Raw genomic sequence first — 57,671 nt, 5'->3', positions numbered from 1 at the left:
GCGTGTGACGAATGCAAGGGGTTGGGTATTACTCAGCGGGTGGACGTCGACTATCTGATTCCGGATCGTTCCAAGTCGATCCGCAAGGGCGGCATTGTTTACTACAAGAATATTGTGGACACGGAGAATATTGAATGGCAGACATTCAATACGCTGTGCCGGCATTATCATATTGATCTGGATAAACCAATTCAGGATTTTACGCCGGAAGAACTGGAAATCGTTTTGTATGGTTCCAAAGAACCGATTGCCTACAGCATTGCTTCTCGTTCCGGCAACCGTTTCAGCCGCAATGATTACATCGAAGGGGTTAAAACGTTGATTGAGCGGCGTTTTGTTGAAACAACGTCAACGATGTCGCGGGAATGGTATGCCTCGTTCATGGCCGAATCCCCTTGTCCGAAGTGCGGCGGCAAGCGTCTGAATGAGATGGCGCTGAGCGTGCGTGTGGGCGGCAAGAACATTTATGAATGGACAACGATGTCCGTCATTCAGGCGCTGGATTTTATGAAGAATTTACAGCTTGATCCCATGCGGGCGGAAATTGCGCGGTTAGTCATTAAGGAAATCGTCAGCCGTTTAACATTCTTAAAGGATGTTGGATTGGAATATTTGACTTTGGACCGGCTGGCCGGGACTTTATCCGGAGGTGAAGCGCAGCGGATTCGGCTGGCAACGCAGATTGGTTCACAGCTCACCGGCGTTTTGTATGTTCTGGATGAACCTTCAATCGGGCTGCATCAGCGCGACAATGCGCGGCTGATCAGAACCTTGAAAAATATGCGCGATCTGGGCAACTCCTTAATCGTTGTCGAGCATGATGAAGAAACCATGATGGAATCCGACTGGATTGTCGATATCGGGCCGGGTGCGGGCGTGCATGGCGGTGAGGTGATCGCCAGCGGTACGCCGCAGATGGTCATGCAGTGCGAAAGCTCGACTACCGGTCAATACCTCAGCGGACGCAAAAAGATCGACGTACCGGAAAAACGCCGCAAAGGCAACGGCTTATTTCTGGAAATCAAGGGCGCGCAGGAGAACAATCTGAAAAACGTCAATGTGAAGTTCCCATTGGGTACGCTGACGGTCGTAACGGGCGTCAGCGGCAGCGGCAAGTCTTCATTGGTCAATGAAATCCTGTGCAAAGCGGTGCAGCATTCCTTAGGCCGTACCCGCATCAAGCCGGGCAAGCACAAGGCCATTCTCGGCTTGGAAAATCTTGATAAAGTCATCGAGATCTCGCAGGATCCGATCGGCCGTACGCCGCGCTCCAATCCGGTGACCTACACCGGCGTCTTTGATGATATCCGGGATCTGTTTACCCAGACTCCGGAAGCCAAGCTGCGCGGCTATGACAAAGGACGGTTTTCCTTCAACGTTCGAGGCGGGCGCTGCGAAGCTTGTCAGGGCGACGGGGTGAAACGCATTTCCATGCACTTTTTACCGGATGTTTATGTTCCGTGTGAGGAATGCCATGGCAAGCGGTACAATGAAGAAACGCTGCAGGTTACCTACAAAGGCAAAAATATTTACGATGTGCTGGAAATGACGGTGGAAGAAGCGATTGAGTTCTTCTCCTCGATTCACCGAATCAAATCCAAGCTTCAGACACTGCATGACGTCGGCTTGGACTATGTCAAGCTTGGCCAGCCGGCAACCACTTTGTCTGGCGGCGAGGCTCAGCGCGTGAAGCTGGCAAGCGAGCTGCAGCGCAAGGCAACCGGCAAGACCGTCTTCATCCTGGACGAGCCGACAACCGGTCTGCATACGCATGACGTTAAAAAATTACTTGCGGTCTTACAGCGAATCGTCGATAATGGAGATACGGTCATTGTCATCGAACACAATCTCGATGTGATTAAATGCGCCGATTACATTATTGATATTGGTCCGGAAGGCGGCGATCAGGGCGGTACGATTATCGCCAAAGGCACCCCGGAGCAGATCGTAAAAGTGGAAAAAAGCTACACTGGCCAATATCTGAAATCCATGCTTGAGAAAGGATGAGGCTATGGAATACGAAGGCAAGGTTATGATCAGCGAGCTGCAGAACTACTTCAAATTTGAACAGCTCAGCGGCAATGAGGAATCGCTGAATCGATGGGTGATCGTTCCGGACGTCAACCGTCCGGGACTGGAACTGGCAGGGTTTTACAAACATACAGAACCACGCCGGATCGTCATCATCGGAGATAAAGAACAAGCGTACATCGATACGCTTTCCGTGGAAATTCAGCGGGAGCGTTTTGAGCAGCTGACCGACGGCTACACGCCGACGATTATTTTAACCCATCATCGTGAATGTCCGCCGGTGTTGCTGGAGGTTGCGGGATATAAAAATTTTCCGATCTTCCGCACCGCCATGACAACTTCCCGGCTGATGGTGGATCTGATCAGCTTTTTGGATGAACGTCTGGCGCCGTCGGACAGCATTCACGGCGTCTTGATCAGCGTGTATGGCAAAGGTGTGCTGATCTGCGGCGAAAGTGGGATGGGCAAGAGTGAAACAGCGCTGGAACTCATCCGCAAAGGTCACATTCTGGTGGCGGATGACCGCGTAGATGTCGTGCGTGTCCACAATAGCATCATCGGACATTCCCCGGAACTGCTTCAGGGCATGCTGGAAATCCGCGGTATCGGCATCATCGATGTGGCGAAGATGTTCGGCGCCAGCGCGCTGCTGCCTTCGGCTCAGATTGACCTGGTCGTTTCGCTGGAAAAGTTTGACTCCAACGCCGAATATGCCCGGGTTGGAATTGAAACCGAACAGTTTATGCACATCCTGGAAGTGGATGTGCCGAAGATCGTATTGCCGGTGAAGGAAGGCCGGACGATTGCTGTGCTGATTGAATCAGCAGTCACGAATTTCCGTTTGAAAGAAATGGGATTTGACAGCGCGAAAGCATTTGAGAACCGGGTGTACGACTACATTGAGCGGCAGAATGCAGCCAATGCCGTACTCCCTGAAAAAGAAAAGGAGTAATCAACAATGCAGTTTTTTCCTGATCCGCAGACTTTTATTGCCATCGGAAGTCTGTCTATTAAGTGGTACGCGGTGATCATTCTCTGCGGAGCCGTTTTGGCGTATTCATTCTGCGTCAAGGAAATCAAAAAGATGGGATACAAAGCAGAAACAGCGGAGGATCTGTTTTTGGGCTGCCTGATTTGCGGGCTGATCGGCGCCAGACTGTGGTACTGCGCCTTCTACAATCTGGAATATTATCTGGCCAATCCGCTCCATATTCTTTATACGTTTGAGGGCGGTCTGGCAATTCAGGGCGGCTTGTTCGGCGGGGTGCTGTTTGGACTTTGGTATGCCCATAAACACAAGATTAATTTTATGCGGATGGCCGACGCGATCGTGCCGAATGTGCTGTTGGCGCAGGGAATTGGCCGCTGGGGCAATTTCATCAATCAGGAGGCTTTCGGCAGGACAGTCAGCGAATCCTTTTATCGGTTTTATCCGGAATGGTTTAAAAATCAGATGTTCATTCAAGGAGCTTATCGGGAACCTACGTTCTTTTATGAGAGCGTCGGCGATATCTTGGGCTTCATTTTGATCGTTTTTGTGTATAAAAAGTTCTCTAAGCCAAAGCGCGGCGATGGAGTTTACGCCTATATGCTTTGGTACGGCGCGGTCCGGCTTGTCGTTGAAGGACTGCGGACAGACAGTCTGATGTTAGGAAGACTGCGGATGGCACAGGTCATTTCAGTGATCTTTATCGTCGTAGGTCTGTTAGGCATGCTGGGGGTTTTCCGCAAACTGATGAAAAATCCAAAACCCGTTATTTTGTTTGATTTAGACGGAACGCTGCTGAACACAGAGCCGGCGATTTTGGCGAGCTACCGCGAACTGTTTAAAAAATACAGAACAGAAGAAGAATTTACTCGGGATAAGCAGCTCGCGGTGCTGGGGCCTTCCCTGAAAGCCATGTTTGCCGAATATTTCCCTGATCAGGATGCCGACCAGCTGACAAAAGAATACCGTGAACATAACCGTGCCTTCCACGCGGATCTGGTTAAGCCGATGGATGGCGCTGTGGAAATGCTGGACTATTTAAAAGCAGAGGGCTATAAACTAGGCATTGTTTCCACCAAAATCAAGGAAATGGTGCTGCTGGGTCTGACCTTGAATCAGATGGAGGGCTATTTTGATGTGATCATCGGTCAGGATGAAGTGAAAAACGGAAAACCGGATCCGGAGGGCATTCTGACAGCCTGCCGGATGATGAACGAAGGCCATGACAGCGTGATCTATGTTGGCGACAGTCCGATGGACATTCAGGCCGCCCGCAATGCCGGTGTTTTCTCCGTCGGCTATCTGTTTAATCCGGAGCGCCGGGAACAGCTTGAAAATGAAAAACCGAATCGGATCATTGATGATCTGCGGCAGATCGAAATTCTGGTAAAGGAGGATTTGACGTGGACCAGCAATATGATGTAATCATTATCGGAGCCGGACCTGCCGGCATGACTGCCGCGGTCTATGCCAGTCGGGCAGGCTTAAAAACCGCAATGCTGGAAAAAGCGGCACCCGGCGGCAAGATGATCAAGACCTATGAAATTCAGAATTGGCCGGGAATTAAGGAAATCAATGGGGCGGATCTGGCCTATCAGATGTTCGAGCATTCCACGCACTTCGGGGCCGAATATCTGTATGGCGACGTGGAAAAAATTATCGGGGGTCCAATCAAGCAGGTTGTCTGCGCTGATGGTCAGATTTATACCGCCGCGGCTGTGATCATTGCAACCGGGACCCGCGAACGGCTGTTAAACATACCGAATGAAAAAGAACTGACCGGCAAGGGGGTATCCTATTGCGCGGTGTGTGACGGCAGTTTCTTCCGCAATCAGCCGGTGACCGTCATCGGCGGCGGGAATTCAGCGCTGGAAGAATCGTTGTATTTGACACAGTTTGCCAGCGCGGTTCATATCGTAATCCGCCGCGACGTATTCCGAGCCGAGCCGATTATTCAGCAGGCGATCGAACAGAATCCGAAGATTGATATTATCCGCAGTCATGTTCCGGTGGAAATTCTGGATTTGGATGGCAAGGTCGGCGGCATCGTCTTAAAAAATGTTCATGATGGGAAGCTGACAACGCTGAACACCAAAGCGGTATTCCCGTATATTGGCGCGGATCCCTGCACGGAGTTTGCGCAGGATTTGGGAATTCTCGACGATCATGGCTACATCCTTGTCAACAACAATATGGAAACTGCTAGTCCGGGGATTTACGGGGTGGGCGATGCGACGGCAAAAACGCTGCGTCAGGTAGTCACTGCCGCCAATGATGGCGCGATTGCCGCTCAGCAGGCCTTCCATCAAATCAAACATTAATGGATCTGAGGCAAGATTTCTGCATAGATAAAAAGAGAGAACGTTTCGCGGATTCCCTTGAAGCGGGAACATCGGGAAACGTAAAGGAGGAATAAAAAATGGCATCAAGAGCAATTCGGTTTGAGAATGGATTTCAGGGTGAACTGCAGTTAGATGAAGGCGTTGTTAAAATTGGCCGGGAACCCGGTTCCGCTGCGCCTTACGACATGCTTTACGGGGCGCTGGCCTCTTGCCTGTATGTGACATTCTTAGGCATATTGGAAAAGAAACGAATCGCAATCGAAGGTGCGGAGATTGTTGTGGAAGGTGAAAAACGGACAGAAGTTCCGACCACGTTAAAAACCGTGCATCTGACTGTGACGATCCGCGGGACACAGAAGGAAGAGGCAGTACGCAAATCCTTCGAGCTGGCGACAAAATATTGTTCTGTTTATCAGACGATCAGCCATGTTGCTGAAATGAGCTACGAACTGCATTTCGCTTAAGCTTTCGCTGCCGAACCTGAACCCTTATCCGGTTCAGGTTTTTTCAAATGCGTTTGCTTGATCATCGAAACGGAAAAGAGGAATTCTATGATTTATACCGTTACATTAAATCCGGCGCTGGATTATTACTGCACCGTTGAATCTTTAAAACTGGGTGAAACCAACCGCTGTATCCGTGAAGCGCTGATCGGCGGCGGCAAAGGGATTAACGTATCGTTGATGCTGGCGCAGCTGAAGGTACCAACAACCGCCTTGGGCTTTGCGGCCGGCTTTACCGGCGAGGAACTGATTCGTCAGCTGCAGGCGCAGGCGATCACGGCGGATTTTATCCGCTGTGAAAAAGGACAGACACGAATCAACGTCAAGATCAGCGCTGAGGAGGAAACGGAAATCAATGGCCGCGGGCCTGCGGTCAGTGCAGCAGAAAGGGAAGCACTGTTGGAAAAAATTCGCGGCATCCGTCCTCAGGATACGCTGGTGCTTTCCGGGAATGTACCGCCGACCTTACCGGAATCAATCTACGAACAGATCCTTTCCCAGCTGGAAGATTCCACCATTCGCGTCGTCGTGGATGCGGAAGGAAATCTGCTGAAAAAGACGCTGCGGTTTCATCCGTTTCTGATCAAACCGAATTTAGCTGAGCTCCGGCAGATGGTATCCAATCCCCAAGCTTCCTTAGAGGATCAAATTCAGGAGCTGCGTCAGCTGGGTGCTCAGCATGTCCTAGTATCGATGGGGGCAGAGGGTTCAGTTTTATTTGCTGCGGATGGCAGCTTGTACCGTCAATTACCGCTGTCTGGCGAAATGATCAGCACGGTGGGCGCCGGGGATTCGATGGTCGCCGGATTTTTAGCTTCGTTGGAAAACCCATCTGCATCCTTTGAGGAAAGTCTGCGCTGGGCAGCAGCCTGTGGTACGGCAACGGCCTTCAGCCGCGGGATCGCGCAGCGCAAACAGGTGGAAGCACTGTTAAAACAGATCCAAATTGAAGAGTAGGATAATGCTAAGGAAGTCAGGAACATCAAAGAATTTCGGATAATCACGGTGAATCCGAAAATGGGACAAGATTAGAATTGAAATTTTCTAAGGAAAGCCAAAATTGTTTGATGTCCAGAGAGCTCGTATAGTAAACCGCTTCTATGAATTGAGTTTGTTCTGCCACTATTTTCTGCTTGATGACAAGGATTGTCGGTTTTCCATGATAATGAAACTGAGCAGGGGTCAGGAAATACAAAGTTTCTTGATTGCTCAGATAAAGGCCGGTGCTGTTGATTGCGGGAAATTCTCTGTTGGCCAAAAGCATGTCACCGTAACGGAAGCCATTTCTTGAAACAGGAGTTAAGCTGTGGATAAAGGCATCAATTTTATTCTCCTGATCCATCTGAAAAGCGAAATGATGATAATCCGATTCCTCAAGATTTTTATAAAAATTTTGATTTCTGACATATCGTTGATAAGCATCCAGGTTTAGTCTGGAAAGATCATCGACAAAAAGTGTGTTTTGAAAGGGAGTTAAAAACAGATAAGCGGTCACTGTCAGCAAGAGGAAAGGCATTATTTTTCGTAACGATTTGATTATACGCTTCATCATCTTCACTCCTTTAAGAGAATTATACAAAGGAAACGGAAGAATAAAAAGGTTGGATTGTGTTTGGAAAAACTGCGTGAAGCGTTTGTTTCTGCTTCCTTGGATCACCCTTGGTTCCGTCAAAGAGAAACAGAAATCGGGCAAAAGCAAACATTGAATTGATGACAGGACATACGATAGAAAAGATGGCTTCCCTGTGCGTCAAGAAAGGCCGTGAAAAGTCAGATTCAGAAAAACAAGGGGGTTCCCGATTGAGAACCGCCAGGGGCTGTGGTAAAATACAGCTAACAAACAAGAGGTGATCGAGATGAAGAAAAAACGGGTTATCCTGGTCAGCGGGATGTCCGGAGCGGGCAAAACAAGCGCAACCAGCGTTTTGGAAGATATGGGATATCACTGCATCGACCAGTTCCCGGTTCAGCTGTTAAGTCTGTTGGTAGATTTGATCGAAAACAGTACCGATCCGCGTTATTCGTATTTAGCGTTGGCGACGTCCGCGAAAGATTTTCCGGAATTCCTCAAAGCCTTTGAAGGCGAGGACATGGATGTGCGCGTATTGTTTCTGGATGCATCCAATGAAGAATTGCTGCACCGCTATAAATCAACACGGCGGACGCATCCGCTTTTAATCTCCAATGCGTGCAATACGCTGGAGGAAGCGATCAGCGTGGAGCGGCAGATGTTTCAGAATTATAAAGATACCGCCTTTCTGTTAGTGGACACGACGTTTTTAAAAGCTTCGGAACTGAAGCAGAAGATCGAGAAATATTTTTCATTGAGCAGCGCGCCGGTCTTTTCGATCAGCTTCATTTCGTTCGGCTATAAGCATGGCGTGCCGCTGGACGCGGATCTGATGATCGATGTGCGTTTTCTGCCTAATCCGTATTGGGAAGTGGAGCTTCGGCCGTACTCCGGCGATGATCCGCAGGTCTATCATTATGTCATGGATAAACCGGAAACTCAGGAATTTATCAAACGTCTGCTGGAATTCCTTGATTATGCGTTTACGGAATATGTTAAGGAAGGCAAGAATCATTTCACTGTGGCGATTGGCTGTACCGGCGGCCAGCATCGCTCTGTTTCGATCACGAATTTCCTGTATGACCACTATAAAATTCAATATAACTGTTATAAAGAACACCGCGATAAGCGGGAATTAGATGAACAATAGTCCGTTGAAAGTGGTCGTCATCGGCGGCGGGCATGGCCAATCGGTCATTCTGCGCGGCATTAAGTTTATTCAGGATATTCAGATTTCAGCGATCGTCACAGTAGCGGATGACGGCGGCAGTACCGGTCGGCTGCGGCGTCAGTTTCATATCCCGGCGATGGGGGATATTCGCGCCGTCCTGATCGCGCTGGCGGAATCAGAGACGTTATTGAAAAATCTTATGGAATACCGGTTTGAAGGGGAAGCGGATCCCCAACAAGCAGATCAGGGCGTAATGGGACATAATCTCGGCAACCTGATTCTGACGGCGTTAACGCAAAGCTGCGGAAGCTTTCTGGAAAGCATCGGGATCTTGTCCAAGGTGCTGAATGTACGCGGCGATATTATCCCGGCTACAACCCAGGTGATCACGCTGTTCGCCCGAATGGCGGATGGAACGATCGTCCGCGGGGAGTCCAACATTCCGAATATGAATAATCGGATCGATACCGTGTTTTATCAGGAACCGGTCAAGGCCTCGGAAAAGGCTGTCCATGCGATCCAGGAAGCGGATCTGATCGTTTACGGGATCGGCAGTATTTTCACCAGCATCCTGCCGAATCTGATCATTCCGGAAATTGCCGAAGCGATTCATCAATCGCACGCTTACGGCGTTTACCTGTGCAATGCGATGAGTCAGCCAGGGGAAACGGATGATTTTACGATGGAAGATCATGTCGACGCCCTGATTCGTCATGGTGCTAAAATTAATGAAGTGCTGTTTGCCCAGGATCCGATCCCGGAAACAATTTTAACCCGTTATGCGGCGGAGGGCGGAAGACCGGTTAAAATGGTTCAGGATCAGCATGCCTATCGGGTCACCCCAGTTTCCCTGCTCGATTTCAGCGATGAACTCGTCCGCCATGATGCCGATAAAATCCGCCGCAGTCTGCAGCAGCTGTTAGCGAAATTGAAGGAGTAAGTATGTCATTTACCACAGAAGTCAAATCCGAAATTGCTCAAAATGAGCTGAAAACCTGCTGCCAGAAGGCGGAACTTTCTGCTTTGGTGCAGCTGTGCTCCAGCCTGACGATCAATGCTCAGGGCATGTCGCTAATGATTAAGACGGAGAATGCCTCGACAGCGAAACGGATTCTTAAATTGTTGAAGGAAAACTATGCGGTTGAAACGGACTTATCCGTCATCAAAAAGATGAACTTAAAGAAAAATAACATCTATCGTTTACAGGTGCTGAATAAAACAACGGAGATTCTGAATGATCTGGGCTTGTTTACGGATCACGGCTTGCAGAATCATCCGACCCGCAAATTAGTTCAGAAGGAATGCTGCGCCAGAGCTTATCTGGCAGGAGCTTTTATGGCGATGGGTTCGGTTAACTCGCCGCAAAAGACAAATTATCATCTGGAAATTGTTACCAATGATGAATCGCACGCTTTGTTCATTCAGAAGCTGATGCATAAATTTGATATGCCGGCCAAAGTGATTTCCCGTCGGACAGCGTATGTAGTGTATCTGAAAGCGGCTGATAAAATCGCTGATTTTCTGCGCTGTGTCGGGGCTTATGAAGCGCTGATGAAGTTTGAGGATATCCGCATCCATCGGGATTTCCGCAACAACCTGACGCGGTTGGATAATTGTGAAGTGGCCAATGAGATGAAAAGTCAGGCTGCGGCGAAGAAGCAGCTGGCCGATATCGCGCGGATTGAAAAAGCCGGTCGGCTGCGGTTTCTCGACGAAAAGCTGAAAGCTGTGGCTCAGCTGAGAGTGCAGTATCCGGAAGCCAGTCTGAACGAATTGAGCGCGGAATATGAAAAACAGACGGGCGTCGCTATGTCCAAGTCCGGCATGAAGCATCGCTTCGGCAAGCTTCATGAAATTGCGGAACAGCTTCCGGAATAAACGGTTTTTGGATCCCTAAACCCAGAGAATCAGCATAAAAAAGCCAACTTTAACCATACTGCTAGAGAGGTGATGGAGTTGACTTTTTTTCTTTTATTGATCCAGCTGGCCGGTTTGTCTTGGAATTTAACTTATACGGCGGAAGAATGGAACTGCGATCAGGGACAGATCACCGTGGTGCTTCACGAACAATCACTGCCGGTAACCCTGTTTGATATTGAACTGACGGAAACGGGGAAAACCCGAGCCTGTGAAATCCTCAATCAGGCCGCATCCGTAACCTTTGAAATTGATGATCATGTCGCCCAAACCACGCCGCTTCCCGTTTGGCTGTTTGCGGATGGAGAGTTGGTTCAGCGTTTATTGGTTGAAGAAGGGGCGGCGTCCGTTTCCATTTCCAATCCCGACTACACGTATGCCGCCCAACTGAAGGCCGCTTCTTCAAAGCCGGTCATTGCCCGCAGTGCAGTCAGTTCGGTTGTGGAGTACAACCGCCGGCGGGGCGAGGTAGGGCTGGCCTTTTTGTGCTTTGCGACCTCCGGTTTTTTGATCGTTTGGATGCTTTCAGCCAGCCTGAGGCGCCGCCGAAGTGAAAGAAATTCTTAAATTTGATGTTAGAGTTGCAAAACTTTTCTCTTTTGCGTTCTTTTAGGATATAATGAAACCGGTGATAACATGAGATTTTTAACGATGATTCTTACAGTTCTGCTGATCATCGCCTTTATCAGCATGGCCTGGCCGTTTATTCTGGCAATGCTGGTGATGTTGGTGGCCTTCGGCGTATTCGGTTTGTTTCGGGTACGGAAAATGACAAAAACGATGAGCGATCAATGGGCGTCGATGGATCAGAATCAGGATTCGATTTGGATTGATGAACAAACTCAGGACAGCCCGTTTGAACAGCGGGTATCGCAGCCTGAGGTTTTCGAAGCGGAATATACTGAAAGAAGGACAGATGAGGATGGACGCCAGTCAGATACTAAGGGATTTTGATCCCGTTACCATAGACGATTATCCGCTGATCCAGCGTTATTTAGCACTGGCCCAGTATGAAGAAAGCAATCACAACTTAGTCAACATGATCCTGTGGATCGACTCTTATCCGTTGTTTAAGTGTCAGCATGACAACTGGCTGCTGCTTTTAGGCGTGCATGAGGGAACGTTGTTCATTTACATGCCGCTGTGCCGTCCGGAATATTTCAAGGAAGCGATTCTGGCGGCAAAGGCGATCTTTGAGCGTTACCATCTGCCGTTTGTACTCAGCTGTTTCACGAAGGAAGCGGCGCAGTGGTTTGCGGATACCTTTCCAAACACCTGTCTGGAAGAAAACCGCGACAGTGCCGATTACGTCTACTTGTGTGAAAAGCTGAAAACGTTCGCGGGCAAGAAGCTGCAGAAAAAACGCAATCATTTAAATGCGTTTTATAAGGAGTACGAAGGCCGCTGGCAATATGAATCATTCAATTCGGACAATGTTGCTGAATGTGTGGAATTTCTGAAACAATGGCATGCTGACGACCCGGATGCGTTTCTGCAGGCAGAGCGGCGCGGGGTATTCAGAATTTTATCCTTGTTTGGTCAGATTCCCTACCGCGGGGGACTGATCCGCATCGACGGTCAGGTGAAGGCGTTCGCGGTCGGCTCCTGGCTGAGTGATCGGATGTGTCAGGAAAATATTGAAAAAGCTGATGATGAAATTCGCGGATTATATCAGGCGGTCATGAAGGAATGGCTGATCCATGAATTTGATCAGGCGGAGTATGTCAATCGGGAAGATGATATGGGGCATGAGAATATCCGCCAAGCCAAGCTTGCCTATCATCCTGAATTCTTAATTGAAAAGTATCGGCTTTGCGGAAAGGAGAATCAGCTATGATCAGTAAAGCGCTGCCTCAGGAAAAAAAGACGATCTACGGAATCTGGAAACAGGTGTTCGCCGGCGATGACGGCGGCTATACGGATTATTTTTTCCGCACGCTTTACAAGCCGGAAAATACGCTGGTCCTCAAAGAATCTGGAAATATTGTTTCCACGCTGATGCGGATTCCGCATGCGATCATGCTGAATGGCCGGATCGTACAGACTTCGATGATTCTGGGGGTAGCAACGCTGCCGTCCTACCGCAAGCGCGGCTGCATGCATGAGCTGATGAATGATGTGCTGGATGAGGTTGAACATCGTGAACTGGTGACGCTGATCCAGGCTTACAATCCATCAATGTATATTCAGTTTGGCTTTGAGATGGTGTATTACCGAAGACGTTATAAGGTGCAGCGTTCACAGATTCCCACCTGCAGCAATGAGGGACTGACCTATAAGATTAAATCAGAAGATCTGCTTGAGGTGTATACGGCGTATGTCCGCCGGTTTGATGGATTCTATCTGCGCACGAAAGAGGATTTTGATCATCTGCAGGAGGAATGTAATGCCGAGGGCGGAAAGCTGATTGCCTATTACGATCAGAACCAGCAGATTCAAGGCTATGCTTCTTTATATCAGACGGCTCAGGGGATTGAAGTGCGGGAGTGCATTTATCTCAACAGTGTGGCGTTGTTCAAATTATTGAATCTGGCGCTGCAGCTGAAGAATGAAATCCTTGTGCATACGACTGCCGATGAACATTTAGAGAAGATTATCAAGGGTGTGACTTGGCAGGATTATGGTTTTACAATGGCGCGGGTGAATGATTATGATTTGTTCAATCGGCTTTACGGCACAACCGTGGCTTCGCCGAAAGAGGCTTTTGCGCTCAGCGGGAAACCGTTGTTTATGCACGAATATGCCTAGGGTGATTGATGAACAATCAGGAATTAACGAAGCGGGTGCACACGGCAATGGCTAACCAATGCAAAGTCCGCGGATATACGACTCCGGTAGATGTGCTGATGGAGATCGGGGTTCTGTCCAAAGCAAATTATAAAAACTGGCGACACGGCCGTGGATATACTGGATCGGGTCTATACCTCTATTTCAGCAAGCTTTCGCTGATCATGCATGAAATTCGCTCCTATGCTAAGAAAAATAAATTAAAACCTTCATTCACCGTTTACAAGCAATGGAAAACAAAACAGAAAATTATCCTGTTTCAGCAAACATGGGAATGCTTCGATTGAAAAAGGCTATGCCACGCATTATATTGACTCCGTACAGATTCAAGCCTTGAAAAACAACGAAGACAGCGATAAAAATAAAAGGGATTAACTTAAGGGGGACTTTAACGATGTTTATGGTACTCATCATTGCGTTTTGTTTCTGGTTCGGTGGGTATGCATTTTCTAATCCTGAGAAAGTTTGGGAGTTTCAGCATTTCCTCTATGTCAAAGATGGAATGCCGACCTCGTTTTCTATCTTTATGATCAAATTTTGCGGTATCCTTTTTATCATCATGGCCATCGTTATGTTATTTCCTTTTATAGATGTGATTTTGCAGAAAACAATATTCAAATAAATATGACACATATTTCCATGCTATAAGCATGGATATGCCGTTCCAGTCGATGTTTTGAATCAGATTGGAGTTCTGATCCAAAATACGTTGCTAAAGGATTAACAAATACACCTGTCAGGCAATCAGCGATTTATCAATCATCAGTTAAGTTCAATTTACGAATTATGCTTTCAAAAAAGACATGACCTATGCCAGATCATGTCTTTTTACGCTGTAAACTAGTTGCGTCTTATTTATATATCTCCCGTCGATGTCCTATGCTTAACGCTAGAATAATTAATTCGTTGTCTTGGATCATACAAATTAAACGGTAATCTCCTATCCGATAACGCCATTGACCACTCCGGTTTGCAGTAAGTCCTTTTCCGTGCAGACGGGGATTCGGAGAATCAATGAGATATTTTTCAATCCATGCTTTAATCATCTGTTGCGTATAACGATCTAACTTCCTGAACTCTTTATCAAATCTTGGAGTTGTTTGTATGTTGTATTTCATAGATCTAATTCCCGCCATAGCTTAGAAATAGGTTCGCTTTTTTTGCCTTTTTTAACATATTCTTCATAGGCTTCTTCTGCTACTGCGATATCGTATTCGTCCTCAATTTTTTCAAATAAGGCTTTTTTGAAGGCTTCAGCCAAAGACATTCCATGCAATGCTGCATAACTATCAGCCAATTTCCGTTCTTCATCGTTCATATGAATTGAGAATGCCATCTTTACCACCTCTTTTCAACTATATTATACTATACTATAATATAGTCGTCAAGCTGAGCAATCTTGCCTATGAAACATAATTCAATCTTCCACAATGTATTATATTAATGGTCTTAATCATATTATGATTATATTTCCTGGATACGCCTAATTTTTCCTGTTTTAATCGCTTTCATTTTTTTACAACGAAACTATCTATTATAATAGAATAAAAAGGCGGTGGAGGGTAAGTTATGAATAAAGTGAATGACAGTTCAGATGATCAATGCTTTCAAGGAACTAAAGGAATATTTTATTCAGTAAATCTAATGAAAAAAGTAATTTTATGCTGGGTTATCATCATGATTTCTCTTTTAGGTGGCTGCAAGACCATAACAAAGGATGAACCTCTTTCCAGGAATATGCCTGTGGATCAAATCGAAACAGACTATCAGGTATCATCATTTCAGTTAGATGATAGTAAGATATTGGAATACAGGGATGTTTATCACAACAATTTAAGTGTAGTTGAATTAGAAGATCATGAAGCCTATTCTGTTTCAAAGCATTTATATTTAATGGATTTAAAGAGCAAAGAAATAACAGAAGTCACAGCTATTAATAGAGGTAATGATGAGGGTAGAATTTGGAATTTTATAGAATTATCAGATAAGTCATATTTATATACGAATGTTACTTATACAGGGTTGTCTGATTTCACCTTCATGGATTTTGAAGTAATCCATTTAAAAGAGGGCGACAAAAAGATTATCACAAAAGGCAGCGTTGATAATATTTATGAATTACCAGAATTTACGGTCGATAAGGATTCAATTTACATTTCCGTTTCTTCTTATGATGATGCGCAGGATAAAACCGAGGGGAAATATAGAATTGAATTATGGAAATTCGACGCCAATACTTGTGAGAAAATCATTTCCAGCACAGGGGGATATCATGTTAGCGAGCATGATCATTATAGCTTAGATGATGAATGTGAATTTTTATTTGATCAAAAGATCCATGTTAATAACAATAAAATTTATTTTATTACAGGGAATAGTGATCAAACAACGATGAATAAAATTGAAAAGGGCCGCATATCAAAAACACCTTTAACAGAAAAGCTAGTTAATGCAGCTCCATTAGGGAATAAAATATTAATCACGGAATGGCTTAAGAATACCGCTGAGCCAGATGCTTTAATATCGTATGTACTGGAAGATCACGGGGTGAAATATGATTTGAAGACAACGTTAAGATTAGAAAATTATTGTGTCTTAGAGAAAGGCATTGTTGGTTTTTATAATGGAGAAATTGTGATCTTGAAAGATTTAGGGGATAGAATTGGAATGACCGCTGTCCCAGAACTTAATGGGGGTATTTATTTCCGAAAGGTGGATGAAAATTCTGTATTAGTTTTTGATCATAATGGAACCTGTTATAATCTGACAGTGAAATAGTTGTGGCGATGAATATAGAAAAATACAGGGATAAGGGAAGGATTGCGTACCATAGTGAAAAAAGAAATTCTGTATACCAGTAAAAACTTTTGCATAATCTCAGAAATTATAATGGAAAACTCTGTGCCAAAATGGAAATCTTGCCGGCGGTGCAGGAGAAAGTGTAATTTATGTCGATCCGGAAACAGGCAAGCGCTATGTTGAAGAATCAGCGAACACGATGTTCTGCTTGATGGCAGCTTTGAAAACGGCATAAGCGAAGCCATAGCGAAGGAATTAGGCTTGAAGTATGTTCCGGGAATCTACGTTGAAATTTCCAATGTGGGAACAACGGCCGGATCGCAGGAAACAGCGCTTTAAATCAAAAATAAACTTGAATCAGCCATGAAGAATCCAGAAAGCGGAAGCTCCAAGGTTTTCTTTGTGGGGATTGGCAAGTTCTCAGACTGAATTCCTTTACTCTAATGCGCGTGAACCGTGCAAGAACTGGCATTTCCCGTGAGGTCTTCCGATTCAATCAGAGAAGCAGATTTGAGAAACATCCAAGCGAACAGGGATGTTTCTCAAAGAAGGAAGCTGACGATTTTGTTTTTTTAAGTTTATTATGAATTGATGCGCTTTCGCTGGTAAGAAGCAGGAATACCCGCTTTCCTCCGCAGCTTGGCGATTAACTGCCGGGAACACTGAATCTGTTTTTCCTGCAGCTGCATCATGATCTGTAAGTCACTAAGCGGAAAATCCGATGATTCCTGGGCAATTACCGTGCGGATTTGTGAAATAAGTTCATCCTGACTGAGATCGTTCGCGCTAAAGGACGCAAACAACATGTCAATGGGAAGCAGCTTTCCTTCAAATAAGAAATATTTATCGTGAACAGCCCGCGTAATTGTGGAAGGATGCAGCCCCAGCTTCTCCGCAATTTCTTTTTTCTGACATGCCCGCAGGGGCTGATGATGAATTAACGCGTTTTCCTGGATCAGAAGCAGCTCATTCATGATCAAACTCAAGGTCAGATTGCGTTGGGACAGGGCGTCGAGAAAGAAGCGTGCTTCCTGCAGCGCCTGCCGCAAGGCGGGCGGAGGCTGCTGATCCAGGCTCAGGTTCGGTTCTTCAATACTTTCCAAGATGCAGTGATGATCCTCCACCCGTACCTCAAACTCCGGCAAAATCCACTGCACATTCGCTGCTTCATAGCTTGCGCAGGGTGCGGGAGAACATTCCTGAAGCTGATGAAAATAATTTAAAATTTCAGCAGGACTGCATGCCATTTTTACGGCGGCTTTTTGCCAGTCATGAGTTAGGATTTCAGCTTCACAAACAGTTAAAAATTCGATCGCTTTCTGATAACCAAAACGCTGCAGCTGTAAAATCAAGCATTCCTGCGGATTCCTTGCCCCCCACCCCAGCCGGTTCCAGCTGCTGCAGCCAGCTTAAATGCAATTCCAGGACAGGCAGCGGAACATGAAATGTCTGAGCTAAATCCTGCAGAGAGTCGTCAAGGAAACCTTGATCATTCAGCGATTCGATTAAAATCTGACAGATATGCTTCTGAATCGGCTGTTTCAGATTGGATAGCTGTCCGCAGAGGTCTGCTTTTAAAGAGGTTGGCGATGAGGTAAAGTTCAGCCAGTCACTCTGAATTGTTCGTAAGTAAGGATTGTTTTTCTGCCTAAGCCGCAGCTGACGCATCAACTCGGCCCGATTCCATGTCAGAACCTGAAGCGATTTTTCCATCGCCTGCGTATAGTGAAGTTCCAGTTTTGGCTGCGGACGAAGTGTGACCGAGGTTTTCATAGCTTTCTCCTTTCTCTTGAATGTCAGGCTGTTAAAAGTGGAATTCATGGAAAATAATGGTTCTATAAAAGATTACCTTTCCTTGAATAACAATTGATTCGTGCTTCTGAAATGATTATACTAAATTTAAAGTAAAACTTACATAACGCTTTAAAGGAGATGCGATGAGAGAAAATCAGCTCACAGTCCAGAATCAGATTTTATCCTTGTTAAAGTCCGAGGAATTAAATGAAAAGCAGGCGGATCATTTCACTGCCGCCTGGTTGGCCCAGAAACTGAATTACAGCCGCAACTTTATCAGTCAGCTGCTGAACGATTTAACCGAACAGCGGCTTTGTGTCAAAATCAATACCCGTCCGGTATATTATTTTAGCCGCGAGCGTCTGCTTCAGCAGGGCTACGCGATCCCTGAAACACTCAGCTCCTTGTCAGGCTGGCCACAGCTGAATGAGTATAAGCTGCGGAAAGAGAACGATGTGTTTGATCGGCTTGTCGGGCGAAACGGGAGCCTTTCCTATGCCATCGAACAAGCGAAAGCCGCGATTACCTATCCGCCGCAAGGCTTGCCTATGCTTTTGACCGGAGCGACGGGAACCGGAAAAAGCTACCTGGCCCGCTTAATGTATCAATACGCCTGCCAACAGGGAACTTTGAGCAAAGACAGTCCCTTCGTTACGATCAACTGCGCTGAATATGCGGATAATCCGGAACTGTTCCTGACGCACTTGTTCGGCTATAAAAAAGGAGCATACACAGGTGCGGACAGCGATCGGCAGGGTTTTTTGGCAGCGGCGGACGGCGGCGTTTTGTTTCTGGATGAAGTTCATGCGCTGAAACCGGAATGTCAGGAAAAGATATTCTTGTTTTTGGATCAAGGAATTTATCATATGATTGGTGATAACGAAACCTGGTATTCCAGTCATGTCCGCGTATTGATGGCCACCACGGAAAATCCGCAGGAAATCCTGCTGAAAACATTACTGCGGCGAATTCCAATTCACGTGCAGCTGCCAGATTTGGAGCATCGGCCTTTATCAGAAAAGCGGGAGCTGATCGTTACCCTGTTTCATAAGGAACAAAAGAAGCTGGACTGCACGGTATTAATCAGCGATTTGGCTTATCATACGTTGGAATCCGTGCATTACTCAGGCAATGTCGGAGAGCTGGAAAATGCAGTCAAGGTCAGCGTTGCCAATGCCTTTCTGCGCAGAAAAGCACAATCGCTGGAAATTCATATTCACGATTTGCCGGCTGGCCTGACTTCAGCGATTACCTATGACCTGCTTCAATGCTCTGATCAGACACTGCATCCGCTGCATGCGGTTGTGCCGCAGATTTGCAATGTGAGCAGCTATGAGGTATTCAACCATGCGCTGCTGCACAGCTTCCACAGCTATAAACAGCGCCAGATGAGCTTTGACAGTTTTCTGGCTGTAGCCTATACCAAACTGGAAACCTATGCGGATACCTTGATTCAGGATCGCTGGATTACGCCGCAGCAGGAGATATTCCGCAATTTATCCAGTTTGATTTTAACGCTGAGTGTTTCCCACTCTCCCCGCCGGCAGCTGTCCAACAATTCAATCAAGATTCTGGCTCGTTATTTGGCTGACGCTGCCCGTCAGCGTCAGCAGGAATTTTCCTTGAATGCTGAGGAGAAGGAAAGCGCGGAAGCCTTTCTGCAGCTGATCCTGCAGCGGTATCCGTTGGAAGCCCGTCAGATCCGCAAGATTCTGGATCTGGCTGTCAATACTCTGTCCTTCACTTCCACGCTGCTGCCTACCTTGGATCTGTTTATCTTTATGCAGTATTTCAGCCGGGATCTGCAGCGAGCCTCCATTCCTGTTGTAATTCTGGCGCATGGCTATGCGGTTGCCAGCGGCATGGCCGAGGTTGGCAATCAGCTTCTGCGCAGATGTTTGATGCAATCGATATGCCGGCAGATTGCCGCTTTGACGATGTCACAGCCCGGTTGAACGAATACATTGACTCCCTGGAAGGTTGCTTGGAGCTGATTGTTCTGGTCGATATGGGATCGCTGGAAAATATCAGCGACGCTTTAGGCACTCAACGCACGATGAACATCGGCATTCTCTCTAATGTGTCAACCAAGCTGATGCTGGACATCGGTTCGATGATCATGGAAGGAACGCGTTCATTAAAAGAAATTCTCAAAGAAGCCAGGTTGCGCAGCGTTCATCATTACGAAATCCTGGAGAACCAACAGAAGCCTAATGCCATTGTGGCCGTCTGTTCAACCGGAATCGCCACGGCGGAAAAAGTGCTGGCTTTGTTTCAAAACAGTCTGCCCGCTTCAGTTAAGGTGGAATTAATTCCCGTAGACTATTCCTCGCTCAATCAGGGGCGGATCACCAGCTTGACGGCCCAGTATCATATTCTGCTAATTGTCGGCACCCTGGATGCATCGGTGGCGGGAATTCCTTTTGTATCCGTGGAAGAATTGATCGATCAGAAAAATATGGACGCGCTGGATCAATGCTTGAAAGGCATTCTATCTCAAGATCAGCTGCATGTTTTCAAACGGAAGATCATCAAGAATTTCTCCATGGAAAACCTGATGAATTATCTGACGATTCTCAATCCCAACCGGATATTAATATACGTCGAGGAAATTCTGGATCAGATTCAGGAGAAACGCCAATGCAGTTTCAGCGGCCGCACGATCATCGGCTTGTATTTGCATATCAGTTGTTTGATCGAACGGCTGGTGATCGGCAAGGCGCCGGCGCAGTATCCGGATCTGGAAACCTTCACACACAGCCAAACTGAGTTTATTCGTACCGTTCAGGACAGCTTTGCTTCTGTCTGCAAGGCATACAACATCGTGCTGCCGGTCAGTGAAATCGGGTATCTGTACGATTATATTGAACAGGGCAGTGTCGCGGAAAACCCAGACAGTGTCGCAGTCCGCGGTCAGCCGGATTTCTTCGCCGAAGATTAACCTAATTTAACCGCCGAAATCAAGAAAAAGGATGAACTTTACCGAAAAAGGAAGAAAGTTCGTCTTTTTTTATTGCAAGACTGAAAAAAATGGCAGGTTGCCATGAAAATTGCTAAGAAGAGGGCAGAACGATCAGAAGGAGGTGGAAACAAGAATGATTAAATTATTGCGGGTAGACGACAGGCTGATTCATGGTCAAGTGGCAACCACCTGGACGAAAACGCTGCAGGCAGATTCCATCATCGTCGCCAATGATGAAGTCATTCACAATGAGCTTCAGATTATTGCGCTGAAGCTGGCGGTACCCGCGGGGATGAAGGTGGCGATCCGCAGTGTCGATGACGCAATCGCATTGCTTCAAAATCCAAAGGCCCGGCCGATGAAGATCTTTGTCGTCGTCAATCATCCGCGGGACGCTTTGCGGATTGCCGCGGCGGTTAGGGAAACCGTGGAGGGGATCAACATCGGGAATTACTACGGAAGCAAACAACTGCGGACTGAGGAAAAAATCAAACTCGACCGCAATATCTATCTCGACCCGGAAGACGTGGATACGTTAAAGAAAATCTGCGCGCTGGCGATTGAATTTACAATACAGATGGTACCGCATGAACCGAAGAAAAAGGTCAGCGACTGTCTGCAGCACCTGGGATGTTAAGGAGGAATGAAATATGATGATCGTCCAAGGTTTGTTAGTGGCATTGGTATTCTATGTTATTAGCTTGCTCTCATTATCATGGTGTGCCAATCCAATGCTGGATCGTCCGATTGTATTAGGTCCGTTAGTCGGCCTGGTGCTCGGTGATCTCCAACAGGGAATTTTACTCGGAGCTTCAATTGAACTGATCTTCTTAGGTGTTGCCAGCATTGGACCGTCGATGCCAGCAAATGCAGGGTTAGGCGGAACGATTGCCACGGCATTCGTTATTCTAACCGGCGCGGAAATGGAAGTGGCGCTGGCTCTCGCCGTGCCGATTGGCTTGCTTGGTGTCTTCACCTTTGAATTGCAGAAGTTAATTACAGCCAGCTTCCTGCCGATGTTTGATCGTTTTGCTGAAACTGGCAATACCAAGGGTTATGACCATGCCATCTTATGGGTGTCGGCTTTAGTTTATTGTTTCCAAGCATCGCTGGTCTTTCTCTGCATTGCTTTTGGAACCCATTCGATCGATGTGCTGCTCGCTGCGATTCCAGCTCCGATTATTGACGGTATCAAAGTGGCAGGCGGGATGCTTCCTGCTGTTGGGCTAGGAATCCTTACGATTATGCTTTTAGGGAAGAAAGGCGCATTCCTGTATTATCTGCTTGGCTTCGTCCTCGTTATCTTCTTTAACGTTTCCACGACTGCCGTAGCCTTAATTGCCTTTATTCTGGCGGGTATTGAACTTTACCGGGAACTTGACTTCCAGGCGCTGATCAAACTGAAACAGCCTGCGGCGGAAACAACTGAAAAAGAGGAGGAATTCTTTCTATGAATAAAAATTTACAAGCTTATCCAAAAGAAGAAGCCGCCGCTTTAAAACGGATGTATTGGCGTTCTAACTTTCTGGAATCCTGCTTCAACATGGTTCGGCTGCAAGGCTTGGGTTTTGGCTTCGCAATGATTCCAATGCTTCAATATTATTATAAGGATAATCCTGAAGGACTGAAGGCTGCGATGATTCGGCATTCTCAGTTTTTCAATACCTGTCCCAATGTCGCCACCTTTAACTTAGGCGTAGCTGCGGCAATGGAAAAGGAAGCGGCATCCAATCCAAACTTTGATCCCGCCGCGATCAACTCTGTCAAGACCGCGCTGTTAGGCCCAACCGCGGGAATCGGCGATGCAATTTTCTGGGTTGTCCTGCGCACGCTAGCTGCCGGTATCGGTATTTCCTTGGCGCAGACAGGGTCTGTCTTAGGTGCGATCGTGTTTGTCCTGTTGATCAATGTGCCAAGCTTTATCGGCCGTTGGTATTTGGAAATTGCAGCTTATACGACAGGAACCAAGCTGGTTCAGAAAATGGATGAAAGCGGTCTGATCACGCTGATTTCCAAAGCCGCCGGGATTGTTGGTCTGACAATGGTCGGGGCAATGGTCGCTTCCAACGTCAGCTTATCTACACCGCTGACCTTGAATTTTGGCAATGTTCCGTTTGAGCTGCAGAGTGCCTTTGATATGATTATGCCCGGTTTCCTGCCGCTGATGCTTTCCTTACTGGTCATCGTGCTGCTGCGCAGGAACGTCAAAGCTAACTGGATTATTATCGGAATGATGGTCGTCGCCATTGCGGGGCGGTTTATCGGGATCTTGTAACAATGCGGAAGTTCTTAATCGCAACCCACGGCACAATGGCCGCCGGGATTCAGAATGCGCTGCAGATCATTACCGGCGACACTCAGCGGCTGGCGGTGATCAATGCCTTTGTCGGTGTGGAAAATCCGAGTGATCTTATCCAAGCCTATTTTCAAAATCAAGATGAACAGGATGAAATCATCATTCTTACCGATCTGCCTGGCGGCAGCGTGAACCAGTTATTGATTCATTATTTGAAACGGCCGCATACGCATCTGGTCAGCGGTATCAACTTAAGTCTGGTTTTGGCGTTAGTACTGGATCCGCAGCAGACTGATACTGCAGCCATGATCCGTGAAGCGATTGATGCCAGCCGGGAACAGATCTTATATATCAATGAGAAGGTGAAACAGATCAATGCGGATCTGAGCACGATCTTCTAAACAGGTTGAGGAAGCTGAAATTCAGGCATAGAATAGAATTAAGAGCGCAGAAAGGAAAATGAAAATTATGAAAAGTTATCGCAGTCACCGGATTGTGACAGAAACTGAAATTGTTGATGGTTGGCTGAGTGCGGATGAACAGGGGAAGATTGCGGCGATTGAGGCATCGCCTTCAGGTGAACCGGTGCTCAATTATCAAGATCACTGGTTGTTTCCTGGATTGATCGACCCCCATCTGCATGGCTTCATGGGATGGAATGCTTCGAAAACAACCGATCCTAACCAGATTCTCCGCATGGCGGACGCGTTGTTATGGACGGGGGTGACGGCCTGCGTGCCTTCCTGTATTTCTTCCGGCTTTATGCTGGAAAACGTTAAAGCGCTGCATGCGGCAAAGGCTGCTCAGAAGCAGGGGGCAGAGATTTTGGGATTATATATGGAAGGCCCTTTCTATAATCCTGAATACAATGGCGGAACGCCGATTGAAACGTTTGAAAAACCAACGCTGGAAAGAGCCATGGAATATTTTGAAGCAGCTGACGGAGACTTAGTCAGTATGGGTTTGGCTCCGGAGCTGTCAGGATCGATGGAAGTGATTCGTGAATTAGGCGGGCGAGGCGTGCGGATGGGCATTGCGCATACCGGCGCGGATTATAGCCAGACAATCGCGGCGATTGACGCTGGCTGCCAAATGGCAACGCATTCGTTCAACGCGATGCGCGGATTACATCACAGAGAGGTTGGCGTTACCGGTGCGATTCTCCTTGATCCGCGGATTTACAATGAAATCAACTGCGACTTGATCCATGTCTGTCCGCAGATGATTGAGATCCTGCTGAGAATGAAATCCTGGGATAAGATTCTGATGATGACCGATAACGACAGCATGACCGGCATGCCGGCGGGAGATTATCAGATTGACGGGGTGATTGAACGGCTGGAGTCCAGCGGAAAAATCGTGCTGGAGGACGGAACGATCTACGGAAGCGGCCGAACACTGCTGCAGGATGTGTTCAACCTGATTGATGAGCTGCATCTGCCGGTGCCGCAGGCCGTGGCGATGGCTTCGCTGAATGCGGCGGTGTTCTTAGATCAGCAGGACCGAATCGGATCGCTGAGAAAGGGAAAACAAGCAGATTTTATTGTGGTCAATGATGAACATCAATGCTTAGCGACTTATCAGAAAGGAATTCAGGTCTGCCGAATTGAAGACCGAGCGCGACTTGCCAATCCTGAATTCATGAAGTACAAAGTCGCCTGAGTAAAAGTCAGTCTTGATCAGACAGGCAAACTCCCTTACAGATATCATTCAATTATAAAAAGGAACGGCATGACTGCCAGCGAGGCAGTAACTTACCGTTCCTTTTATCTTGACCAAGGTTCGTTTTAATAGTTAGGATCAGAATTCATTCGGCATAAGCCAAAAAAACGAATCAGCCGGCGATTCCTTGATCATGCCGGTTTGTTCTGATTGTAAAGCATACGGAAATCTCCCACCGGCATCGGTTTGCCAAACAGATATCCCTGGCCTAAGCGGCATTGCAGTTGCAGCAGCATCGCCCGCTGAGCTTCGGTTTCTACGCCTTCGGCAATGACGCTGACGCCCAATTGGTGACACATTTGAATGATACTGGCGACGATGATCTGATTCTGGGCAGAATCCGCCAGGCCTTGAATTAGGCTGCGGTCCAGCTTCAAAACATCGAAGTCAGCGACGGTCAGCAGGCTCAGATTGGTATATTTGGTTCCGAAATCATCCAGTGAAATTCTTAACCGCAGCCGTTTCAGCGATTGAATGATCGAACGCAGTGTTGCTTTTTCCAGCTCGCCGACCGTTTCCGTGATTTCGATTTCTATTAAGCCGGGATCGAAATCATATTGGGAAAGAATCTTTTCCACTTCCAGCGCCATGTTGTCTTCCAACAATGTAATCCGTGAGAAATTGAGTGAGAGCACAACGGCGTCTTTGCTTTCATGCTGACGGCGCTGCTGAATGCGGCAGACTTCATTCAGTACAAAGAAGTCAATCATGCGGATCAGATGTTCTTTTTCAAGGCCCGGCACAAAGCGTGACGGAGGCATGATTCCCAGCTGCGGATGCAGATAGCGGATCAAAGCTTCGCCGCCCAGAATCCGCCCGCTTTTAAGATCCGCCTTCGGCTGGATATAGACAAGGAAACGATTTTCTTGGAGCGCTTCTTTTAACCGCTGCAGGGATTGAGGATGATAATGCTTGGTCACGGTTTCCGTTGTTTTATAATAATTTTGCTTAGCGATGATCATCAGCTGATTGGCATGGCTCAGCAGGCTGTTGATGTCCGCTTCATCCTCACTCCAGCTGCCGCCCAGGGAAACACCGTTGAGAATTAACGTGAACGCTTTTTTCAGCCGGGCTAGACTTTGCTGGAAGTCGGCATGCGTAATTTTTTCATAAACTGCGATAAACTCGTCGCCGCCCAGACGAAACAGCTGATCGGTACAGGCTTGCAGCTTTAGAATGCGGGCGACTTCGACCAGAACCTGATCCCCATAATGATGACCATATAATTCGTTGAGTTCCTTCAACCCATTGACATCGAAGACGGCAACTCCCGCTTGAGCCGGCGGATTCTGCTGCCAGTTTTCCAGTAATTGAACATACTGATTGCGGTTATACAAGCCGGTCAGCGGATCCCGGTAACTCATGAACCGCAGTTTTTCCACCGCCTGATATTTCATCAGTTCGCTGACTAGGAAAGTGGCCAGAGATTGGGCGAAGCTTAAATCCTGACCCTGGGCTGTCGGATTGATGATTACGCAGCAGCCGAGAATCTGATCTTGGCAAAGCAGCGGAACCGCCAGCAGAGAATGCAGTCCCAGACGCATAAAACTGCGCGCCAGTTCTGCATTCTGACTCTTCATCAGATCCATATCCAGCAGCACAAAATCGGAATGCGTATGAAAATAGGCGCAATCTGGTCCGAATAATGTTGCTGTCAAGGCCGTCCAGGTTTCAGCCAGTCCCGACAGCGAAGGCCCAGGCCACTCATGCAGAGAATGGGACTCGCCGGTAAAGCTGAGCAGGGTACGTTCCGCTTTATAATAATGACCGATATCAGCAAGACAAAGCTTTATGGCTTCGGTCATGGACTGAGCCACGACGATGCGGCGAACACTGCTCAGCAAAGCATTGCCGCGTTCCAGCTGCAGCGACAGCTCTTTACTTAAATGATTGTGTTCGGCGATGTCCATCGCAAATTCCATGCGCGCTGTCCGGCCCTGCCACTGAATCAGCTTATCCTTGACGATGAAGTCCCGGTTCATCAATTCATTGGTGTGCTCCCAGACATAATACTCATTGAATTTCAGCTTGCTGTTGGTGCAGAACGGACAGGGGGAATCCCGTCCCTGCAGCACCGCATAGCATTTTTTGCCGATATAATCATCAATGATGTTGAGATCCTCTTTAATCGTGCGGTTGATAAACAGCAGCTCATAGGTGTTAGGGTCGCTGACATAGATCACGTCGTTCAGCTCTTCCAGCAGCTGTGAGGTCAAATGTTCCTCCAGCTCCGGGATGATCGAAACATCCGGCGCCGTGTCCGGCTGATCGTCAATCTTGGTATTGTTGACCTTCCAGCTTTCCTGCTTCATCGAAGGCAGATAGAACTGCACCTGATTTTTCCCTTGGCGTTTGGACTGATACAGGGCGATATCGGCATTTTGATAAAGCTTGTAAAAATAAGTGCCGTCTTTGGAATAAAAAGAAACGCCGACGCTGCAGGAGATGCTGCCGGAAAACAGGGCGGCGACGGCCTGACTCAGCTGTTCTGCTTTCTCTTTGACGATCTGTTCCGTTCGGCAGTTTTTCATAAAGATCGCAAATTCATCGCCGCCGATCCGCCCTAATACGTCGTCGGCGCGGAAAACCTCGCGGATCTGCCGGGCGATGCGGGCCAGAACCTGATCCCCATAGAGATGCCCAAAGGTATCGTTGATATGCTTGAACTCATCAATATCCAGAATCAGAAGCGCATGCAGCGCCTGCGGATGACTTTCCAGGACAGACTGAATCTGCGCCTCCGTGGAGCCTTTGTTAAGCAGTCCGGTCAGGGAATCCCGCTGGGACTGATACTGCAGAATCAGTTCATGGCGCTTTTCCTTGTCGATGTTGCGGATAAAAAACAGCACTTTCAAATGCGCGGTAGCCGGATCCTGAATAATATGCGCGGTCGTTTCCACCCAGACCATCTGGCGTTTTTCCGAAAGCCGGCGGTACTGCAGCGTGATCTCGCGTTGATCCTGACCGTAGGCGGATTTGATCGCTTCCCGGCTGAAGGTCTTAAGGAAGGCTTTCCGCTCATCCGGATGAATCTGCTGGCGGGCGACGTTCTTTTGAAATTGATCGTAAGGGGTCTGGACGGCCTCGCTGATCAAAAAGCTCCATTCGCCGCTGATTTTTTCGACAAGGTTGTCGCAGAGATTGATCTCGATCATTAAGCAGGCCCCGGCGGCGATTGCCTGGCGGTACTGCTGTTCCTTGGCATAAGCCAGTTCAGCGTCCTTCTGCAGCGTGACATCTTCAAGAATGCCGACAGCCTGCTCCTGGGATCCGTATTCATTGTGCAGCGCAGTTAATGTCAGCTGGGTCCAATGATAGATTCCATCATGACCTCGGGTTTTGATCAGGCTGCCGGCATGATTCTCGCCCTGCCGCAGCTGACTGAAGACCATAAGAAAAGCTTCGCTGAACTGCGGCTGAATATAACCCTGTTCAATGAAAAATTCAGGATTGGCCGGCTGTGATGGAAAATCATAGCGTTCGCAGGTCCGCGGACTTCCAATAATTTCATTTTTCCGGATATTGTAGTCGAATAAAAGGCAGCCCGTTTGATCCAGAAGAACCTGAAACCGCTGGTCGTTGGCCTGACTTTGGAGCGCCTGCTGCTTGTCGGCGGTGATGTCCACGACTACGCAGTTGATTGTCTGAAGACTGCCGGTTTGGGCAAACGCGGCATAGATCAATAGATACTGAACACCAGATCCGCCGTTCAGCCGCAGCTGAAATTTCAAACCCGGTTTTCCAGCGGCAAAGGCTTCCTTGATCTGACTCAGGACACGCTTGTGATCTTCCTTTGGAATCAGCCGGCTTAGTTCATTATGAAAGGTGCTGCGGATCTGATCGGCACTTCGCTGAAGAATCCCATAGAACCGCAGATTCGCATACAGCAGCGTCAGCGCGTCGTCCACCTGGACCAGACAAATACCGCCGGGCAGATGATCGGTCAGCATCGCCATTTCCGCATTTCGCTGCTGCAGAGTATTCAGCTCTGACTGCAGTTCGCTCTGACGAAGCATCGCCGCTTGAATGTCGGAAAAAAAGATCAGCACTGCGATTCGTCCCTGATCGGTCAAAAAGCGGAAACCCCGGCACTGCCGCCATAAAACGGAACGGTCCCGGCGGGTTAAACGCAGTGTAAGTTCAAATTGATTGGCTTGCTGAAGCGCTTGGCGGGCCTGGGCTTTAGCCGGGCCGACGTCGTCGGGATAAAGAAGCAGATCCAGTTGTCCTTGACATTGCAGATAAAATTCATCATAGGTGAAGTTCAAGGCTTTTAACAAAGAGGAGCTGATATAGAACAACGGCAGGTTCTCTTCCCAATAAACACCGACCGTTTCCTGATCGATCGCGGCTTCCAGCATTGTAAATGAAGGCTGCGGAGCACTGACGCCGGCATTGGGCAGCTTTAAGGCTGAAGGCAGATCCAGATCCAGCAGCAGGACCGAAAACCGCGGCGTTTCCGCTTCCAGACGCAGCTGAATCCGGATCGCGGGACGGTCTGGATAGCCGAGCTGAAAAGCAGCGAACAAAACGCACAGGCGCGGCTGCTTCCGCACAACCTCAATGTGAATCCAATGCAGCGAAACGGGCTGCGGAGTTTGACGGTAATAGCGGTTCAGCCAAAGCAGAAGATCTTCGCGACCCAGCGCCGTTTCCCGATCGACGCCGCGGCACAGCAGTGTTTCATTCAGCACCGTTTTAAATGATTTGAGATCCCGCTGAAGCAATACCGCCTCGGCCGTTTTTTTAAAGAACTCACTGACTCTAAAAGTGGGATTTTCCATTCTATCCTACCTCGTTTTCAATTTTATATCCGTCTTTTATTATCATAAGAATAGCATAACCTCAGGCGGAAAACCAGCAAGCGGCGAAAAACAAAACAGAAATAAGAGAACTGCGGAAAAGGCTTGAAATCAGGCTGCTTTCCAGATCGCTGCGGAAGGCGTAAACCGCCGTTCGTTTCCTGGAAAGCTTGGGAAAAAGCTGAGTCAATAACAAAAAAACCGCCCGAAGGCGGAAAGACTTACTTCTGCTTGTGTACCAGATCGTCGATCAGGCCGTAATTCTTCGCTTCCTCAGCACTGAAATACCGGTCGCGATCGCTGTCCTCGGAAATTTCCCTCAGGCTGCGGCCAGTATCCGCTGCCAGCAGGGTGTTGAGCCGTTGGCGGATCTGGAGAATATGCTCGGCGGCGATCTTCACATCAGCGGCTTGTCCCTGAACACCGCCTAAGGGTTGATGGATCATGATTTCACTGTTGGGCAGGGCGAAGCGTTTGCCGCGGGTGCCTCCGGCTAACAAAACGGCTGCCATGCTGGCGGCCATGCCCATGCAGATGGTGGAAACATCGCAGCGAATTAAGCGCATCGTATCATAAATCGCCAAACCGGCGCTGACGCTGCCGCCAGGGGAATTGATATACAGCTGAATATCCTGACCTGAGCGGGAGGCCAGATATAAAAGCTGGGCGCACAGGTTGCCGGATACCGTATCGTCGATCGGTGCGGTCAGCAGGATGATCCGCTCTTTCAGCAGGCAGGAGATCAGATCGTAAGCCCGCTCGCTGCGGGCGGACTGTTCAATAATCGTAGGAATTAAGGTCATGGAGAAGACTCCTTTCCTTTTACAGTATGCCAGAATTCAGCCCGTCAATACTTGGGAATCAAAAAATTGTAAAGCAATCGTGAAAATGGCTAAGTGAAGTCATTCACAATTGACATTTAACGCCTTAAACACTATAATTAAGTCGTGTCATAAGGAGGTCTATAAAATGACAGTAAAAGTTGCGATTAATGGTTTTGGACGCATCGGACGTCTTGCTTTCCGCCAGATGTTTGTTGCCGAAGGTTATGAAGTTGTAGCCATCAACGATCTGACAAGCCCTAGAATGTTAGCTCATCTGTTGAAATATGATTCAGCTCAGGGCCCTTTCACAGGCCATACCGTTGAAGCGAAGGAATCTTCAATCGTCGTTGACGGACATGAAATCGAAATCTATGCTAAGGCTGATGCGAAAGAACTGCCTTGGGGTGAACTGGGTGTCGATGTTGTTCTGGAATGCACAGGCTTCTATACATCGAAAGCGAAGGCTTCCGCTCATATCGAAGCTGGCGCTAAGAAAGTCGTTATTTCCGCTCCTGCTGGAAACGATCTGCCGACCGTTGTCTTCGGCGTTAACGAAGACGTTCTGACAAAGGAAGACACAGTTATTTCCGCTGCTTCCTGCACGACAAACTGCTTAGCTCCAATGGCGAACACATTGAACAAATATGCTCCAATCGTCAGCGGTATCATGACCACAGTTCATGCTTACACAGGCGATCAGATGACTCTGGACGGCCCTCAGCGCAAAGGGGATCTGCGTCGTGCCCGCGCGGCTGCCATCAACATCGTTCCAAACAGCACAGGTGCTGCGAAGGCGATCGGTCTGGTTATTCCAGAACTGAACGGCAAGCTGATCGGTTCGGCTCAGCGTGTACCGGTTCCGACAGGTTCAACAACTCTGCTGGTTGCGGTTGTTAAGGGCAAAGACGTCACAAAAGAAGGCATCAATGCTGCCATGAAGGCTGCGGCTAACGCTTCTTTCGGTTATACTGAAGAAGAACTGGTTTCCAGCGATATCATCGGTATCACTTATGGTTCTCTGTTTGATGCAACACAGACCATGGTTACAAAGATTGATGACGAAACCTATCAGGTTCAGGTTGTTTCTTGGTACGATAACGAAAACAGCTACACAAGCCAGATGGTTCGTACAATCAAATACTTCGCTGAACTGTAAGAGCGAACAACACAGAATAAAGAAGAATGAGCTGATGCAATGTCGGCTCATTTTTTTGTGGATTTGCTGAAAGAACGATCAGAAGAGCAGATGATGCATCGCGAAATATCTGAACCAAGAAAGACGGCGGCAGAAGAAAACCCGGAAATTCCATTCCTGATCAAATTGAATATGGTATGATCTATAAAAGGCATAGGGAATGGCTCATTCTGTCAGGATTGTTCATGACCGTGTTTTGAAGTGGGTCAAACAGTCCGGTGAGATCAAGGGATTACCGATCAATCAGAAACATGAGGTTGGGTGAAGAAGCCATGCTGGCAGAAAGGAAGTGCACCATGCAAAAGAACAGGGATACAAAGCTGGAAAATGGATATGTGATCGGCAATGGTCAGGTATTGATCACAGCCGGACTGGGTGTAGAAATCCAGCGTCATGGAAAACCGGTGCTGACCGACCATCCGTGCAGCAAAACGGCGGTGGCGGCAGTAAGCGGCCCGGATTATGTCTGCAATAATCTGGCTTTTGGCTTTACCATCGAGGCTCAAGAACCGTGGACGGAAGAAAGGGCAGGCATGCCGGATGCGGAGTGCGCATTCTATCATGTGCTGTGTCAGGGAAGAGAGGCTTCGGTGCGGGTGGAGGACGGGGTATTTGTCAGCGACAGCGTCTGGATACGGACCCTGCGCTCAACCGCGGCTTTGGCAGTGCGTGTCCGAATCGAAGCCGACCCGCGCAATGGTGAGTTTCTCTGGTGGGAAGGTACGCCGGTGGAGCCGGAAAGCGAACTGTATGCGCCCTCAGTCGAGCCAGATCAATTCGTGCAGGTTCAGGATGAACAGCTGATCTTTCAGGGGGCGCCCCGCCGGTTGTTTCAGGATATTTCCAATGCTTATTGCTATGCGGGGAAGCCGCGTTATCTGGCTGTTCAGTGCAATGCGCCGGTTTGCGTGGATCCAACCGGATTCAGACTTCAGCTTGAACCGGATCATCCGGTTTCACTGGTCAGTTGTCTGAGCTTGAACCGGGAAGCCGCATCCGCTTCTGCAGCCCAGCTGGCAAAATTGAGCAGTGACGAACTGCAGCGCCGCTGCTTACGGAAGCAGCAGGATCGGTTTCTGACGCCGAGGGCCTTGCCTTCAGATCCGCTTGTGAAAATCTTGCAGGGAACGGAGGATCTGATTCAGGCTGTGACGGCTGCGAATGGAGCAGGTTTAGCGCAAAGTTTTATCTATCCCATGAATTACATCCGGGATCAATATGGGATTTTCCGGTTTCATCAGCAATGTTTAAATCATTCGGAAATGAAGCGGATCTGTCAGACATATCTCGACTTTGAAAGTCAATTTGGAATTCAAAATGCCTATGATCCGATAACGCCGCAGCGGTCTTTTGCGCAGCAGCCTTTTCCACCGATGTCAACGGAATGGGAGAAGACGGAACTGCCCAGCTATATCAATCTGTTTGTTCTGGATTATGTTCAGCTCACTCAGGATCTCGACTTTGCGGCTGAGGCGTATCCGCTTCTGCGCTATAACGTTTTGTGTCAATCGCTTTCTGAAGCTTCGCTGCTTTCCGGCAGCGGGGATGAAACCTATGTGCATATCAGCGGACTGGGTAAGGAAGCGGATTTCACCGATTCCTGTTTTCTCTATCTGAAAAACTGTCAGGGGATGACGGAGCTGGCAGAGAAGCTGAATCAAAATGCCGACGCGGCCTTGTTTGAACAACGCTTAGCACAGGTGAGCGAAGCGCTTGTGAAACAGAATTATTGTCAGGAAGGACAGTATTTTCAGATCAGTCAATCCCAGCCGGACTGGATCAGCGACGTGCTGTTAATGCCCTACTGGATCAATATGAATGAGCCGTGGAAACGCTTGGGCCGATCTGGGGTTGAACGGGTGAAGAAGGAGGCGGTTAGACCGTATCGAAGCCGGAATCGGGAGGATCGCTGCACAGGAATGATGCCGGCGATGCTGCTGAGCGCGCTGTGTCAGCTAAAAGATCCAGCGATGCTGGAAGTCTGTGACGATTTAGGTAAAATGGCGTCGCCGTTCGGCTTGTTTTGCGAATATTATCAACTGCAGGAAAAAACGATGATCGGGTATTCCGGCGGGCAGCGGCCGTGGGAAAGTGCCTGCGCGGCGTCGGCGCTGATCGAGATGCTGGCGGGGATGAAGATGAACCCGATCACCCGCACGCTGACCTTGAATATCCATGTTCCTCCTTCGTGGCAAGGTTTTGCGACCCGCTGGATTGAACTGTTTGACGGCAGTGAAATCAAACTGGATGTCACGCTTCATCATTTGACATTGACGCGCCGAAAAGCGGAAAAATCCCTGCAGCTGAACGGGTGCTGGCATGCATTTCAGGGGGTGAAGACCTTGCGGGGAGAGATGATGAACCAATGGGAATGTTCGGACTCTGAATTTATGAAATGAGAAAAAAAGGATTTGCTTACATTGAAAAGAACGGATATGTTTTCAGGAAATTTTGACTGACAAGGTAGATAAGATTATGTTTTGAAAGCAAAAATAACTCCTTGGGGTTGAATATGCAAACGCTTACAATTATAATTAAAGAAGAAAGGTACGAAGGAGGAAAATCATCGTATGAAGAAATTAGTAGCGTTAGCCGCGATGCTGGCCATGGCTTTAACTGTGTCAGCCTGCGGCAGCAATGGCGGAGGAAGCGGAAATGACGGAGGAAATTCCGGCACAGACGCAGCCAAAACGTTAATCGTTTATCAGAACAAAGCGGAAGTTACCACGCCGATGCAGGATTATGCAGAAAAGTGGGGCGCCGACAACGGCGTGAAGGTTGTCGTAAAAACCTGCACCGGCAGCTGTGATTACGGCGCGGCGATGAAAGCGGATATCAATGCGGGGGAAACGCCGGATATCTTCGTCATCGAAGGCATCACAGGCTATAATCTGTATAAGGACATCATGGAACCGATGGATGGCGAAGCTTGGGTCGATCAGACACAGTATGAATTTGTCCAGGACGGCAAAGTTTACGGCTATCCGGTTGCGGTTGAAGGCTATGGCTTAGCTTACAACGCAGAAATTCTGGAAAAAGCAGGTGTGGATCCGAAGACATTGACGAATTTGCCGGCTTATGAAGAAGCGTTTGCTAAAATTGACGGCATGAAGGATGAACTGGGTCTGACTGCAGTTGTTTCCTTAGTTAGTGCTGAAGGTTCAACTTGGGTTTTAGGCAATCATAACTTTGCGGGTTACCTGTCATCCGGTTTGGCTTATGACGATACATCCGTTACAGATATGGCGTTAAAGGGTGAAGTGGACGCAGCGCGTTTGTCCACCTATGCTGATTGGGTTGAATTGCTGTTTAACTACACAGATAAGAAGATGCTGACCGTCAATTCCAATGATGAACAGATGGCGGAATTCGGCGCTGGAAAATATGCTTTCCTGCATCAGGGAACATGGGCTGATCAGCCGGTTCTTGAAGCAGGCGGAACATTCAAAATGGGCTTTGCGCCACATGCTCCTTTAGGCGCTGAAGAGACAAACGGACTGTTTGCGGGCGCGCCTTCCTGGTACTGCCTGAATAAAGATTCCGCGAATCTGGATCTGGCTAAGAAATTCTTGAATGATCTGTGCTTCAGCGAAGAAGGCCAGAAGATGATGACGGAAGAAGTCGGTCTGGTTTCTGCATTTGAAAACAATACGCATCGTCCAACGGGCCCGCTGTCTTCAGCGCTGGCGGATTGGATTGAACAGGGCGGTACGGCTTACAGCTTCACCAACCAGTATTCCCTGCCGGATGGATTCAATATGAATACCTTAGGTCCGATCTATGGTCAGTTTGCATTAGGCAATATTGACAAAGCAACATTCATCCAGATGTTTGCGGATGCCATCGCAACATTGGGAAAATAAGAACAAGTAGGCTGAGGGGGTAGGCGAGCGGAACTCGTCTGCCCTCTTTTCTTTAAGAAAGGGGAATGTTCCATGGCTGCAAAAAAGAAAACGCTGACTTCCCGAAAGAGGGCGGATCGGCTGACGTACATGTTGTTTCTGGCGCCGGCGCTGCTGTCCTTTCTGCTGGTCATTGCCGTTCCGTTCTTTATGGGAATTTACTTTTCTCTGACCAACTGGACGGGCATTACACAGAGCGGATTTGATTTCGTGGGTCTGCAGAATTATATCAACAGTATTAAGGATATTCGTTTCCAATATTCATCCATGATCACGATTGTCTTTGCGCTGATCAACTTCATCTCGGTCAACGTTGTGGCTTTCTCACTGGCCTTGTTGGTTTCTTCCAAGATCAAGGGAAGAAATATTTATCGGACCGGCTTCTTCCTGCCGAACTTGATCGGCGGCATTGTTCTGGGCTACATCTGGCAGTTCATCTTCAACAATGTCCTGATCAGCATCGGCGAGAACTACGGTATTTCGCTCTTGGCGAACACCTTCTTTCTGACCGATCCAAAGCTGGCAGTGCTGGCCTTGGTCATCGCGGGAACCTGGCAGTACGCCGGCTATATCATGATGATCTATTACACGGCTTTGCAGAATGTGCCGAAGGAGCTGCTGGAATCCGCCGATCTCGACGGCGCGAACGCCTGGCAGCGGCTGCGCCACATCACCATTCCGATGATCATGCCGGCCTTTACCGTCGCGCTGTTCTTAACCCTCAGCAGCAGCTTTAAATCGTATGACGTCGTCATGTCGCTGACCAACGGCGGCCCGTCGATGCTCTGGCAGGGACAGGCGATCAAGGCCACAGAGCTGATTTCCGTCAACATTTACAACACCGCTTCCGTCAACAACCTGATGGCTGAGGGCCAGGCCCGCGCCGTTATGCTGTTTGTGGTTCTGGTCGTGGTTTCCGTAATTCAGACGTCGATTACCAAACGAAAGGAGATTGAATCCTGATGACAAAAAGAAAATGGCACCTGGTGCTGCTGGAGGTTTTTGCGATCTGCGTGTTCCTTCTCTATATTTCACCGATTGTTCTGGTGGTCATCAACTCAGCCAAGCATAGCGGTGATATCGTATTGAATCCGTTGGGCCTGCCGAGCGATTGGGGCGTGCTGTTTGAGAACATCAAAGCCGTAGTTACCGATCGGACGGTTCATTATTCTTCGGCGTTTATTTCCAGTACGATTATCACCGTCGGTTCTTTGATCACGATCGTCCTGTTTGCGACAATGGCGGCCTGGGTCTTAGTCCGGCATAAAAGCCGCTTTTCCACGCTGGTTTATTTTATGTTTGTCGCGGCGATGGTCATCCCGTTTCAGGTTGTCATGTATCCGCTGGTATCCTGGTTTAAGGAATTGGGAACTTTTCTCAACATTCCGTTGTTAAGAAGCTATCCGGGCGCAATCTTTGCGTACACGGGTTTCGGCATGTCGATGTCGGTTTTCATGTTCTGCGGATTTATCAAGGGAATCCCGTATGAGATTGAAGAAGCGGCGACGATTGACGGATGCAGCAAGTGGCAGGTCTTTGCTTATATCATTCTGCCGATGCTCAAGCCGATCATCGTGACTGTCATCATCCTCAACGGAATCTGGATCTGGAACGACTTCCTGCTGCCATTGATGGTGTTGGGCAAAGGCAATGCGATTCAGACGCTGCCGCTGGCGGTATCCAACTTCGTCGGGGCCTATACCAAGCGGTGGGATATGATCCTGACGTCCACTTTCCTGGCGATCCTGCCGATGCTGATCCTGTTTTTGTTCGCGCAGAAGCATATTATCAAAGGCATGACCGAAGGAGCAATCAAATCCTAACGAGCTTAAGTTTAACCACTTAAGTTCTCTTTTTTTGCGTGAGAGAGGAAAAAACGATGGAAAAAATCATTTTTGATACGGATATCGGCAGCGATATCGACGACGCGTTTGCGTTGGGCTATTTGCTGAATCATCCGGAATGCGAGTTATTAGGGATTACGACGGTAAGCGGGGAAGCGGAAAAACGCGCGGCCCTGTGCCAGCTGTTTGTTGATCGCAGCGGGAAAACCGTACCCGTGCACAGTGGCATTAGCAAGCCGATTGCCTATGAAGAATTACAGCCCCGCTGTCCTCAAGCACGGGTGCTGGAGCGCTTTAGCCCAACCGGTTTGGCGATGGAGAAATCCGCAGTGGACTTCATCCGTCAGACGGTGCTGAAATATCCGCATGAGGTGACGCTGATCAGCGTTGCGCCGTTGACCAATCTCGGTGTGCTGTTCACACTGGATCCTGACATTGCCCGCCTGTTAAAACGGGTGATCATCATGGGCTGCAAAGTGGACAATCATCCCGATTTTGTCGGCCGGCTGGACTGGAATGTGCTGTGCGATCCAATTGCCGCGAAGATTGTGCTGGATGCAGACATTCCGGAACTCATCATTTATCCCTGCGATGTGACGTATAAACTGCACCATTCGCCGGACTATCTGAAAACCCATGTCAAGGGGAAGTATCGTGAACTGATCGAAGCGATGTCCGAGGTCTGGTTTGAGCGGTTTGACGGATACAGCTATCATGATCCGATGGCCGCGGCCTATGCTTTCCGCCCGGAATTAGTTCAGGTACAACGGGGACAGATGCGCGTCGATTTGATGAAAAGCGGAACACTCAGCTATACCGCATGGCAGCCGCTGTCAAAGGGGCATCATGCGATTGCCTGTGAATTGGACGAAGACGGGTTTCTGGAAGAACTCTACACCCATCTCAATCGTGAGGAAGAACAATGAGGAAGCTGGAAGACGCGGTTTATGCCGGCGTTTTAGGCAAGATCATCGGTGTTTATTTCGGCCGCCCGGTCGAGGGCTGGAGTTATGCGCGGATTCAGGAACAGTTCGGTCAGATCCGCAGCTATGTGCATTCCCAGGTGGGATCTTCGATCATTGAAGTAGATGATGATATTTCCGGGACGTTCACGTTTGTGAAGGCGCTGCGGGAAAACGGCATGCCCTCGTCTTTGGAAAGCAGACAGATCGGACTTCACTGGCTGAATAAGGTGATCGAGGAAAAAACGATTTTCTGGTGGGGCGGGTTGTTTCGCTCGACTGAACATACTGCTTATCTGCGGTTAAAGGAAGGCATTGACGCGCCGGACAGCGGATCCATGGCCTATAATGGAAAAACGGTTGCCGAACAGATCGGCAGTCAGATTTTTATTGACGGCTGGGGACTGATCAATTTAGGACATCCGGAAATGGCACTGGCAATGGCTGCGGAGGCAGCGAAGGTGAGCCATGATGGCATTGCGGTTTCGATGGCGGCCTGGATCGCGGTTCTGGAAGCCGTGGTGTTTGAGGAGAAAGACATCCGGCAAGCCATGCGCCAAGCCAATACGATCGTCAATGATCCTGAAGTCAGTGAGCTGGTGGAATGGATGATCAACGTTTGTGAGGAAAGCACACATTGGCGGCAGGCTCGGGATCAGATTGAAGCCTGTCATCCATACTCCCGTTATGGCGGCAACTGTCCGATCATTACGAATTTTCTGGTCATTGTCATGAGCTGCATCCTGGATCACGATGATTTTCTGGAAGCCATCAGCATTGCAACTTCGGCGGGTTATGATACCGACTGCAACGCTGGAAATGTCGGCTGCATCGAAGCCATTCGCTTAGGCCTGGAAAACCTGGATCGGCATGCGTTTCTGCGCTCCCAGGTGAATGAACGAATGTGGGTTGTCAGTGCGGAGGGCGGTGCGACGATTGAAAACGCCAGCACGGTGGCTCAGCAGCTGATCACGGATGCCCGGCAGCTGCATGAAAAAACACAAAGCTTGTGGCCGCGCTACGCCTTTCTGTTTCCTGGCTGCACGCATGGCTTTGAAGCGTTCCAGGGAACAACGGTAAACCGGGTTCCTGGAATTGAACTGATTCCTCAAGCAGGAAAAATGATGGAGTGGCGAACTGAGGTTTTCTATGATCTGCTTCATGAAAAAGCTGGCGGTTATGCCTTGGTCGCTTCTCCGCTGTTGTATTGGGGACAGCGCATCTATGGCGAGGTGCAGTCTGGCGGATTGACTGAGGTCACGCTGTTTGTCGACTTTTTCAATGCAGAAGAACAAGTAGAACGCTTTCAGTCGGATCTCATTCTCATAGATGGGAAACAATCGCTGAACTGGCCGCTTCCGCCTGGCCGCGGTTATCCGATCTGGCGGATGGGCTTGCTTGTCAAAGGGCAGCCGCTGTTTGTGCATCATCTCGATCATGGCGGAGAACCAGCGCTGACCTATACGGAGATTTCGACGATGAGTCCCAACTATACAACCGGTCGGGCTGTGCCAAGCTGGTATCGGGCCTTTACCGACAGCACCCGCTGCAGCACGGTCGATCATCTCTCTACATTCTGTCTTTCCCATACGGAAGATAACGGTCTAGTCTATATCGGCAATCAGGACTGGCACCACCTCAGCATCGCCTCCACCTTAATCTTAACCCTTCAGAAAACGGCCGGTCTGGTGCTGCGCCTGACGGGTCTGCAGCGCTACTATGCGGCAGTGCTGCAAGACCAGAAGCTGCGGATTGTGTGCCGCAAGGATCGGGACGTGCAGATTCTCGCAGAGTGTGACTTCGCCTATGCCGCGGATCAGGAAGTCGCGATGAAATTTGAAGCTTTTTTTGATCAGCTGAAAGTCAGCATGGATGGGGAAGTCTGTTTAATCTGTCATGACAGCACCTATTCCTGCGGTGCGGCCGGCTTCCTGGTTGAAAAAGGAACAGTGCAGGCAAGGGGTCTGAGTCTGCAGGAGGTTACACATGCGTAAATATTTGATCATCAACGCCGATGACTTCGGCATGTGTCACAGCGCCAACATGGCAGTGCTGGATCTGTTTCAATCCGGCTGCATCCATTCCGCGACCTTAATGGCCTGCTGCCCATGGGCCAAGGAAGCAGCGGCGCTGTGTCATCAACATCCGGAAATTCACGTCGGTCTGCATGTCACGCATACCGCGGAATGGGAGAATTACCGTTGGGGGCCGATGAGTTCACAGGCTGCTTCCCTGCGGGATGAGGAAGGTTATTTCTTTCACCGCACCGAGGACGTGCTGCATCAGGCCAATTCAGAGGATCTGATGCGGGAAATGCAGGCTCAGGTTCAATGGCTGCGGAAGCAGGAAATTCCGTTTACCCACCTGGATAATCACATGCTGACGCTGCAGAACCATCTGATCGAAACCTTAAAGTATTGCCAGAAAGAAGGGTTCAGCTTCCGTCTGGCTCGAGCGAAGGCTCAAACGAACCCGCAGGCCGCGGCAGCCGTCGCCTATGCAGATACGCATGGAATTGCGATCATCGACTATCTCAATCCCAACAGTGACCGTTTTCCGAATGACCGTTATACCTATGCCTCCATCCGCGACAGCTATTTGGCGATGTTAGCGCATCTGCCGGAGGGCGTCAGTGAATTTTTCACGCATCCTGCGGTCGAAAGTGAAGAACTCAAGGCGATTGCCCCGGACTGGAGAGTGCGTGTCGGCGATTATCAGTTTTTAAAGGATCCCGTTTTCCGGCAAAGTCTGCGTGAAAATCAGATCACGCTGGTCGGCTGGGAGGATGCGGCACTGCTGAACAGTGCCTCCGCGTTAAGGAAATGAGGTGTAAAGATGCAGTACGATAAAAAATTAATCGACTCGTTGATCCCGAAAGAAGAAAGCAGCGAAGTTCAGGTGGAGAAGCTGCGTCCGGGACAGCTGATAAAACGGCTGGACGACTTTCCGGTGGTCTATCAGCCCTTAGGGACACTGGAATGGCACGGCCGTCAGAATCCCTTGGGCTGCGATGCGATCAAAGCCGCGGCCCTGTGCGAAGCCGTGGCTCAAAAGATCGGCGGCGTGGTAATGCCGGCGATTCACTTTGCGGCCGATGTCGATATTGAAGGACCGCAGGGGATCGGTTATGGCATGGATGGCTTTGCCGGAATGAAGCTGCCGGGCAGTTTTTATCAAATTCCGCTGCCGTTGTTAACCGAACTGCTGATCCACGCCTGCGGCAATTACTTTGACCGCGGAGCCCAACTGGTCGTTTTGATCAGCGGTCACAATCCGCCGATCCAGCAACAAGTCATGGATCAGGTACGCGATCATTTCGCTCCGCTGGGCAAACTTGTTCTGACGTCGATGGAGTTTGAACTGGCGGATAAGCCGGAATATCGGATCAGCGATCATGCCGGAGGCTATGAAACAGCGATGATGCTGGCGCTCTCTCTCGCCCAGGTTAATCAACAGGCCAATGTTGGACTGGAGCGTGAGGATCTGGGCATTGCCAGCTCCCTGTCGGTCACCGAGGCGACAGGCGAACAGGGGAAGGCGTATTTTGAAAGTCAGGTACGCGGCATGAGCCTGTGGGTTCAGGCTGAATTTCAGCGCCTGAAAGAACATGCGGACTGAAATCCTGGAACCGATCCTGCCGGGGGATTATCCCGATCCCTCGATTTTGCGGGTGGGTTCGGAATATTATCTGACGTTTTCCTCGCTGCAGTATCGTCCCTGTCTGACACTGCTGCGTTCCGCGGATCTGATTCACTGGGATTTCGTCACCCACTGCTTCAACGACTTTGATTATGACATTTGGGCACCGGATCTGGTTGAAGTAAAGGGACGCTTCTACATTTATTTTTACGCGGAGCAGGAAAACTGGGTTACCTGGGCCGATCATATCGAAGGTCCCTGGAGCCAGCCTTTGCCGCTGGATATTCCGGATTATATCGATCCCGGTCATGCGGTGGATGATCAAGGCCAGCGTTATCTGTTTTTAAGCCGGGGCATGCGCGTGAAGCTGAGTGATGACGGACTTCAGCGAATCAGCGAACCGGAGATGGTTTTTCCTGTTTATCAGATAGACAGCCGCGAAGACATAGAAGGCGATTTTATGGAAGGACCGAAGCTTTGCCGCCGCGGCGGCTGGTTTTACTACACGTTTGCGACCGGCGGGACAGCCGGGCCGGCCACCGGCCATCGCGTTGTTTCGGCCCGCAGCCGCAGTCTGGACGGCCCCTGGGAATTTTCTCCTTATGATCCTGTCCTGCAATGCCGCAGCCGCAGCGAACCCTGGCACTGCAAAGGCCATGGCACGCTGATTGACGATCCCGAAGGCAACGCTTATCTTGTTTATCATGCTTACCGCAAGGATCGGCAGCTTTGGGGAAGACAGATGCTTATCGAACGGGTCAGCTTTGATGAAAACGGCTGGTTTTACGTCGATTCCGCCCATCCGATAACAACCGCGGCTTTGCCGCAAACCATTCAGTTTGATTTCAGCAATGGAATTCCCTGGACGCTGCGCAGCTTCCGAAACCATGATTTAACTCGCTTCGAGGCGGCTTCCAATACTCTGCGAATGCAGGGACGGGGCTGGACGCTGGGGGAGAGTGAGCCGTTACTTATGACGGTGAATGAGGATGATTTCCAGATCGACGTGCACGTGAAGCTGCAGGGGGAAGTTTCAGCCGGACTGTGCTGTTTCTACAATCCTGAACACTGTGCCGGAATTTTGGCCGATGCCCATGGCGTCAGCATCATCCGTCACAACCGGGTGCTGGCAAGACACGAAGGGACAGGTGAACAGCTCTGGCTGAGGATGGAACTGAAGCAGCTGTACCTGAGATTTTATGTTAGTCAGGATGGCCGCCAATATCAAAAGATCAACAATGTGATCGACATATCCGGTTACAATCACAATAACTATGACGGATTCCTCAGCGTGAAGCCGGGATTCAGCGTCATCGGCAAAGGCCAGGCGGAACTTTCCGATCTGACCTATCGGTCCAAAGCAAGGAGAAAACAAAAATGAAAACATGGTGGAAAGAAGCGGTAGGGTATCAGATTTATCCACGCACGTTTTATGATGCCAACGGGGACGGGATCGGCGATTTGAAAGGCATTACGTTCAAGCTGGATTATCTGAAAGCGCTGGGCGTCGATCTGTTGTGGATCGGTCCGTTTTTCAAGTCGCCGATGGATGACAATGGCTATGACGTCAGCGATTATTATGCCGTCGATCCGATCTTCGGGACTCTGGATGACGCCCGTGAATTGATTCAGGAAGCGCATCAGCGGGGATTGCGGATCATTTTGGATCTTGTGCTGAATCACACGTCGGATGAACATCCCTGGTTTATCGAAGCCCGCCGCAATCAGGAAAGTGAAGAACACAGCTATTATATCTGGAAGAAGGGGCGGATCAACGCGCAGGGCCAGCGGATTCCGCCGACCAACTGGTCGAGCTTTTTCTCCGATTCCGCCTGGTGCTACAATGCAGCGACCGACGAATATTATATGAAGATTTTTTCAGAGAAAATGCCGGATCTGAACTGGGCCGAACCCAAGCTCAGAGAACGCATGATGGAAGTGGCCCGCTTCTGGCTGGATGAAGGCGTCGATGGCTTCCGCGTCGATGCCGTCGCGCATTTGGCCAAGGATCTGCGCTTTGAGGACAGCACGATGCCGCTGGATGCCCAGGGCAACGCTCCGGACTGGTCGAAGTTTTCCAATCTGCCGGCGCTGTTTGATTATCTGGATGAATTGAAGGATCAAGTTCTGCGGCATTACGATATTGTGACGGTCGGCGAGGTCGGCGGCGGGGCCTCCCCGGATATGGCGCTGAACTATGCCGACGCGCAAACCGGAGCGTTCAACATGGTATTCACGTTTGATCATTGCTGGGCGAACGGGATCAGCGCTGGAACCGTCAGTTTCCCAGAACAGGTGAAAACCGACGTGATCGCCCTGAAGAAAACGTTTGCCGCCTGGTACGACGGTCTGCACGAGCGCGCCTGGCTGCCGGTTTACTGGCTGAATCACGATCATCCGCGGGTTGTCAGTCAATACGGCGATCCTGTGCATTATCACAAGCCTTCCGCCAAGATGCTCTGCAACACACTGTATTTGATGTATGGTACGCCGTTTATGTACAACGGTGAAGAAATCGGCATGACCAACGTGGACTACACCGAACTTTCCGATTTTCAGGACGTGTGGGTCAAAAATTTATATGAGGGCGTCAAGGATCAATATCCGCTGGCGGTGCTGATGGATCATTTCCGGAGAACTTCGCGGGATAACGCCCGCACCCCGATGCAATGGAGCGCCGCGCCCAACGCCGGGTTTTCCATGCGAACGCCGGTCAGTAAGGTTAACGGCAACTACCGCACGATCAATGTCGAAGCGCAGGATCAAGATCCCGATTCCATTTTGAATCACTACCGGGCGGTGCTGAAACTGAGAAAGTCAGCGGAATACAAGCCGGTGTTTATCGAAGGTGAATTTGCGCTTTTGGATGAAGATCATCCGGATGTCTTTGCCTACCGAAGGGACGATCGCGGAAAAACCATTTTCGTTGTCAGCAATTTTACCGGGAAGGATACGGAATATACGATTCCCGCCCGGCATGTCCGCTGTTTGTTAAGCAGCTATCCTGACAGTCATCCCCAACCGCCCAAGCTGATCCTGCGTCCATTTGAATCCGTCGTGCTGGACGTGCTGGAATGATATGGAAAGCTATGCCTTATTTTTAGCGGATCATCCGGTCGATCAGTCGATTCTGGAAACCGTTTTAACCGAAAATCTCGGCGCTCCATATGAGCTGTATTTGACGGAAGCCGGACGCGGGGTGATCAGCAGTGAAGCGGATTTAAAAACATTGTTTGATTCACTGCTTCCGATCTTAAGCGATGATCTACATCAGCCGCTCACGATCCTGATCACGCATCGCTCAGATACCCTTTCCGAGGCTGCACTGAACTTCTGTCACCGACATAAAAAAGGCCTCTGCCTGATGTTGGCGGAGGCGGTGATCCTAGCCTATCTGAACCGGGAACCAAAGCTGACCACTTTGGCTGAGCATTATTTCGACGATGTCAGCTTTGAAGCGATGGCGACCGCCAAAGCGTTTGTCAGCACCGGTTTAAATGCCATCCGGGTTGCTCAGAAGCTGTATCTGCACCGCAATACCGTCAATTATCGGCTGCAGAAATTTATAGAACAATCCGGTCTGGATATCCGCGATTACCACAACGCTCAGCTGCTTTACTTCTGCACGCTGATCAAGGAAAACGCCATTCGCTGATCCTCTGTGCTTCCCTGAAAAGGAAAGCGTCGGAGGATAGTCGATCTAATAAAGAGTTCAGAGATGAAAATAAAATAATGAGATTTGTGCAGTGTGCACAGGAAAGAAATGAAGAAAACCGATATAATCAAATCAGAGGTGGAAACAATATGGCAAATTTACAATTGAAGAACGTGAACAAGATTTATGACAATAAGGTACAGGCGGTATTTGACTTCAATCTGGAAATTGAGGATAAGGAATTTATCGTCTTTGTCGGACCTTCCGGCTGCGGCAAGTCGACGACGCTGCGGATGATCGCTGGTCTGGAAGAAATCACTTCCGGCGAGCTTTACATTGATGGGCAGAAGATGAACGACGTGCTGCCGAAAGATCGTGACATCGCGATGGTCTTCCAGTCCTACGCGTTGTATCCGCACATGACGGTGTATGACAACATGGCCTTTGGTCTGAAACTGAAAAAAATGCCGAAAGAAGAAATTGATCAGCGTGTCCGGCATGCGGCGGAAATTCTGGAAATCACGCCGTATCTGAAACGTAAGCCGAAAGCGCTGTCCGGCGGCCAGCGCCAGCGTGTTGCCTTAGGCCGCGCCATCGTGCGCAATGCCAAAGTCTTCCTGATGGATGAACCGTTGAGTAATCTGGATGCGAAGCTGCGCGTGCAGATGCGTACGGAAATCATCAAGCTGCATGAAAGCCTGGGCGCCACGACAATTTATGTTACCCATGATCAGACCGAAGCGATGACGATGGCTTCCCGGATTGTCGTCATGAAAGACGGCTATATCCAGCAGATCGGTTCGCCGAAAATGATTTACAACTATCCGGCCAACATGTTTGTCGCGGGCTTCATTGGCTCACCGGCCATGAACTTCTTAAACGGAGTATGCAAAGAAGCAGGCAAAATTGAAATTGACGGCCGCAGCTTCAACATTCCGGAAATGTTCAAGGATGATCTGAAGCCGTATATCGGCAAGGAAATCGTGCTGGGCATCCGCCCGGAAGATATTCATTATGAAGGCATTGTGGCGGAAGCATTCCCGGACACCCCGTTTGATTTCAAAGTGGAAGTCTGCGAGCTGCTGGGTCATGAATTTATTCTCCACGGGCATTTTGGACCGCAGGAGCTGTTGGCGAAGGTATCTTCCCGCGTCGATGTCAAGGCCGGGGATGAAATCAAGCTGGCGATGGATGTGACGAAGCTGCATTTCTTTGATCAAGAAACCGGAATTGCGATCAATCATTAGGAGGAATAAGGCATGTCAAAGCGAACGACGGCAAAAGACCGCAGCTTGAGTCTGTATCAGGTCTTTGTCCGCAATTATGCTCCATCCGGGACTTTCCGTGAGGTTGAAAAGGATCTGGACCGCATTGCCGCGATGGGGTTTGATTACCTCTACCTGCTTCCGATTCATCCGATCGGTGTCCAGCAGCGCAAAGGCGATCTGGGCAGTCCGTATGCAATTTCAGATTACTGGGCGATCAATCCGGAATATGGAACGCTGGAAGAATTCAAGCTGCTGATTCAGGCAACGCATGATCATCATATGAAGATCATGATCGACATTGTGATTAATCATACGGCGTATGACCATCCGTTTACCCAAACGCATCCGGAATATTATTATCATAAGCCAGACGGCAACTTTGGCAACCGGGTTGGGGATTGGACCGATATCCTCGATTTGAATTATAGCTGTGAGGCTTTGCGAGAGGAAATGATCAATATGCTTTGTTACTGGGCAAAGCTGGGCGTTGATGGCTATCGCTGCGACGTGGCCAGTCTGGTGCCGGTTTCGTTCTGGCAGCAGGCGGCAGAAGCTGTGGCGAAGATCAATCCGGATCATTTCTGGCTGGCGGAAAGCGTGGAGCCGGAATTCATCCGCGCCCTGCGTTCAGAAGGCTTTGAGGTGGCAACCGACAGTGAATTATATACGGCGTTTGACTGCTTATATGATTATGACATCTATGATCAGTTCAAAGCGGCGGTATCTGAAAAATCTTCTTTGCAGCCATACAAGCAGGCTGTCCGTGATCAGCAGTGGCGCTATCCGGCTAATTTCCTGAAGCTGCGGTTTCTGGAAAATCATGATCAGCCGCGGATTGCCAGTTATACGCAGGATCACGATAAAATCCTGAACTGGGTGGGGTATTCGTTCTTTGCACAGGGCACGGCGTTTGTCTATGCCGGACAGGAAGCCTGGAATACGCATCAGCCAAGCTTATTTACGAAGGATCCGGTCGACTGGACGCATCTGGATCCGGCTTATGAAGCGCTGATTCGCCGTCTGAATGAAATCCGCCGTATGGACTTCATGGGTACACATCGGCAGTTTATTCTGCACGATAACCCGCAGGAAGTCTTGGTTTGCGAATATCAATGCGAAGACAGCCGGGTTTTTGGAATCTTTAATGTCCGCGGTCTGGAAGGGGAACTTCCATTAACAAAGGTGGAAGGTGAATTTGTCAATCTGATCGACAATCAGCCGGTGATTGTCGAAAAGGGTCAGTTGAAGCTGAGCCGGAAGCCGCAGATCTTTGTGTGCTCCAATCTCTCGGCGGAATAAGCTTTTCTAGCCTTGCCGCTGAAATTGAAAAGGATAAGGCAGTCTGTCCGCAGACAGAAAGTGGATCAGAATTTCAATCGAGGATGTGACTTCGGTCATGTCCTTTTTGTTTGCGAAAATTTCATGTTGAAACAGAGTGGGAAGAAACAGCGATCAATCCCATCAAGAAAGCTTCATCCAGATCAGCCTGCCGGCAGGATACCTACAGAAAGGTTAAGCGCAGGGGAAAGGAAACAAAGCCATCGACAGCACAAAGCTGACTTTTTCCGAGGATTAGCGGGAAACTTTGGCAAAAGATTGCTGGAAATCCACGGGAATATTGGACTTTGCCTGGCTCAACGGTTGACAATCGGCGTAAAAACAGGGATGATATTAATGGATTTTTATGACCCTTTTTATAGAAACGAAGAGAAAGGAGCGCTGATTTATGAATAAGCTGCCTGAGAAATTAACACAGCTGAGAAAATATAACGGCTTATCTCAACAAGCCGCGGCCGAGAAAGCCGAGGTTTCGGTTCTGGATTATATGGCTTGGGAAAACGGGGGAGCGATTCCTGATCTTGACCATTTGATTCTGCTGGCGGACGCTTTCCACATCAGTTTGGATGAGATGATCCGTAATGAGGTGCCGGTACTGCCGGAGAAAGATGTTCATGAAACATTAGATATTCCCTTTATGAAAAAAACGGAGGAAGAGTATCCGACGTCGGAGATAAGCATGAAGGAGCCAATTCAGCCGCAGCCGGATCTGGGACAGACCCGGGTGATTCCGGCTGTGAAGGATTTGGAAAAAACCAAACCGCTGAGGGCGGTTAAGGAGCCGGAATTACAGGTGCATTCGGCAGCGGGAGCCGGCGCGAATCGGCCTCAGCCGCAAGCGATGAAGTCCAAAAAGAACAATCAGACCAAGCTGATCGGGGCAGCGGCTGGCCTGGGGCTCGTCGTGCTGCTTCTCATCCTGGTTTTCAACAGCTTGGGCGGTGGGAAAAAAGAGGAAGTAACCAACATCATGACCGCAGAGAACCGCATTGCGGCCGGCAGTGAATTTACCCTTGTTTTGAATACCGATGGAACCGTCAAAGGCCAGGGAAGCAATGACGAGGGTCAGATCAACGTTGGCAGCTGGGCCAATATCACTTCGATCAAAGCCGGAGCGCAGCACAGTGTCGGCTTAAAGAAAAACGGAACGGTTGTCGCCGCCGGCAGTTCCCGACAGAAGCAGACAGAGGTCGCCGAGTGGAGCGGGATCACAGCGATTGCGGCGGGGGATCATCATACCTTGGGTTTAAAGAAGGACGGCACAGTCGTCTGTACCGGCGACAACAGCAATAAGCAATGTGAAGTGTCGGAATGGAAAGATGTCGCTAAAATTGCTGCCGGAGCCAACATCAGCGTTGGAATTACCCAGGAAGGGAAAGTGCTGATTGCCGGCAGTCAGGCTGACGTTTCCACGCTCAGCGATATTCAGAATGTTGTCATCAGTGGGGATACGCTGTTAATTCTGACTAAGAACGGCAGTCTGGACTGCATCGAAGGCAAAACCGGCGTCTGTCCGGCTAAAACGCCGTCTAAGATTACAATGGCGGCAGCTTCATCTGAGCATCTGTTGATGCTCAGCAGCGACGGCACAGTGAGTGCCGAGGGCGACAAGGAATATGGCCGGCTGGAAGTTGGGGAGTGGAAAGACGTGATCGCAATTGCGGCGGGCAAGAACCATTCCGTTGGCTTACTGAAAAACGGCAGTTTGGTTGCGGCCGGCGACAACAGCCGTGGTCAAAGTGAAATGAACGGCGGCAGTGAAGAAGAAAAACAGCTGGAAGCCGTGAAGAATATCAAGATTATCCAGGACGGAGATCAGATCAAAATCAGCTGGGATAAAGTGACGGATGCGGATTACTATGAGGTATCCGCGGCCTTGAAAAAGGAATATTCCGCCAAAGTGGACGGGACTTCTGTATCCTTAAACGGTAATTTGTTTGAGGATGGCAAACAGGTGACATTCAGTATTGTTGCCAATTCACGCGAAAACAACGTCAAACCGTCAGAACCGGCAACGCAGATCTTTAATTACTTTGCCCCGACCGCTACGCCGTCAGTGACCCTCGCCTCCGTGGCCAACGTCAAAATCAGCCAGGATGCCAACAATGTCCGAATCAGCTGGGATGCGGTGGAAAACGCCGATTATTATGAAGTCAGCGTGACTAACCAGAGCGGCTATCACGAAAAGGTCAGCGGCACTTCCGTCACGCTTCCGAACAGTTCTTTTGAAGACGGCAAGCAGGTGACGATCACGATTGTTGCCGGATCCAACAGTACGCTGTACGAGAACTCCGTGGAGTCCGTCACCAATTACAATTATATTGCCCCGACGCCGGTACCTACTCCGGAATTGACGCCGGTTCCGACGCCGGAACTCACGCCGGAGCCAACCCCATCGGAAACTACGGAACCTTCCACAACGCCGGCCGGCGAAGGGGAAGGCGGAGATTCACAGCCGGAAAGCGAGGGAAATCATGGAAACGAATAACCGCTGGTATGTACGCCGAAAAGACGGCAAAAAGGACGGCAGTTTCTCTGACAGTGAGTTAGCCGCACTGATCCGCAAAGGGATTGTCGAACCGGAGGATGAAATCTGGACGATGAAGATGGCCGACTGGATGGCTTTGAAAGATTCCATTTACAGCTTCTATCTGCCGCAGGAAGAAAAACCATTTGTCTTAGAAGACACGGTTGTTGAACTGGAGCTGGATGTCCATTCAGATTCAGAGATTCTGTTGTAAGCTGGATCAAAAAAGTAAAAAGGTCAATTCCTGACATTGAAAGCCGGGAATTGATTTTTTGTTTAATGGGAAAGTTCGATTAGAAAAAGAAAATCATGAAGTAAGCTCAATTGCGTTGCTTCCGCCTTGGCGTTTGTATATCATTATCTCAACCGGAAGCTGGGCTGTACTGTGCATTTAGCGGCAGTCCAAGGAATTGAATCATGAACAGTAAAACATCACAGTTCTTCAATCGGATTCGGATGGGTATCACAGGATAGAGGATAGTTTTTAGGATCGGAGTGAAACTGAAGAACTGTGAGCCGTAAACAGACTGGAAGGGAAAAACCTTCGCGAAAGACTTGAGCTTTGAAAGCAGAACAAGAGTAGGCAGGAATCAGAGATTGGGTTTCCCCACCGGACAAGAAACAGAGTGAGATTCTAGGCGGTTTTGACTTTTGAATGATGCGCAGTATCATTTTCTTGTTGTTTTGAATCTATATTTGGAGAACAGATTTTTGCCGTTATCCAAAGCAGGCGGCAGAAAAACAGCGCTTACGCTTCTTGATTGCAGCGCTGTGTTTTCAAAATGAACAGACAGTTTAATAAACTTAATGTTTCCGTATCCGCCAGATCCAGATTGAGTTCTTCACGAAGTTTACTGATTCGATAGAATACCGTATTTTTATGTACGCTTAGCAGATCGGCGGTTTCTTTGATATTGCCATTGCAGCGCAGAAACGCCTGAACAGTTTTCAAATACTCGGTGCCATTTTGTTGATCCCAGATTTCCATCGCCGCTAAAGGACTGTTATCGAGAAGTGAAGCCGTTTGTTCAGACGGAATCAGGGATAATAAATAATTCAGCTGATATTCGCTGAAGGGGGCTAACCCCAGTCTTCCGGTTTGCTTTGCAAATTGCAGGCTGCAGCGGGCTTGATCATACGAACGCTGCAATGCGGTTAGGGTGTTCCCCGGACTTCCAACGCCAACGGTCAGTCGATTATCTTTTAAATACTGTGTTAATTGAGGCTGATGCGACCGCAATTCTTCAGCGCCGGCTAAAATGACAAAACCCTGATCATAATTCGTCATGCAGGTGGATAGTCCGGCAAAGGCTTGTTGATAAAGCGGCAGGTTGCTTGTGTAATCGGGATAATATTCAGGGATGAACCATAAGAGGCAGAGGTTATTCCAGGTGGGGATGGAAGCGGAGAACATCGTATGCAGATCCACCAAAGAAGCATCCAGTTTATTATTTAACAAATTCCACAGACAATTTTCACCTTCGCTTCGTGTATTGCGCAGAACATAAGCCATACCAATCAGTCTTGCTGTAGCCTGAACTAAATCCATATCCATATCTTCCAGACGGTTGCCGATGTCGGGCAAACGAATGCCGCCGACATGCCGGCCATAAACCAGACATCCGCAGATCAGGCGTTTGCGGCGAATGTGCGGCCATACGAGTACCTGCGGAATACCGGTACGGGATAAAGCGGTGACATAATCCGTATCCTTTTGATATTCTTCATCACTGATCTGTTTTCGGCGGTAAGCTTTATCCTCCATGTCCTCTCGGGGATAATGGACGGAGCGTGTTGTTTCATTCTGCGCGGTATCAATAAAGGCAACAGGATTGCCAAGGACCATTTCAGCCTTGTCAAGGACTTCGGAAAATTCTGCACCTTTGAGCAGTAAATCAAATAAAGGATGTTCCATCTTCTTCCTCCTGGATAAATGAACAAAACTTAACGTTGTTTTTGGATATTATCCAAGCAAAAATCAATATGTTAAAAAGAAATCATGTTCATTATATGAAACATTGTACAGATTGACAAGTATGGAAAAAACATTTGAAATTCTTACTATTTCTCTGCCGGAAGGGAAATGCTATGCTGTACCACAGGAGGTAAGGAAATGAAGAAAATGAAAAAAACGGTGGGACTGGCTTTGCTTTTAGCATTGTCCGCCTGTGCCGCCGCGCCGAATCAAGAGGATCTGAATACACCCTCTGCACAAACTGAAGTTCGGGAAGAAACCACGGACGTTGTTGTCGTGGGAGCAGGCGGAGCCGGGCTGACCGCGGCTTATTTTGTCCAGCAGGGAGGTCATGAGGTTGTGCTGCTGGAAAAGCGCGCGATGACAGGCGGGAATACTGCTTTGGCCGGATTCTTTGCGGCCAACAGTACGAAAATGCAGGAAGCGATGGGAGATGTTTATACCCAGCAGGATCAAATTGACTTTTTGATGGAAACTGAAGGTACAGATCCGGAGTTTGCCAAGCTGTTTGCGGAAAATTCAGGTCCGACCGCGGAATGGGCAGTGGATACACTGGGAATTGAAGTGACGCGTGTCAACGGTCGGGAAATCTATGCCGTGGATGAGAAGGGGACTAAGTTCCCAGCTCAATTTGTCAGTAAGCTGACGGCACTGAATCAACAGATTGGCGTCGATCTGCGGACGGAATGTCCGGCAACTTCATTGATCCTCGAAGATGGAAAAGTAGTTGGCGTGGAAGCAGAAGACGCACAGGGGAAAATCATCATTCATGCTCAGGCAGTCATTCTGGCCAGCGGCGGATTTGCGGCAAACCAGGAAATGCTTCAGCAATATGCTCCTGAATGGGCAGGAGGAACGACATCCAATACGGCAGCGACAACGGGGGATGGCATTTTGATGGCCGAGGCAGCCGGAGCAGCTTTAAGCAACATGGATCAGCTGACGTTGAATCCAACATTCTATGATGATCACGGAACAACGATGTCCGTCAGCGGCGTCCGCTATGAAGGTGGAATTCTTGTTGATCCAACCGGCAAACGGTTTGCCAATGAAATGGCGAATTATACGGAGGTTTCAGAAGCGGAAAAAGCGATTGGGTCAAAAGCGTTTGCGATCATGGATTCAACATCTCTGGCCTGCAATCCGAAATATGCAGTAGAAGCGGATACCATTGAAGATCTGGCTGAAAAAATCGGCGTTGATCCTGCAGCGTTAAATGAAACCGTTACGAATTATCAAAGATACTATGATCATCAAAATGATGAAGAATTCGGCCGCACGGATATGCGCAGCCGGATTGACACGGCTCCGTTTTATGCCGTACCGGTTTTCCCGGGTGTTCATCATACCCGCGGAGGGGTGACAATTAATCTGCGTTCGCAGGTGTTGGATACGGAAGGTCATTCAATCCCAGGTTTATATGGTGCAGGGGAAGTTACGGATAATAAACTGATGGGCAATGATCCGGTAGCTGCCGGCATTACGTTTGGCAGACTCTGTGCGCAGTCGGTATTGGAGGATTTGCAGTAAATTCTTGGATCTATGCTTTTATTTTAATAAAATGAACGATAAAAATTAATAATTAAAGGCTCGTTGGCGGCTGTTCTTGCAAATCAAAGTGGGAACGGCCGCTTTTTTGTCTAATCGCCGCTGCAATACACTTGGAGGATATTTAAGGATCCTTGTTAAGAAAAAGGACTAATTCGTGTTCTTGATTAGAATTAGTCCTTATCCTCATTTCTATTTTTTAAATAAGCGCTTTATTCCGAGTTATCCTCTTTTTTTTGTACTTCGTGGCAGGAATATCATAAAGTTAATAAAATGAATGCAAAGATCATAGAAAGACCTGCAAAAAAAGTTGCCCGTTCCTGAAGTAAAGAATAAAACGACTAAGTTTACCATCAGACCGACAATGAAGAAATAAACTCCATTCATGATTTACACTTATTCGTTTATCCAGATCAAAGAATAATTTTTAACTAGACAGCAGCACTTCTAAACAAAGCGCAGTAATAGGAAATGACCAGCCTAATCAGCACAGTGAAAACATTACAGCCGTTAAACTATGCATCTTTCTGATCATCGAGGATCAGAATGAAAGATTAGTTTTCGTGTTGGGCTACAGTGGCGTTTTGAATCTTTTCCGCTTCGACTAACCGGAAGGCTACTTTGCCATAGCGAATTAAGGAGATCAGATTTTCTGCCAACATGTCAACCTGACCGATGACATTGGTGTATTCAACGCCAGGCATGCTTTTCAATGCGATCTGCAGTTCCCCTTCATATTTGCCCGAGAGCTCGTTGTCCAGCGTGATGCACAATTTATCGCGATCAGAAACGGGCTGAGCGCAAACTGAACCCAGGCCGCGAGTCTGAGTTGCCCGTAAAATAAATTCCGGCTGATCACTGCGCGACTTTAAGACTATGTTCAACAGCTTTTGGCGCAGGTCCGTATCCAGGCTGGAGTTAAAGTAAACCGGTACGCAGACACAATGGTTGTGGACAATTTCCTGAACCTGTTCCATCTCTGTCCGCGAAGGATTGCCATCGCCAAAAAAGATGTAGTCGAACATACCGGTTGCCGTGAGTTCCCCAGCACTCAAATAAGCCGGTTTGTAACGATGATTTTCCACAGTACATAAGCCGTGGCCATAGGCAAACAACAAATTGTCGGCATCCAGCGAATTGATGAATACACCGGTGCGGATCCCGCAGGCCTTAAACAGCTTCGCATTTTTATACGTGTCAATAAACGACATTCCGGTATCCGGATGCGGGAAGAAATTATGGACAGCGACGTAATTTTCCAGATTGCCATGACGCTGAATCGCTTTGATCCGATTGATGGGTTCCGCCTGCATCGAAGCATTGTCCTCGATCAACACACCGTCTTCATTGCAGGTCATCTGAGCGACCAGCTCGTGATCTTCCTCAAATCCAAAATCTAGCCGTACAATCCGAATTCCCAGATGAACAAAAGGAGACAGATCGTTGGGTTCCGCATGCAGCTGATCCATGATCCGTCGATTGATATCCACATGCAGCGTCAGGCCCATCTTCCGGCACTCGCTGATCAGCCATTGAAACGGTGCCTTTAACTGGTTGGGTGCACTCCAGGCCTGCGGCGATTGAACGGTCGTATAAACTTGGCTGTAGCCCAGTGTGACCGCTAAATCTAATTGTTGTTTCATCACCGCTTCTGACTGCAGATGCGGGTAGAGAGAGATCCCTAAAAGACTCATGGTATATTCCTCTTTCTTGTTTATTCCTTTCTCATTATAACGCACTCCGGAAAAAAGAAAAAGGCAGACTTGATCCGGAAGAGAGCTCCGAAACAGTCTGCCCTGATATTCAGTTATTTTTCAAATTCCTGAACGACTTTGTTCATCTCGTTCGGGATGTCGATATGCTGCGGACATTTCGTCTTGCAGGCGCCGCATTTTTGACAATGCGAAGCTTTTTCCGTAATCTCCATAGCATCATAACCGGCTTTTTGGGCGGCCTGAACATTGTAGACATGCGCGGTGTTCAGCAGCCGGAAATTTTTCGGAATATCCAGCCCGAATGGGCATGGCATGCAATAGCGGCAGCCGGTGCAAGGAACCTGAATTCGAGCCTGGAATAATTGCCGGGCCTGTTCAATTGTATTCAGTTCTTCTGTGCTGAGCGGTTCGATCTCACTGAAGGTTTTGACATTGTCGATGACCTGTTCCAGCGTACTCATGCCGGAAAGGACAGTCTGCACATTATCGTGATCGCCGACCCAGCGCAGCGCCCAGGAAGCATCGCTCCAATCCGGATGGACACGGCGGAATTCCGCTTTGATTTCTTCCGGAACATCGGCTAACATCCCGCCCTTGACCGGTTCCATGATCGTTATCGGAATGTTCTTGGATTTGGCCAGCTCATAACCGCGCAGACCTGCCTGAATGTCGGTATCCATATAATTGAACTGAATCTGACAGAAATCCCAGTCATAAGCATTGAGGATTTCTTCAAACACTTCGTAATCATCGTGGAATGAGAAACCGATCCGGCGAACCTTGCCGCTTTCCAGCACGGATTTTAAATGCGGAATCAGATTCATTTCCTGAATGTGTTCCCAACGCTCACGGCTCAGGGCGTGCAGCAGATAGAAATCAACATAAGATGTCTGCAGCTTGGTCAGCTGTTCATCTAAAATCCGATCAAAATCCGCGATGTCCTTGCACATCCAGGTCGGGGATTTGGTGACTAAGTAGAAACTGTCGCGAGGTTTGGTGGCGACCCACTGGCCTACGACGACTTCACTTTCAAAGTTGTGATACGGATAGGCCGTGTCGATATAATTGACGCCGTGTTCATAGGCATAATCAAGCATTTTCATCGTCTCCGGACGGTTGATTTTTCCATCCTCGGTGACTGGAAAACGCATGCAGCCGAAGCCCAGCAGCGAAGTCTTTGCCGGGATTTTGCCTTTTTCTCTGTATTTCATAACAATCCTCTTTCTATGATTCACAACGGATTCCGCTGTTCAATCCAAATTCCTGATTTAATTATACTGCATTGTAGTTCCGGATGTATTTATAAAACGTACTTTTTTTATTTGCAGCTGATCCAGAGCTTGTTGAAGCGTACATTCATGACGCAGATAGCAGGCGGCCACTTCGCTGAAATTTTTCGGCGGGATGTAGCGCGGCCGGCCTAAATGCTTGCCCTTCTCTTTGGCAATCCGGATGCCCTCAGCCTGCCGTGTTTTGATGTTGATCCGCTCATTTTCAGCGACAAAGCTGAGGATCTGGAGTACAAGATCACTGATGAAACAGCCGACCAGATTATCCGGACGGCTGCGGGTGTCCAGCAAAGGCATATCCAACAC

General features: G+C 48.8%; 52 protein-coding genes (2 of these 52 only partly in view). 41 read left to right on the top strand and 11 right to left on the bottom strand.

Features of this window, described 5'->3' with window-relative positions:
- The 6 genes from uvrA to pfkB all read left to right on the top strand — a co-directional run.
- Positions 1 to 2,007, top strand: the 3' portion of a protein-coding gene (uvrA, locus tag BN162_RS12385) for an excinuclease ABC subunit UvrA (protein ID WP_020225433.1). Its footprint begins 819 nt before the window's first position; only the last 2,007 of its 2,826 coding nucleotides appear in the window; its start codon lies off the left edge, out of view; it ends in the stop codon at positions 2,005 to 2,007.
- Between the two features lie 4 nt (positions 2,008 to 2,011).
- On the top strand, positions 2,012 to 2,983 hold the full coding sequence (gene hprK, locus BN162_RS12380; RefSeq protein ID WP_020225432.1) for an HPr(Ser) kinase/phosphatase: 972 nt from the start codon (positions 2,012 to 2,014) through the stop codon (positions 2,981 to 2,983).
- Between the two features lie 6 nt (positions 2,984 to 2,989).
- A complete protein-coding gene (lgt, locus tag BN162_RS12375; protein ID WP_020225431.1) occupies positions 2,990 to 4,444 on the top strand; it encodes a prolipoprotein diacylglyceryl transferase in 1,455 nt (484 codons plus the stop codon).
- The gene (trxB, locus tag BN162_RS12370) at positions 4,423 to 5,340 is read left to right on the top strand and encodes a thioredoxin-disulfide reductase (RefSeq protein WP_020225430.1); all 918 of its coding nucleotides are present in this window, start codon (positions 4,423 to 4,425) and stop codon (positions 5,338 to 5,340) included. The genes lgt and trxB overlap by 22 nt, the downstream gene beginning before the upstream one ends.
- Positions 5,341 to 5,438: 98 nt before the next feature.
- Positions 5,439 to 5,825 carry an OsmC family protein gene (locus tag BN162_RS12365; protein ID WP_020225429.1) on the top strand — a complete coding sequence of 129 codons (387 nt, stop codon included), beginning with the start codon at positions 5,439 to 5,441 and terminating at the stop codon, positions 5,823 to 5,825.
- Between the two features lie 87 nt (positions 5,826 to 5,912).
- Entirely contained in the window at positions 5,913 to 6,821 is a 909-nt protein-coding gene (pfkB, locus tag BN162_RS12360) for a 1-phosphofructokinase (RefSeq protein ID WP_020225428.1), read from the top strand.
- 43 nt (positions 6,822 to 6,864) lie between these two features.
- Here pfkB and BN162_RS12355 read toward each other — a convergent pair whose 3' ends face one another.
- Positions 6,865 to 7,413, bottom strand: coding sequence for a hypothetical protein (locus tag BN162_RS12355; RefSeq protein ID WP_020225427.1), 549 nt, complete (start codon positions 7,411 to 7,413; stop codon positions 6,865 to 6,867).
- Between the two features lie 307 nt (positions 7,414 to 7,720).
- Here BN162_RS12355 and rapZ point away from each other — a divergent pair, with 307 nt between their 5' ends.
- The 9 genes from rapZ to BN162_RS12310 all read left to right on the top strand — a co-directional run bounded on the left by rapZ (position 7,721) and on the right by BN162_RS12310 (position 13,931).
- Entirely contained in the window at positions 7,721 to 8,584 is an 864-nt protein-coding gene (rapZ, locus tag BN162_RS12350; RefSeq protein ID WP_020225426.1) for an RNase adapter RapZ, read from the top strand.
- On the top strand, positions 8,574 to 9,545 hold the full coding sequence (locus BN162_RS12345; RefSeq protein ID WP_020225425.1) for a gluconeogenesis factor YvcK family protein: 972 nt from the start codon (positions 8,574 to 8,576) through the stop codon (positions 9,543 to 9,545). The genes rapZ and BN162_RS12345 overlap by 11 nt, the downstream gene beginning before the upstream one ends.
- Before the next feature lie 2 nt (positions 9,546 to 9,547).
- Positions 9,548 to 10,483, top strand: coding sequence for a DNA-binding protein WhiA (gene whiA / locus BN162_RS12340; RefSeq protein ID WP_020225424.1), 936 nt, complete (start codon positions 9,548 to 9,550; stop codon positions 10,481 to 10,483).
- A gap of 78 nt (positions 10,484 to 10,561) precedes the next feature.
- The gene (locus BN162_RS18030; RefSeq protein WP_147612184.1) at positions 10,562 to 11,089 is read left to right on the top strand and encodes a hypothetical protein; all 528 of its coding nucleotides are present in this window, start codon (positions 10,562 to 10,564) and stop codon (positions 11,087 to 11,089) included.
- Positions 11,090 to 11,173: 84 nt separating this feature from the next.
- On the top strand, positions 11,174 to 11,476 hold the full coding sequence (locus BN162_RS12330; protein WP_020225422.1) for a hypothetical protein: 303 nt from the start codon (positions 11,174 to 11,176) through the stop codon (positions 11,474 to 11,476).
- The gene (locus tag BN162_RS12325; protein WP_020225421.1) at positions 11,445 to 12,359 is read left to right on the top strand and encodes a DUF2156 domain-containing protein; all 915 of its coding nucleotides are present in this window, start codon (positions 11,445 to 11,447) and stop codon (positions 12,357 to 12,359) included. Before BN162_RS12330 ends, BN162_RS12325 begins: the two co-directional genes overlap by 32 nt.
- Entirely contained in the window at positions 12,356 to 13,270 is a 915-nt protein-coding gene (locus BN162_RS12320; RefSeq protein ID WP_020225420.1) for a GNAT family N-acetyltransferase, read from the top strand. Before BN162_RS12325 ends, BN162_RS12320 begins: the two co-directional genes overlap by 4 nt.
- Positions 13,271 to 13,278: 8 nt before the next feature.
- Complete coding sequence (locus tag BN162_RS12315; RefSeq protein WP_244264195.1) at positions 13,279 to 13,596, top strand: hypothetical protein; 318 nt, start codon at positions 13,279 to 13,281, stop codon at positions 13,594 to 13,596.
- A 107-nt stretch (positions 13,597 to 13,703) separates the two neighbouring features.
- Complete coding sequence (locus tag BN162_RS12310) at positions 13,704 to 13,931, top strand: DUF6199 family natural product biosynthesis protein (protein WP_020225419.1); 228 nt, start codon at positions 13,704 to 13,706, stop codon at positions 13,929 to 13,931.
- Between the two features lie 229 nt (positions 13,932 to 14,160).
- Here the strand turns inward: BN162_RS12310 and BN162_RS12305 are convergent, their stop codons facing one another.
- Entirely contained in the window at positions 14,161 to 14,427 is a 267-nt protein-coding gene (locus tag BN162_RS12305) for a type II toxin-antitoxin system RelE family toxin (RefSeq protein ID WP_020225418.1), read from the bottom strand.
- Positions 14,424 to 14,645 carry a type II toxin-antitoxin system RelB family antitoxin gene (relB, locus tag BN162_RS12300; RefSeq protein ID WP_020225417.1) on the bottom strand — a complete coding sequence of 74 codons (222 nt, stop codon included), beginning with the start codon at positions 14,643 to 14,645 and terminating at the stop codon, positions 14,424 to 14,426. The genes BN162_RS12305 and relB overlap by 4 nt, the downstream gene beginning before the upstream one ends.
- A 233-nt stretch (positions 14,646 to 14,878) precedes the next feature.
- Here relB and BN162_RS12295 point away from each other — a divergent pair, with 233 nt between their 5' ends.
- Positions 14,879 to 16,087 carry a hypothetical protein gene (locus BN162_RS12295; RefSeq protein ID WP_020225416.1) on the top strand — a complete coding sequence of 403 codons (1,209 nt, stop codon included), beginning with the start codon at positions 14,879 to 14,881 and terminating at the stop codon, positions 16,085 to 16,087.
- Positions 16,088 to 16,689: 602 nt separating this feature from the next.
- Here BN162_RS12295 and BN162_RS12290 read toward each other — a convergent pair.
- Entirely contained in the window at positions 16,690 to 17,460 is a 771-nt protein-coding gene (locus BN162_RS12290) for an RNA polymerase factor sigma-54 (protein ID WP_040451839.1), read from the bottom strand.
- The gene (locus BN162_RS12285) at positions 17,399 to 17,881 is read right to left on the bottom strand and encodes an RNA polymerase factor sigma-54 (protein ID WP_040451837.1); all 483 of its coding nucleotides are present in this window, start codon (positions 17,879 to 17,881) and stop codon (positions 17,399 to 17,401) included. Before BN162_RS12285 ends, BN162_RS12290 begins: the two co-directional genes overlap by 62 nt.
- A gap of 164 nt (positions 17,882 to 18,045) precedes the next feature.
- Between BN162_RS12285 and BN162_RS12280 the strand changes: the two genes are divergently transcribed.
- From BN162_RS12280 to BN162_RS12255, 7 genes are all read left to right on the top strand, one after another.
- Positions 18,046 to 19,857, top strand: a complete 1,812-nt coding sequence (locus tag BN162_RS12280; RefSeq protein WP_051032541.1) for a sigma 54-interacting transcriptional regulator — start codon at positions 18,046 to 18,048, stop codon at positions 19,855 to 19,857.
- The gene (locus tag BN162_RS18025; protein ID WP_051032540.1) at positions 19,815 to 20,843 is read left to right on the top strand and encodes a PRD domain-containing protein; all 1,029 of its coding nucleotides are present in this window, start codon (positions 19,815 to 19,817) and stop codon (positions 20,841 to 20,843) included. The genes BN162_RS12280 and BN162_RS18025 overlap by 43 nt, the downstream gene beginning before the upstream one ends.
- A gap of 154 nt (positions 20,844 to 20,997) precedes the next feature.
- Complete coding sequence (locus tag BN162_RS12275) at positions 20,998 to 21,501, top strand: PTS sugar transporter subunit IIB (RefSeq protein WP_020225415.1); 504 nt, start codon at positions 20,998 to 21,000, stop codon at positions 21,499 to 21,501.
- Positions 21,502 to 21,514: 13 nt separating this feature from the next.
- The gene (locus BN162_RS12270) at positions 21,515 to 22,318 is read left to right on the top strand and encodes a PTS mannose/fructose/sorbose/N-acetylgalactosamine transporter subunit IIC (protein ID WP_020225414.1); all 804 of its coding nucleotides are present in this window, start codon (positions 21,515 to 21,517) and stop codon (positions 22,316 to 22,318) included.
- Positions 22,315 to 23,139: a PTS system mannose/fructose/sorbose family transporter subunit IID gene (locus tag BN162_RS12265; protein WP_020225413.1), complete on the top strand. Its 825-nt coding sequence runs from the start codon at positions 22,315 to 22,317 to the stop codon at positions 23,137 to 23,139. The genes BN162_RS12270 and BN162_RS12265 overlap by 4 nt, the downstream gene beginning before the upstream one ends.
- A 2-nt stretch (positions 23,140 to 23,141) precedes the next feature.
- On the top strand, positions 23,142 to 23,561 hold the full coding sequence (locus BN162_RS12260; RefSeq protein WP_040451836.1) for a PTS sugar transporter subunit IIA: 420 nt from the start codon (positions 23,142 to 23,144) through the stop codon (positions 23,559 to 23,561).
- A 67-nt stretch (positions 23,562 to 23,628) separates the two neighbouring features.
- Positions 23,629 to 24,822 carry an N-acetylglucosamine-6-phosphate deacetylase gene (locus tag BN162_RS12255; RefSeq protein ID WP_020225411.1) on the top strand — a complete coding sequence of 398 codons (1,194 nt, stop codon included), beginning with the start codon at positions 23,629 to 23,631 and terminating at the stop codon, positions 24,820 to 24,822.
- Positions 24,823 to 25,013: 191 nt separating this feature from the next.
- Here the strand turns inward: BN162_RS12255 and BN162_RS12250 are convergent, their stop codons facing one another.
- Together BN162_RS12250 and BN162_RS12245 are read right to left on the bottom strand one after the other, a co-directional pair.
- Entirely contained in the window at positions 25,014 to 29,666 is a 4,653-nt protein-coding gene (locus BN162_RS12250; protein ID WP_020225410.1) for a bifunctional diguanylate cyclase/phosphodiesterase, read from the bottom strand.
- A 239-nt stretch (positions 29,667 to 29,905) separates the two neighbouring features.
- The gene (locus tag BN162_RS12245) at positions 29,906 to 30,487 is read right to left on the bottom strand and encodes an ATP-dependent Clp protease proteolytic subunit (protein ID WP_020225409.1); all 582 of its coding nucleotides are present in this window, start codon (positions 30,485 to 30,487) and stop codon (positions 29,906 to 29,908) included.
- 166 nt (positions 30,488 to 30,653) lie between these two features.
- Here BN162_RS12245 and gap point away from each other — a divergent pair, with 166 nt between their 5' ends.
- From gap to BN162_RS12160, 17 genes are all read left to right on the top strand, one after another.
- Positions 30,654 to 31,664, top strand: coding sequence for a type I glyceraldehyde-3-phosphate dehydrogenase (gap, locus tag BN162_RS12240; RefSeq protein ID WP_020225407.1), 1,011 nt, complete (start codon positions 30,654 to 30,656; stop codon positions 31,662 to 31,664).
- Between the two features lie 335 nt (positions 31,665 to 31,999).
- Positions 32,000 to 34,102 carry a hypothetical protein gene (locus BN162_RS12235; protein WP_020225404.1) on the top strand — a complete coding sequence of 701 codons (2,103 nt, stop codon included), beginning with the start codon at positions 32,000 to 32,002 and terminating at the stop codon, positions 34,100 to 34,102.
- A gap of 171 nt (positions 34,103 to 34,273) precedes the next feature.
- A complete protein-coding gene (locus BN162_RS12230) occupies positions 34,274 to 35,566 on the top strand; it encodes an ABC transporter substrate-binding protein (RefSeq protein WP_020225403.1) in 1,293 nt (430 codons plus the stop codon).
- A gap of 72 nt (positions 35,567 to 35,638) precedes the next feature.
- Positions 35,639 to 36,568: a carbohydrate ABC transporter permease gene (locus tag BN162_RS12225; protein ID WP_020225402.1), complete on the top strand. Its 930-nt coding sequence runs from the start codon at positions 35,639 to 35,641 to the stop codon at positions 36,566 to 36,568.
- Positions 36,568 to 37,428, top strand: a complete 861-nt coding sequence (locus tag BN162_RS12220) for a carbohydrate ABC transporter permease (protein WP_020225401.1) — start codon at positions 36,568 to 36,570, stop codon at positions 37,426 to 37,428. Before BN162_RS12225 ends, BN162_RS12220 begins: the two co-directional genes overlap by 1 nt.
- Positions 37,429 to 37,484: 56 nt before the next feature.
- Positions 37,485 to 38,375, top strand: coding sequence for a nucleoside hydrolase (locus BN162_RS18020; RefSeq protein ID WP_020225400.1), 891 nt, complete (start codon positions 37,485 to 37,487; stop codon positions 38,373 to 38,375).
- Positions 38,372 to 40,405, top strand: a complete 2,034-nt coding sequence (locus tag BN162_RS12210) for an ADP-ribosylglycohydrolase family protein (RefSeq protein ID WP_020225399.1) — start codon at positions 38,372 to 38,374, stop codon at positions 40,403 to 40,405. Before BN162_RS18020 ends, BN162_RS12210 begins: the two co-directional genes overlap by 4 nt.
- Entirely contained in the window at positions 40,398 to 41,237 is an 840-nt protein-coding gene (locus tag BN162_RS12205; protein WP_020225398.1) for a polysaccharide deacetylase family protein, read from the top strand. The genes BN162_RS12210 and BN162_RS12205 overlap by 8 nt, the downstream gene beginning before the upstream one ends.
- Before the next feature lie 9 nt (positions 41,238 to 41,246).
- Positions 41,247 to 42,029: a creatininase family protein gene (locus BN162_RS12200; RefSeq protein ID WP_020225397.1), complete on the top strand. Its 783-nt coding sequence runs from the start codon at positions 41,247 to 41,249 to the stop codon at positions 42,027 to 42,029.
- A complete protein-coding gene (locus BN162_RS12195; RefSeq protein WP_020225396.1) occupies positions 42,019 to 43,431 on the top strand; it encodes a family 43 glycosylhydrolase in 1,413 nt (470 codons plus the stop codon). Before BN162_RS12200 ends, BN162_RS12195 begins: the two co-directional genes overlap by 11 nt.
- Positions 43,428 to 45,128 carry a glycoside hydrolase family 13 protein gene (locus BN162_RS12190; RefSeq protein WP_020225395.1) on the top strand — a complete coding sequence of 567 codons (1,701 nt, stop codon included), beginning with the start codon at positions 43,428 to 43,430 and terminating at the stop codon, positions 45,126 to 45,128. Before BN162_RS12195 ends, BN162_RS12190 begins: the two co-directional genes overlap by 4 nt.
- A gap of 1 nt (position 45,129) precedes the next feature.
- Positions 45,130 to 45,705 (top strand): helix-turn-helix domain-containing protein, encoded by a 576-nt coding sequence (locus tag BN162_RS12185; protein WP_020225394.1) that lies wholly within the window; start codon positions 45,130 to 45,132, stop codon positions 45,703 to 45,705.
- A gap of 149 nt (positions 45,706 to 45,854) precedes the next feature.
- Complete coding sequence (locus BN162_RS12180; RefSeq protein ID WP_020225393.1) at positions 45,855 to 46,952, top strand: ABC transporter ATP-binding protein; 1,098 nt, start codon at positions 45,855 to 45,857, stop codon at positions 46,950 to 46,952.
- Positions 46,953 to 46,964: 12 nt separating this feature from the next.
- The gene (locus tag BN162_RS12175; protein ID WP_020225392.1) at positions 46,965 to 48,272 is read left to right on the top strand and encodes an alpha-amylase family glycosyl hydrolase; all 1,308 of its coding nucleotides are present in this window, start codon (positions 46,965 to 46,967) and stop codon (positions 48,270 to 48,272) included.
- A 60-nt stretch (positions 48,273 to 48,332) separates the two neighbouring features.
- Complete coding sequence (locus tag BN162_RS12170) at positions 48,333 to 48,707, top strand: hypothetical protein (RefSeq protein ID WP_020225391.1); 375 nt, start codon at positions 48,333 to 48,335, stop codon at positions 48,705 to 48,707.
- Complete coding sequence (locus BN162_RS12165) at positions 48,700 to 50,799, top strand: helix-turn-helix domain-containing protein (protein WP_020225390.1); 2,100 nt, start codon at positions 48,700 to 48,702, stop codon at positions 50,797 to 50,799. Before BN162_RS12170 ends, BN162_RS12165 begins: the two co-directional genes overlap by 8 nt.
- The gene (locus BN162_RS12160; protein WP_020225389.1) at positions 50,786 to 51,052 is read left to right on the top strand and encodes a DUF4339 domain-containing protein; all 267 of its coding nucleotides are present in this window, start codon (positions 50,786 to 50,788) and stop codon (positions 51,050 to 51,052) included. Before BN162_RS12165 ends, BN162_RS12160 begins: the two co-directional genes overlap by 14 nt.
- A 534-nt stretch (positions 51,053 to 51,586) precedes the next feature.
- Here the strand turns inward: BN162_RS12160 and BN162_RS12155 are convergent.
- Positions 51,587 to 52,753, bottom strand: a complete 1,167-nt coding sequence (locus tag BN162_RS12155) for a PucR family transcriptional regulator (RefSeq protein WP_020225388.1) — start codon at positions 52,751 to 52,753, stop codon at positions 51,587 to 51,589.
- Between the two features lie 198 nt (positions 52,754 to 52,951).
- Here BN162_RS12155 and BN162_RS12150 point away from each other — a divergent pair, with 198 nt between their 5' ends.
- Positions 52,952 to 54,343 (top strand): FAD-dependent oxidoreductase, encoded by a 1,392-nt coding sequence (locus tag BN162_RS12150; RefSeq protein WP_020225387.1) that lies wholly within the window; start codon positions 52,952 to 52,954, stop codon positions 54,341 to 54,343.
- Between the two features lie 572 nt (positions 54,344 to 54,915).
- Here the strand turns inward: BN162_RS12150 and BN162_RS12145 are convergent.
- The 3 genes from BN162_RS12145 to BN162_RS12135 form a co-directional block, all read right to left on the bottom strand.
- Positions 54,916 to 56,055, bottom strand: coding sequence for a MupG family TIM beta-alpha barrel fold protein (locus BN162_RS12145; protein WP_020225386.1), 1,140 nt, complete (start codon positions 56,053 to 56,055; stop codon positions 54,916 to 54,918).
- 113 nt (positions 56,056 to 56,168) lie between these two features.
- Positions 56,169 to 57,287 carry an aldo/keto reductase gene (locus BN162_RS12140; RefSeq protein WP_020225385.1) on the bottom strand — a complete coding sequence of 373 codons (1,119 nt, stop codon included), beginning with the start codon at positions 57,285 to 57,287 and terminating at the stop codon, positions 56,169 to 56,171.
- Positions 57,288 to 57,344: 57 nt separating this feature from the next.
- On the bottom strand, positions 57,345 to 57,671 hold the 3' portion of the coding sequence (locus tag BN162_RS12135) for a recombinase family protein (RefSeq protein ID WP_020225384.1). It continues 273 nt past the right edge of the window; only the last 327 of its 600 coding nucleotides appear in the window; the start codon falls outside the window, past its right edge — the gene reads right to left on this strand; it ends in the stop codon at positions 57,345 to 57,347.

Source organism: Holdemania massiliensis AP2, assembly GCF_000327285.1.
Lineage (GTDB): Bacteria > Bacillota_I > Bacilli_A > Erysipelotrichales > Erysipelotrichaceae > Holdemania > Holdemania massiliensis.
This window is presented reverse-complemented; position numbering and strand designations above follow the sequence as displayed.

Coding starts and splice junctions, on each gene's coding strand:
- BN162_RS12160 (WP_020225389.1), top strand. CDS start 50,786: ATGGAAACGAATAACCGCTGGTATGTACGCCGAAAAGACGGCAAAAAG.
- BN162_RS12180 (WP_020225393.1), top strand. CDS start 45,855: ATGGCAAATTTACAATTGAAGAACGTGAACAAGATTTATGACAATAAG.
- BN162_RS12255 (WP_020225411.1), top strand. CDS start 23,629: ATGAAAAGTTATCGCAGTCACCGGATTGTGACAGAAACTGAAATTGTT.
- BN162_RS12140 (WP_020225385.1), bottom strand. CDS start 57,287: ATGAAATACAGAGAAAAAGGCAAAATCCCGGCAAAGACTTCGCTGCTG.
- BN162_RS12305 (WP_020225418.1), bottom strand. CDS start 14,427: ATGAAATACAACATACAAACAACTCCAAGATTTGATAAAGAGTTCAGG.
- BN162_RS18025 (WP_051032540.1), top strand. CDS start 19,815: ATGCCGGCAGATTGCCGCTTTGACGATGTCACAGCCCGGTTGAACGAA.
- whiA (WP_020225424.1), top strand. CDS start 9,548: ATGTCATTTACCACAGAAGTCAAATCCGAAATTGCTCAAAATGAGCTG.
- BN162_RS12365 (WP_020225429.1), top strand. CDS start 5,439: ATGGCATCAAGAGCAATTCGGTTTGAGAATGGATTTCAGGGTGAACTG.
- BN162_RS12205 (WP_020225398.1), top strand. CDS start 40,398: ATGCGTAAATATTTGATCATCAACGCCGATGACTTCGGCATGTGTCAC.
- hprK (WP_020225432.1), top strand. CDS start 2,012: ATGGAATACGAAGGCAAGGTTATGATCAGCGAGCTGCAGAACTACTTC.
- BN162_RS12235 (WP_020225404.1), top strand. CDS start 32,000: ATGCAAAAGAACAGGGATACAAAGCTGGAAAATGGATATGTGATCGGC.
- BN162_RS12270 (WP_020225414.1), top strand. CDS start 21,515: ATGATGATCGTCCAAGGTTTGTTAGTGGCATTGGTATTCTATGTTATT.
- BN162_RS12330 (WP_020225422.1), top strand. CDS start 11,174: ATGATTCTTACAGTTCTGCTGATCATCGCCTTTATCAGCATGGCCTGG.
- BN162_RS12165 (WP_020225390.1), top strand. CDS start 48,700: ATGAATAAGCTGCCTGAGAAATTAACACAGCTGAGAAAATATAACGGC.
- relB (WP_020225417.1), bottom strand. CDS start 14,645: ATGGCATTCTCAATTCATATGAACGATGAAGAACGGAAATTGGCTGAT.
- BN162_RS12320 (WP_020225420.1), top strand. CDS start 12,356: ATGATCAGTAAAGCGCTGCCTCAGGAAAAAAAGACGATCTACGGAATC.
- BN162_RS12295 (WP_020225416.1), top strand. CDS start 14,879: ATGAATAAAGTGAATGACAGTTCAGATGATCAATGCTTTCAAGGAACT.
- BN162_RS12185 (WP_020225394.1), top strand. CDS start 45,130: ATGGAAAGCTATGCCTTATTTTTAGCGGATCATCCGGTCGATCAGTCG.
- BN162_RS12195 (WP_020225396.1), top strand. CDS start 42,019: ATGCGGACTGAAATCCTGGAACCGATCCTGCCGGGGGATTATCCCGAT.
- BN162_RS12260 (WP_040451836.1), top strand. CDS start 23,142: ATGCGGAAGTTCTTAATCGCAACCCACGGCACAATGGCCGCCGGGATT.
- BN162_RS12175 (WP_020225392.1), top strand. CDS start 46,965: ATGTCAAAGCGAACGACGGCAAAAGACCGCAGCTTGAGTCTGTATCAG.
- BN162_RS12280 (WP_051032541.1), top strand. CDS start 18,046: ATGAGAGAAAATCAGCTCACAGTCCAGAATCAGATTTTATCCTTGTTA.
- BN162_RS12310 (WP_020225419.1), top strand. CDS start 13,704: ATGTTTATGGTACTCATCATTGCGTTTTGTTTCTGGTTCGGTGGGTAT.
- BN162_RS12230 (WP_020225403.1), top strand. CDS start 34,274: ATGAAGAAATTAGTAGCGTTAGCCGCGATGCTGGCCATGGCTTTAACT.
- BN162_RS12190 (WP_020225395.1), top strand. CDS start 43,428: ATGAAAACATGGTGGAAAGAAGCGGTAGGGTATCAGATTTATCCACGC.
- BN162_RS12265 (WP_020225413.1), top strand. CDS start 22,315: ATGAATAAAAATTTACAAGCTTATCCAAAAGAAGAAGCCGCCGCTTTA.
- BN162_RS12150 (WP_020225387.1), top strand. CDS start 52,952: ATGAAGAAAATGAAAAAAACGGTGGGACTGGCTTTGCTTTTAGCATTG.
- BN162_RS12155 (WP_020225388.1), bottom strand. CDS start 52,753: ATGGAACATCCTTTATTTGATTTACTGCTCAAAGGTGCAGAATTTTCC.
- BN162_RS12325 (WP_020225421.1), top strand. CDS start 11,445: ATGGACGCCAGTCAGATACTAAGGGATTTTGATCCCGTTACCATAGAC.
- BN162_RS12250 (WP_020225410.1), bottom strand. CDS start 29,666: ATGGAAAATCCCACTTTTAGAGTCAGTGAGTTCTTTAAAAAAACGGCC.
- pfkB (WP_020225428.1), top strand. CDS start 5,913: ATGATTTATACCGTTACATTAAATCCGGCGCTGGATTATTACTGCACC.
- BN162_RS12355 (WP_020225427.1), bottom strand. CDS start 7,413: ATGAAGCGTATAATCAAATCGTTACGAAAAATAATGCCTTTCCTCTTG.
- BN162_RS12145 (WP_020225386.1), bottom strand. CDS start 56,055: ATGAGTCTTTTAGGGATCTCTCTCTACCCGCATCTGCAGTCAGAAGCG.
- BN162_RS12225 (WP_020225402.1), top strand. CDS start 35,639: ATGGCTGCAAAAAAGAAAACGCTGACTTCCCGAAAGAGGGCGGATCGG.
- BN162_RS12275 (WP_020225415.1), top strand. CDS start 20,998: ATGATTAAATTATTGCGGGTAGACGACAGGCTGATTCATGGTCAAGTG.
- rapZ (WP_020225426.1), top strand. CDS start 7,721: ATGAAGAAAAAACGGGTTATCCTGGTCAGCGGGATGTCCGGAGCGGGC.
- BN162_RS12200 (WP_020225397.1), top strand. CDS start 41,247: ATGCAGTACGATAAAAAATTAATCGACTCGTTGATCCCGAAAGAAGAA.
- lgt (WP_020225431.1), top strand. CDS start 2,990: ATGCAGTTTTTTCCTGATCCGCAGACTTTTATTGCCATCGGAAGTCTG.
- BN162_RS12245 (WP_020225409.1), bottom strand. CDS start 30,487: ATGACCTTAATTCCTACGATTATTGAACAGTCCGCCCGCAGCGAGCGG.
- BN162_RS12315 (WP_244264195.1), top strand. CDS start 13,279: ATGAACAATCAGGAATTAACGAAGCGGGTGCACACGGCAATGGCTAAC.
- BN162_RS18020 (WP_020225400.1), top strand. CDS start 37,485: ATGGAAAAAATCATTTTTGATACGGATATCGGCAGCGATATCGACGAC.
- gap (WP_020225407.1), top strand. CDS start 30,654: ATGACAGTAAAAGTTGCGATTAATGGTTTTGGACGCATCGGACGTCTT.
- BN162_RS12210 (WP_020225399.1), top strand. CDS start 38,372: ATGAGGAAGCTGGAAGACGCGGTTTATGCCGGCGTTTTAGGCAAGATC.
- BN162_RS12285 (WP_040451837.1), bottom strand. CDS start 17,881: ATGAAAACCTCGGTCACACTTCGTCCGCAGCCAAAACTGGAACTTCAC.
- BN162_RS12345 (WP_020225425.1), top strand. CDS start 8,574: ATGAACAATAGTCCGTTGAAAGTGGTCGTCATCGGCGGCGGGCATGGC.
- BN162_RS12220 (WP_020225401.1), top strand. CDS start 36,568: ATGACAAAAAGAAAATGGCACCTGGTGCTGCTGGAGGTTTTTGCGATC.